Annotated in this window: 52 protein-coding genes (1 of these 52 running past the window's edge); 11 read left to right on the top strand and 41 right to left on the bottom strand. The window is 39.1% G+C overall.

Going from position 1 to position 57,671, the window contains the following annotated elements; translation table 11 throughout:
* Nucleotides 1-2,458: the 5' portion of a M1 family aminopeptidase gene (locus CWC02_RS14265; protein WP_138618930.1), read on the bottom strand. It extends 695 nt beyond the left edge of the window; 2,458 of the gene's 3,153 nt are visible here — the first part of the coding sequence; its start codon is at nucleotides 2,456-2,458; its stop codon lies off the left edge, out of view.
* The gene (locus CWC02_RS14260) at nucleotides 2,452-3,321 is read right to left on the bottom strand and encodes an ABC transporter ATP-binding protein (protein WP_138618928.1); all 870 of its coding nucleotides are present in this window, start codon (nucleotides 3,319-3,321) and stop codon (nucleotides 2,452-2,454) included. Before CWC02_RS14260 ends, CWC02_RS14265 begins: the two co-directional genes overlap by 7 nt.
* Nucleotides 3,322-4,101: 780 nt before the next feature.
* On the opposite strand from CWC02_RS14260, the gene CWC02_RS14255 reads away from it, so the two are divergent.
* Together CWC02_RS14255 and CWC02_RS14250 are read left to right on the top strand one after the other, a co-directional pair.
* Complete coding sequence (locus tag CWC02_RS14255; RefSeq protein ID WP_249364112.1) at nucleotides 4,102-5,136, top strand: sensor histidine kinase; 1,035 nt, start codon at nucleotides 4,102-4,104, stop codon at nucleotides 5,134-5,136.
* On the top strand, nucleotides 5,129-5,797 hold the full coding sequence (locus CWC02_RS14250) for a LytR/AlgR family response regulator transcription factor (protein WP_138618926.1): 669 nt from the start codon (nucleotides 5,129-5,131) through the stop codon (nucleotides 5,795-5,797). The genes CWC02_RS14255 and CWC02_RS14250 overlap by 8 nt, the downstream gene beginning before the upstream one ends.
* Here CWC02_RS14250 and CWC02_RS14245 read toward each other — a convergent pair.
* From CWC02_RS14245 to CWC02_RS14235, 3 genes are read right to left on the bottom strand one after another with little or no spacing between them, the layout of a single operon-like run.
* Nucleotides 5,794-6,393 carry an SGNH/GDSL hydrolase family protein gene (locus tag CWC02_RS14245; RefSeq protein ID WP_138599233.1) on the bottom strand — a complete coding sequence of 200 codons (600 nt, stop codon included), beginning with the start codon at nucleotides 6,391-6,393 and terminating at the stop codon, nucleotides 5,794-5,796. The two genes, CWC02_RS14250 and CWC02_RS14245, sit on opposite strands and share 4 nt — an antisense overlap.
* Nucleotides 6,393-6,917, bottom strand: coding sequence for a DsrE family protein (locus CWC02_RS14240; protein WP_138618924.1), 525 nt, complete (start codon nucleotides 6,915-6,917; stop codon nucleotides 6,393-6,395). The genes CWC02_RS14245 and CWC02_RS14240 overlap by 1 nt, the downstream gene beginning before the upstream one ends.
* A gap of 47 nt (nucleotides 6,918-6,964) precedes the next feature.
* The gene (locus CWC02_RS14235) at nucleotides 6,965-7,429 is read right to left on the bottom strand and encodes a flavodoxin family protein (RefSeq protein ID WP_138618922.1); all 465 of its coding nucleotides are present in this window, start codon (nucleotides 7,427-7,429) and stop codon (nucleotides 6,965-6,967) included.
* Nucleotides 7,430-7,505: 76 nt separating this feature from the next.
* On the opposite strand from CWC02_RS14235, the gene soxR reads away from it, so the two are divergent.
* Together soxR and CWC02_RS14225 are read left to right on the top strand one after the other, a co-directional pair.
* Nucleotides 7,506-7,961 (top strand): redox-sensitive transcriptional activator SoxR, encoded by a 456-nt coding sequence (soxR, locus tag CWC02_RS14230; protein WP_166338572.1) that lies wholly within the window; start codon nucleotides 7,506-7,508, stop codon nucleotides 7,959-7,961.
* A gap of 57 nt (nucleotides 7,962-8,018) precedes the next feature.
* Nucleotides 8,019-8,618 carry a hypothetical protein gene (locus CWC02_RS14225; protein WP_228290567.1) on the top strand — a complete coding sequence of 200 codons (600 nt, stop codon included), beginning with the start codon at nucleotides 8,019-8,021 and terminating at the stop codon, nucleotides 8,616-8,618.
* Between the two features lie 39 nt (nucleotides 8,619-8,657).
* Here CWC02_RS14225 and CWC02_RS14220 read toward each other — a convergent pair whose 3' ends face one another.
* From CWC02_RS14220 to tagH, 31 genes are all read right to left on the bottom strand, one after another.
* A complete protein-coding gene (locus CWC02_RS14220; protein WP_138618920.1) occupies nucleotides 8,658-9,824 on the bottom strand; it encodes a lipase family protein in 1,167 nt (388 codons plus the stop codon).
* Nucleotides 9,825-9,854: 30 nt separating this feature from the next.
* On the bottom strand, nucleotides 9,855-10,370 hold the full coding sequence (locus tag CWC02_RS14215; protein ID WP_138618918.1) for a DUF6795 domain-containing protein: 516 nt from the start codon (nucleotides 10,368-10,370) through the stop codon (nucleotides 9,855-9,857).
* Between the two features lie 140 nt (nucleotides 10,371-10,510).
* Nucleotides 10,511-11,224 (bottom strand): hypothetical protein, encoded by a 714-nt coding sequence (locus CWC02_RS14210; protein ID WP_138618916.1) that lies wholly within the window; start codon nucleotides 11,222-11,224, stop codon nucleotides 10,511-10,513.
* 89 nt (nucleotides 11,225-11,313) lie between these two features.
* A complete protein-coding gene (locus tag CWC02_RS14205; RefSeq protein WP_138618914.1) occupies nucleotides 11,314-11,580 on the bottom strand; it encodes a hypothetical protein in 267 nt (88 codons plus the stop codon).
* Between the two features lie 23 nt (nucleotides 11,581-11,603).
* Entirely contained in the window at nucleotides 11,604-12,179 is a 576-nt protein-coding gene (locus CWC02_RS14200; protein ID WP_138618912.1) for a hypothetical protein, read from the bottom strand.
* Between the two features lies 1 nt (nucleotide 12,180).
* Nucleotides 12,181-12,939, bottom strand: coding sequence for a TraB/GumN family protein (locus CWC02_RS14195; protein ID WP_138618910.1), 759 nt, complete (start codon nucleotides 12,937-12,939; stop codon nucleotides 12,181-12,183).
* A gap of 128 nt (nucleotides 12,940-13,067) precedes the next feature.
* The gene (locus tag CWC02_RS14190; RefSeq protein WP_138618908.1) at nucleotides 13,068-13,604 is read right to left on the bottom strand and encodes a hypothetical protein; all 537 of its coding nucleotides are present in this window, start codon (nucleotides 13,602-13,604) and stop codon (nucleotides 13,068-13,070) included.
* Nucleotides 13,605-13,765: 161 nt separating this feature from the next.
* Entirely contained in the window at nucleotides 13,766-14,026 is a 261-nt protein-coding gene (locus tag CWC02_RS14185; protein ID WP_138618906.1) for a hypothetical protein, read from the bottom strand.
* A complete protein-coding gene (locus CWC02_RS14180) occupies nucleotides 14,023-18,252 on the bottom strand; it encodes an RHS repeat-associated core domain-containing protein (RefSeq protein ID WP_138618904.1) in 4,230 nt (1,409 codons plus the stop codon). Before CWC02_RS14180 ends, CWC02_RS14185 begins: the two co-directional genes overlap by 4 nt.
* Nucleotides 18,252-19,094: a hypothetical protein gene (locus tag CWC02_RS14175; protein WP_138618902.1), complete on the bottom strand. Its 843-nt coding sequence runs from the start codon at nucleotides 19,092-19,094 to the stop codon at nucleotides 18,252-18,254. The genes CWC02_RS14180 and CWC02_RS14175 overlap by 1 nt, the downstream gene beginning before the upstream one ends.
* Before the next feature lie 2 nt (nucleotides 19,095-19,096).
* Nucleotides 19,097-20,086, bottom strand: a complete 990-nt coding sequence (locus CWC02_RS14170) for a hypothetical protein (protein WP_138618900.1) — start codon at nucleotides 20,084-20,086, stop codon at nucleotides 19,097-19,099.
* 1 nt (nucleotide 20,087) lies between these two features.
* Nucleotides 20,088-20,378, bottom strand: a complete 291-nt coding sequence (locus CWC02_RS14165; protein ID WP_135926857.1) for a PAAR domain-containing protein — start codon at nucleotides 20,376-20,378, stop codon at nucleotides 20,088-20,090.
* Nucleotides 20,379-20,398: 20 nt separating this feature from the next.
* Nucleotides 20,399-20,755, bottom strand: a complete 357-nt coding sequence (locus CWC02_RS14160; protein ID WP_138618898.1) for a hypothetical protein — start codon at nucleotides 20,753-20,755, stop codon at nucleotides 20,399-20,401.
* 1 nt (nucleotide 20,756) lies between these two features.
* Nucleotides 20,757-22,610, bottom strand: coding sequence for a type VI secretion system Vgr family protein (locus CWC02_RS14155; RefSeq protein WP_138618896.1), 1,854 nt, complete (start codon nucleotides 22,608-22,610; stop codon nucleotides 20,757-20,759).
* 72 nt (nucleotides 22,611-22,682) lie between these two features.
* Nucleotides 22,683-23,162 carry an Hcp family type VI secretion system effector gene (locus CWC02_RS14150; protein ID WP_105181734.1) on the bottom strand — a complete coding sequence of 160 codons (480 nt, stop codon included), beginning with the start codon at nucleotides 23,160-23,162 and terminating at the stop codon, nucleotides 22,683-22,685.
* A 224-nt stretch (nucleotides 23,163-23,386) separates the two neighbouring features.
* Complete coding sequence (gene tssH, locus CWC02_RS14145; RefSeq protein ID WP_138618894.1) at nucleotides 23,387-25,990, bottom strand: type VI secretion system ATPase TssH; 2,604 nt, start codon at nucleotides 25,988-25,990, stop codon at nucleotides 23,387-23,389.
* A 19-nt stretch (nucleotides 25,991-26,009) separates the two neighbouring features.
* Nucleotides 26,010-26,990, bottom strand: a complete 981-nt coding sequence (gene tssG, locus CWC02_RS14140) for a type VI secretion system baseplate subunit TssG (protein ID WP_138618892.1) — start codon at nucleotides 26,988-26,990, stop codon at nucleotides 26,010-26,012.
* The gene (gene tssF, locus CWC02_RS14135) at nucleotides 26,987-28,813 is read right to left on the bottom strand and encodes a type VI secretion system baseplate subunit TssF (protein WP_138618890.1); all 1,827 of its coding nucleotides are present in this window, start codon (nucleotides 28,811-28,813) and stop codon (nucleotides 26,987-26,989) included. Before tssF ends, tssG begins: the two co-directional genes overlap by 4 nt.
* Complete coding sequence (tssE, locus tag CWC02_RS14130) at nucleotides 28,810-29,295, bottom strand: type VI secretion system baseplate subunit TssE (RefSeq protein ID WP_138618888.1); 486 nt, start codon at nucleotides 29,293-29,295, stop codon at nucleotides 28,810-28,812. The genes tssF and tssE overlap by 4 nt, the downstream gene beginning before the upstream one ends.
* Before the next feature lie 13 nt (nucleotides 29,296-29,308).
* Nucleotides 29,309-30,076, bottom strand: a complete 768-nt coding sequence (locus CWC02_RS14125; protein ID WP_138618886.1) for a type VI secretion system accessory protein TagJ — start codon at nucleotides 30,074-30,076, stop codon at nucleotides 29,309-29,311.
* Between the two features lie 2 nt (nucleotides 30,077-30,078).
* A complete protein-coding gene (tssC, locus tag CWC02_RS14120; protein ID WP_138618884.1) occupies nucleotides 30,079-31,605 on the bottom strand; it encodes a type VI secretion system contractile sheath large subunit in 1,527 nt (508 codons plus the stop codon).
* Between the two features lie 27 nt (nucleotides 31,606-31,632).
* Complete coding sequence (gene tssC / locus CWC02_RS14115) at nucleotides 31,633-33,126, bottom strand: type VI secretion system contractile sheath large subunit (RefSeq protein ID WP_138618882.1); 1,494 nt, start codon at nucleotides 33,124-33,126, stop codon at nucleotides 31,633-31,635.
* A complete protein-coding gene (gene tssB, locus CWC02_RS14110; protein WP_119853120.1) occupies nucleotides 33,123-33,626 on the bottom strand; it encodes a type VI secretion system contractile sheath small subunit in 504 nt (167 codons plus the stop codon). Before tssB ends, tssC (CWC02_RS14115) begins: the two co-directional genes overlap by 4 nt.
* A 12-nt stretch (nucleotides 33,627-33,638) precedes the next feature.
* Entirely contained in the window at nucleotides 33,639-34,745 is a 1,107-nt protein-coding gene (gene tssA / locus CWC02_RS14105; protein WP_138618880.1) for a type VI secretion system protein TssA, read from the bottom strand.
* Nucleotides 34,746-34,900: 155 nt separating this feature from the next.
* A complete protein-coding gene (locus tag CWC02_RS14100; RefSeq protein ID WP_138618878.1) occupies nucleotides 34,901-35,692 on the bottom strand; it encodes a PP2C family protein-serine/threonine phosphatase in 792 nt (263 codons plus the stop codon).
* Entirely contained in the window at nucleotides 35,685-36,413 is a 729-nt protein-coding gene (gene tagF, locus CWC02_RS14095) for a type VI secretion system-associated protein TagF (RefSeq protein ID WP_138618876.1), read from the bottom strand. Before tagF ends, CWC02_RS14100 begins: the two co-directional genes overlap by 8 nt.
* Nucleotides 36,395-39,895 carry a type VI secretion system membrane subunit TssM gene (gene tssM / locus CWC02_RS14090; protein WP_138618874.1) on the bottom strand — a complete coding sequence of 1,167 codons (3,501 nt, stop codon included), beginning with the start codon at nucleotides 39,893-39,895 and terminating at the stop codon, nucleotides 36,395-36,397. The genes tagF and tssM overlap by 19 nt, the downstream gene beginning before the upstream one ends.
* Before the next feature lie 10 nt (nucleotides 39,896-39,905).
* Entirely contained in the window at nucleotides 39,906-41,183 is a 1,278-nt protein-coding gene (gene tssL, locus CWC02_RS14085; RefSeq protein WP_138618872.1) for a type VI secretion system protein TssL, long form, read from the bottom strand.
* A gap of 15 nt (nucleotides 41,184-41,198) precedes the next feature.
* Nucleotides 41,199-42,527, bottom strand: coding sequence for a type VI secretion system baseplate subunit TssK (gene tssK, locus CWC02_RS14080; protein ID WP_138618870.1), 1,329 nt, complete (start codon nucleotides 42,525-42,527; stop codon nucleotides 41,199-41,201).
* 10 nt (nucleotides 42,528-42,537) lie between these two features.
* Nucleotides 42,538-42,996: a type VI secretion system lipoprotein TssJ gene (tssJ, locus tag CWC02_RS14075; RefSeq protein ID WP_138618868.1), complete on the bottom strand. Its 459-nt coding sequence runs from the start codon at nucleotides 42,994-42,996 to the stop codon at nucleotides 42,538-42,540.
* A 26-nt stretch (nucleotides 42,997-43,022) separates the two neighbouring features.
* On the bottom strand, nucleotides 43,023-44,330 hold the full coding sequence (tagH, locus tag CWC02_RS14070) for a type VI secretion system-associated FHA domain protein TagH (RefSeq protein WP_138618866.1): 1,308 nt from the start codon (nucleotides 44,328-44,330) through the stop codon (nucleotides 43,023-43,025).
* Between the two features lie 259 nt (nucleotides 44,331-44,589).
* On the opposite strand from tagH, the gene CWC02_RS14065 reads away from it, so the two are divergent.
* Nucleotides 44,590-46,548 carry a serine/threonine-protein kinase gene (locus tag CWC02_RS14065; protein ID WP_138618864.1) on the top strand — a complete coding sequence of 653 codons (1,959 nt, stop codon included), beginning with the start codon at nucleotides 44,590-44,592 and terminating at the stop codon, nucleotides 46,546-46,548.
* A gap of 116 nt (nucleotides 46,549-46,664) precedes the next feature.
* Nucleotides 46,665-47,009 carry a PEGA domain-containing protein gene (locus tag CWC02_RS14060; RefSeq protein WP_138618862.1) on the top strand — a complete coding sequence of 115 codons (345 nt, stop codon included), beginning with the start codon at nucleotides 46,665-46,667 and terminating at the stop codon, nucleotides 47,007-47,009.
* A 50-nt stretch (nucleotides 47,010-47,059) separates the two neighbouring features.
* Here the strand turns inward: CWC02_RS14060 and CWC02_RS14055 are convergent, their stop codons facing one another.
* Nucleotides 47,060-47,419, bottom strand: coding sequence for a DUF1294 domain-containing protein (locus tag CWC02_RS14055; RefSeq protein WP_138618860.1), 360 nt, complete (start codon nucleotides 47,417-47,419; stop codon nucleotides 47,060-47,062).
* A gap of 52 nt (nucleotides 47,420-47,471) precedes the next feature.
* Between CWC02_RS14055 and CWC02_RS14050 the strand changes: the two genes are divergently transcribed.
* The gene (locus tag CWC02_RS14050) at nucleotides 47,472-47,996 is read left to right on the top strand and encodes a hypothetical protein (RefSeq protein ID WP_138618858.1); all 525 of its coding nucleotides are present in this window, start codon (nucleotides 47,472-47,474) and stop codon (nucleotides 47,994-47,996) included.
* 75 nt (nucleotides 47,997-48,071) lie between these two features.
* On the opposite strand, the gene CWC02_RS14045 is transcribed toward CWC02_RS14050, so the two are convergent.
* The gene (locus CWC02_RS14045; protein ID WP_054553610.1) at nucleotides 48,072-48,614 is read right to left on the bottom strand and encodes a carboxymuconolactone decarboxylase family protein; all 543 of its coding nucleotides are present in this window, start codon (nucleotides 48,612-48,614) and stop codon (nucleotides 48,072-48,074) included.
* 102 nt (nucleotides 48,615-48,716) lie between these two features.
* Here CWC02_RS14045 and CWC02_RS14040 point away from each other — a divergent pair, with 102 nt between their 5' ends.
* Complete coding sequence (locus CWC02_RS14040) at nucleotides 48,717-49,298, top strand: TetR/AcrR family transcriptional regulator (RefSeq protein WP_138618856.1); 582 nt, start codon at nucleotides 48,717-48,719, stop codon at nucleotides 49,296-49,298.
* Nucleotides 49,299-49,331: 33 nt separating this feature from the next.
* On the opposite strand, the gene CWC02_RS14035 is transcribed toward CWC02_RS14040, so the two are convergent.
* Nucleotides 49,332-50,795 (bottom strand): DUF3360 family protein, encoded by a 1,464-nt coding sequence (locus tag CWC02_RS14035; RefSeq protein ID WP_138618854.1) that lies wholly within the window; start codon nucleotides 50,793-50,795, stop codon nucleotides 49,332-49,334.
* 487 nt (nucleotides 50,796-51,282) lie between these two features.
* A complete protein-coding gene (locus CWC02_RS14030; protein WP_054553606.1) occupies nucleotides 51,283-53,406 on the bottom strand; it encodes a methyl-accepting chemotaxis protein in 2,124 nt (707 codons plus the stop codon).
* A gap of 151 nt (nucleotides 53,407-53,557) precedes the next feature.
* On the opposite strand from CWC02_RS14030, the gene CWC02_RS14025 reads away from it, so the two are divergent.
* On the top strand, nucleotides 53,558-55,291 hold the full coding sequence (locus tag CWC02_RS14025) for a GMC family oxidoreductase (protein WP_138618852.1): 1,734 nt from the start codon (nucleotides 53,558-53,560) through the stop codon (nucleotides 55,289-55,291).
* 27 nt (nucleotides 55,292-55,318) lie between these two features.
* Here CWC02_RS14025 and CWC02_RS14020 read toward each other — a convergent pair whose 3' ends face one another.
* On the bottom strand, nucleotides 55,319-55,747 hold the full coding sequence (locus CWC02_RS14020) for an organic hydroperoxide resistance protein (RefSeq protein WP_054553604.1): 429 nt from the start codon (nucleotides 55,745-55,747) through the stop codon (nucleotides 55,319-55,321).
* Nucleotides 55,748-55,870: 123 nt separating this feature from the next.
* On the opposite strand from CWC02_RS14020, the gene CWC02_RS14015 reads away from it, so the two are divergent.
* A complete protein-coding gene (locus tag CWC02_RS14015) occupies nucleotides 55,871-56,302 on the top strand; it encodes a MarR family winged helix-turn-helix transcriptional regulator (protein WP_054553603.1) in 432 nt (143 codons plus the stop codon).
* A 255-nt stretch (nucleotides 56,303-56,557) separates the two neighbouring features.
* Nucleotides 56,558-57,571 carry a zinc-binding alcohol dehydrogenase family protein gene (locus CWC02_RS14010; RefSeq protein ID WP_138618850.1) on the top strand — a complete coding sequence of 338 codons (1,014 nt, stop codon included), beginning with the start codon at nucleotides 56,558-56,560 and terminating at the stop codon, nucleotides 57,569-57,571.
* The last annotated feature ends 100 nt before the right edge of the window (nucleotides 57,572-57,671 follow it).

The raw sequence follows: 57,671 nt of genomic DNA, 5'->3' as shown, positions 1-57,671 counted from the left end.
CCTGTAACTTCACACCCTCATAAATTAACTCAGTTGCTGCAAATGGAAATGACAACCAAGCAGGTAAGTTGTTAATTGGCACTGTCGTCTGAAATTTAAAAACGGCTCTTTGCCCTTCAACAATATGCGCTATTTTCTTCCCCTGTGAAACGACCTGATAACCTACGGCGGTGGTAACTTTGCTTTTCATGGTGATACGTTCATAGTTATATGGTACTTGGTATGTTGCATTAAAAAGCTTTGAAGGCGGTGTTTTAACATAGAGTGGAAGCCCATAATCTAACCTTAACTGCTCGTCATCTAATTCATAGTTTCTTTGATACCCAAGCGTCGGTAATAGCGGAACTGAACGAATATAACTAAATTCAGGCGTTATGATTTGATGCCCTTGTGTAGGCCATAACTTGGCTTGCTTTACTACAAATTGCGTTTTAAGTTGCCTTGTTTCGAATGGCTGAAGTGCGGATTTAAACTCGTAAATAGCTTGGTTCATTGATGGATAAAATGCGACTTGCTCAGCTCCTTCTATTTTAATATCTGCCCATTGATAGAAGCCTGCACGACCTATCAATACCTGTTTTATTGGTTTTTTGTGAGGGTTAGTAAATGAGTAGGTTAAGTTAAATTGGGCTGACTGCTTATAAGGATAGAAATCTATTTCTGCATCGATATGACTCACTTTTGGCTGAGCTTTATGTTTCCAATCAGCAAACATTTTTTCATAATTTGCTTTAAATATTTCTCGTTTATAAGAGTTACTTAATGGCTTTTCTGAAATTAAATTAGTATGTAGCTGCCAAAATAAATTGATAGCCAAAACTGCAGATATTAACAGCCAAGCATCTTTATTTTTAAGTGCCCTACTGCCCATTCCTGTCCCGCGGTGATTAAAAGCCTGACTAACAAGCACAACACTAAGTAATAATACTAGCCACGCGCGGACATAAGGCCAGTAACTACTTAAACTTGCTCGATATCCCCAAAATTCATTAGCCGGCTGCAATGGTGTCCAAGCTACACTCCAAAACGTGTGTGTTAGCCCCAAATAAGTCATTACTGGGGTAAATTTAAGTAACAAAATGGCAAACACCACTAAAGAAGCAACAAGCTCTGAGCGCAATAAATTAAAAATACATACAAATATCGAAGCAATAATAGCTAGCGGCAGTCCCATTAAAGCTAAGGTATAAATAGCGTGATAAGCGTCAAGGTCACTGCCAATAAAAAGTTCAGCTAACGATGCACCAACAAAACCTATTAACGAAAAAACAAACACCAAACTCACTATTGCCAATAATTGGCTATGCAAAATCGAAGCAGTCTTAATAGGCGCTGCCGCAATTATCTCTGCTATTTTATAGTGCCTAGCATGACAACTAAGTTGCCAACTCCATAGAGCCATCAGTAAACAACCGAGCAATATATACATATCAAAGGCATATTGATTAACAGCATCAATGCTAGTTGCTTTAATAACACTCATTGGTTCTGCATACTGAGAAGAAGATGCAACACTATTGAACACTAACCCTAGCCATAAAAGTAACAGAATAAGAGTTATAGGTTGTTTTAATATATTTAAAATTGCAGCTTTATATAGCTCGAATAGAATCGAGCTTTGACGAAATGTAGGCTTTACCGTTTGAAATTGAGTGTAAGGCCTAAGGTCAGACTCAATACATTGTTGTTTGGGTTGCTTTGTCCTTGCATATACTTGGGGGTGCGAGCCAACAGCATGAGTAAAAATAACAATTGCTAGAGTAAAACAAATAAAGCGATTAGTATAAAAAGGCGTATTTTGCGACTCGCTAAAACTTGCTATTACCGTTGTATAAGCAAATGGGTCTAACCAAATAAATAGCTGATAAAACGTTTCGTTTAGTACGCTACTTCCTGCCAAAATTGGATTACCCGTTATACTCGCAGCGAACAAGTAAGCAATCCAAACACTTGCAAAAGCGGCGTAGCTAATCATTGAGCTTCGAAACCTTTGACAAAGCCAAAATGCCAAAGCAATAAGTAAAAAACAGTTTATGAGTAGAACAAAACCACTATAAAAAACTGTATAACCAAGTATTTGCCAACTAAATCCATTATTTTGAAAATGTACGTAACTCATAACCAACGTACTGCTTAATGAAACCATCATTAATAGACTTACAAAACCACCTATTCGAATATAGTTTTTTTGTTTTGAACTTACTGATGCAACAGCAATAATTTCGTCCATATGAAAGAGGTGGTCACGTAAGAAAATTGCTGGCGATAATGCTCCAACCAATAAAGCCAATTGCATCATGTGTAATGACACTAAATGCAATTGATAGTGCTGTAATGGGTCAACATTACTTGTTGCAAGCCCTGAAGAAAGTGAAAATGCAAAACTTGGCGCAATAAGCAAGCATACCCAAACTAATGGTTGACGAAAAAGATACTTTAACTCATTGATTATTAGCATAATTCACCTCTTCGAGATTTTAGTTCAAAGAAGTACTTATCTTGTAATGATTCTGCAGCCAAAACAGCCCCTGTAGTTGGGCGCTCTGCGGCATAAACTCGAAAGACGGGCTCACCATATCGATAACTTTGGCTCAGTACTAAAGCGTCTTTGGGCAGTGCGCGTGGCAAAGCTTTTAATACCCATACTTTACCTTTGAGTTGGTTTACTAAGGTATCGATATGGCCACTTTGGATCAGTTGACCACCTTTAATCATCGCCACAAAGTGACATTGGTTTTCTATGTCTTCCACAATGTGTGTTGAAAGCAAAATCAGTCGATTCTTACTCATTGAAACTAATAAGTTATTGAGACTCTCTCGCTCTGCCGGGTCAAGCCCAGCAGTAGGCTCATCTAAAATGATTAATTTAGGATCACCCAACAATGCTTGAGCAATACCAAAGCGTTGTTTCATTCCCCCAGAAAAGTGACTGACTCTTTTATTTGCATGCTGAGTTAAGTTTAATGCAGTAAGCAGGTCATCAATCTGTTGCTTTGTCTTTTTAGATTCAAGCCCTTTTAATATGGCGATGTGTTCAAGTAATGCTCTACATCCCATATGTGGGTAAACACCAAATTGTTGTGGTAGATAACCAAGTTGCTTACGTAACTTGTCAGGGTCTTTTAATATATCTAAGCCACTAAACTGTATACGGCCAGAATTAATAGTTTGCAGGCATGCAAGAGTTCTCATCAAACTAGACTTGCCAGCGCCATTTGGCCCCAGCAACCCTACCATGCCGCTGGGTAACTCAATGGTTATATCGTTAAGTGCTTGAGTTCCATCAGGGTATGTTTTCGAAATATGCTCAAGTGTTAGCATTTATTGGCTCCTTAATTAGCACAAATCTAGATTAAGGAATGGCAAAGCTCGCTGCTACGAAGTAATGATCAATGAGTCAAGTTTGATGATGAAAGCAAAAATTCTTATTTCGTCATCAAAAAAAGAACTTTCATCAAAATGTGGATGAATAAAGAAATAAAAACGTTAAGCTAAATCCATTATAACGCTTAAACAATGTATTACTCCCTCAGTTTCCACATTATTTAGAAATTAGGGTAATATATAAATGTTCGAAAAAACAACAGTGTACGTTGCAAAAATAAAAACTGAACGGAGTAGATTTTGCTGGCAGCTATTAGCTATCTATCATCACCTAAAAACACAAAAAACATGGTTGCTCTACTACCATTAATCGCTGCGATACTACTTGAAAGTCATGTTCGCTATCTTTCGCTGAGAATTGATTCACCCAGTACTTATCTAACAGTAAATTTACAGCTAATATTTGAGTGTATCCCTTTCTTAATCGCTCACTGGATGGCATCACAGCATTCTTCAAAGCAGGCTTCAATATGGTGGTTATCTGGGTTTATTGGTTACCCAATACTCATTTATCTGTTAAGCAACAGCTTGCCACTTTATGATAAATGGCACTACTTACAAGAGCAATGTTGGTTACTGTGCAGTCTAGCAAGTTTACTTTGGCTTTCATCCCAACGCTTTAAGAAGAACCAAAAATCCAAATTAACCAGTTGGATGAGCTCTTTGTTTACATTAAATAAAGTTGTTTTTGTTATATGTTTTGGCTGGGCCTTTGTCATGGCTGGCATACTCAACAGCCATAACGAACCTTTGCTAAATCAACCCTTTGCATTGATATTTGATACTCAAAAGCTACTTACAAACTATAATCAATTTATTTGGTATTTTTCTCAGCTTTTGGTCTACGCAATTATTGTACACGGCACTTTTTTATTTAATCGTTACATTTTAATACGTCAATTCTTAGCCAAGCATGGAGTGCTCATTTTTGTATCTGCATGCTTAATTAGCATGGTTGTTTTAACACCATTACTTGCCGCTATTGTGCTTACATTGCCTGTTAATGACTTACCTTCAAATGTTGCCAATCTAACTCCGGGAGGCAACCTAGACATTATCAATAAGTACAATTATCAGTTTATGTTTTTATTTTTAAGTATCTCTACACCCATTATCTTGGCGTTTGAACGCCAGCAGCACCACCATAAATTAGAAGAAATTGCCAAACAGCAAATAAAAACAGAACTAAAGCTACTGCAGCAGCAAATTAATCCGCACTTTTTATTTAATACTTTAAATAACTTATATGCACTTGCATTAACAAAATCAGAAAAGACACCTGAATTGGTATTACAGCTGGCTGACTTACTGAGATACACCGTCTATGAAGGGCAAAAACCATTTGTTCTACTCGAAAAAGAGCTAAATTACATTAAAAACTTTCTTGAACTTCACAAGATAAGGCATGCAAATAACTGTAGATTTAACCTAGCATGGCCTGAAACTAGTCACCCTCTTTATATAGCGCCACTGCTTCTTATTATTTTAATCGAAAACGCCATAAAGTACGGTGTTGAACACGCACAAGAAAACGCTGAAGTAACGATAAAACTATCCTTAAATGGCAACGCTTTAACGTTATATTGCGAAAATAGCATTCCTCGCAAAAACAATAATGATAATTCAGGCATGGGGCTAAACAATTTAAGGCGCCGTTTAGAGCTTCTATATCCAGAAAAACATACTTTATTGGTGCATAATCACAATGGACTTTGGCAAACCACCCTCTCTTTGGAACTATCAAATGATTAAAGCAATTATTGTTGATGATGAACCACTTGCTCATCAAGTAATTCTTCATCATTTAGAGTCGTATTCAGATATCAAAGTAGTTTCTCAGCATTTCAGCGCAAAAGATGCTTTGTACCAATTAGCAAAATCAACTATTGATGTCGTTTTTTTAGATATAAACATGCCAGAGTTGTCAGGGTTAGAACTCATTCAATCACTCGCTAACCCGCCTCAAATTATCATTGTGAGTGCTTATGAAGAATATGCACTCGCAGGTTACGAGCTAAATGTTACTGATTATTTACTCAAACCTGTATCTGCACAACGTTTACAGCAAGCAATAAATAAAGTCCGTGAACGTATTTCCCAAACGCCGAAAAGTAAAACAATCACCCTAAAAGTAGATCGCGAAAAACGCAAGCTTAGCTTAGATACAATTGAATACATTGAAGCGTATGGAAATTATGTAAAAGTGCACCAAGAAGACCAAACGATCCTCGCAACAACAACCCTAAAACAGATCTTAGAGCAGCTATTAGGCTCATTCACTCAAATCCATAAATCATACATAGTGAATAACAGCAAAGTCATAGCTGTTACGAACGAACATGTAGAGCTAGATACTGGTGATAAGATAAAAATTGGTAAATCATTTAAAGAACACAGCAAAGTATTACTTTAGAGACAACTTCTCAAGTGATCTACAAGTGTCTTATGCTGTGAGCTTGGCCAATGAACGCCTTCTGAAGAACATGGTGTTATTAATTCAAAGCAGTTAACGAAACAGCAGTTGTTGCTGTCAGCAACATTTTTAAACTCTTCCACTAACCGTTTTGCTTTTAGCTCTGCTCCTGCATAAATAGATTTATACGCGCCAACCTCATACACCGCTGGCGGGCTCAAAATTATTATTTTGGGTAATTCACGGTGCCGATAATAGTTTTTTATATCTAAAATAAGTGCTTCTAGTGCGTTGGCAATATCAACAACCGACAGCGCAAAACGGCGCTTTAAATCATTCGTGCCGAGCTGAATAACAATCACATCTAAATGATAAGCCGCTAGGTAAGGCTCTAGGTATTTAATGCCCAGTTTATCACCACTAAAAGGTGGGTCGTTCACCAGTGTACGATTGGGCTGGCCAGCTTCAATCACTTGGTAGCCGGCACCTAATTTAATACCCAGTAAACTAGGCCAGCGCTCATCGGCTGCAAAGCGTTTACCATCGACGGGCGAAATACCATAGGTGTTTGAATCACCAAAACATAAGATATTCATTAGAATGGATTCAGTGTGTAACCTTGCTGCTGCAACTGAGCATGCGCGGTCATTGCCGATAACGCCATTTGCACACCAGGAATAAGCTGTTGCTGTTTTACCTTCATGTGCGTTGCAGACTGTCCACACACATAAACAACGGTATTATGCGCTAACAATTGAGTGATCAATTGCTGATTTTTATTGTCACTGGCAAAGCGCTGTTTATAAAAACTGTTTTCCAGTACATCAACACTTGCGCCACCATGCACAACTAAAGCAAGTTGAATGTTCTCAGGCTTCACACCATGGGCTATATGCATATTAATAAACCGTGCTAATGAGTTCATTTTGTTATTCTGCGCCCCTTTTTCTGCCGCATCAGCTACATCAAATGCCACTTTGAAAACCGTTTGATCAGAGATTGGTGCATGGTTTGGCACATCATAATAAAAACCAAAACCTTTGATAGCAGGCTCAGCTTGCTCTGCATAACTAAACGAAGATAATAAGGCTAAAGATAAACCTAACAGTGTTGATTTCATAAAAGTTCCTGTTGTTTTTTACTCTAGCCTACCTTGTTTAAACCCGTTTAACTAGCATCAATATGTTGGTGCGCTTTAAAGGTCATGCCTAAGTAATTAAAGGTGTTTTTAAACATCTCGATAAACGCGTTAGGTGCCTGAGCAGCTCCTGCATTTGAGAGCAATGAAAACTGCTTTTCACGCAGTGTTCTCAGTTTTGGCCTGAGAGTTTCATCATCCATGTAATCAGTGATCCGGTCTAAAAATGCTTTAAACTGCGGTGTGGTGTTATACCAATACACTGGCGATGCCAGTACCCAGTGTTGATAATTCAACAGCGCTTCAAATACCGCATAAAAATCATCATTTTTATATTGCTTATCGTAGCAATAAGGCGAGATAACATAGTCATCTAGACATACCAGATCACCGCCATATTGGGCTTTATAATCATTAACTTGTAAGCTTGTGTTACCCGTTTTTCGTGCACTTGAATAAATAATTACCGTATTTGTTGTTGTTTTTTGTTGCATGACTATCACTCCTTTTTTATGATGTGTGCAGCGTAAAACCTCAAGCTAACTTTAGGTCAACACCTTGGAGCAAATTATGTCAGATAAAAAACTTATTGATGCAAACCTAGCGGTTGGCTTTGTGGCAAAACGCAGTGGCGTAAAAGTTTCGACCTTGCATTTTTATGAGTCAAAAGGGCTTATTCGCAGCTGGCGTAATAATGGTAACCAGCGCCGCTATAAACCCGATGTATTGCGCCGAATTGCCGTTATAAAAGCTGCGCAAACCATGGGCATAACTCTTGAAGACATTAAACAAACGTTAAGCACCCTACCCGAGCAACGCACACCCACTAAACAAGATTGGGCTGCCCTTTCTAAAGTCTGGCAAACGCAATTAGATGAACGCATTCAATACATGCAGCGATTGCGCGAGCGCGTTAACGGTTGCATTGGCTGCGGCTGTTTATCAATGGCTAAATGCCCAATCTACAATAAAGACGATTATTTAGGTGAAGATCACAGTGGCGCTGTGCTATTAGAAAGAGATTAAATACACAAATCAAATAGTTGTGAGATACTAAATCAAAATAGTAAAAGGAATTTAATAATGGATAAAGGAAATACCCCAAAGATCACTACCGCATTTAAAACCGTTGATAATAAAGAACTAAAAAGTACTGGTTTTTGGCTAAACCAATTATTCCTCGTTTTTTCAACTATTTTTGGGGTTTATCTTGCAGCCCAAAGTGGTTTAGAGCAAGCTTTAAAATTCGACTCATTCAGTAAAATGGAAGATAATTATTATCTTAGAACTTCTCTATATGATGAAGTTAAAGATAATGCTGAACATCTCAAAAAATTTGCTAACTTACTAGCAAAAAGCCCACCTAAGTCTGAACTTGAATATAACAAGCCAACCATCGAAAAGTATATTTGGCAGACCATGCAGTATTCACCCACAACCTTAGAAACACCCAGTGAGTTTTTAACTGAAATTCGTCGTTTTTACAGCAAAAGTCAATTTATTATTGATGCAGCAATCAGTAGAAAAATGTCGGCTAAACATGCTTCAAAGCAGTTAAATGAAGCAGTTGATATCATAAATAACAAGACGTTACCAAACTTAAAAAGCAGTGCATTAAAGCTACAAAGCGAGCTGAGTAAGAATGGAATACAAATAAGCTCATTAAAAGAAAACGAAAAATAATAAGAAATGGGCATGCTAACCAGCATGCCCTATTTGTTATTAATCTAAGCCATTTAGGCCATCTTTTGCGGCGCGATAAAGAGCACCAAGAGTCGAGTCAAAAGCCCACTTAATAACACTGTATGTTAGTTCTACGGCTTTGCTAACAACTTTGCCAGCAAACACCAACATATGACCAATAAGACCCAGTGTTTGTGCAGCAAATGAGGCTGATGCTTTCGCAATTTTATCTAAAGTTCGAGCAAGCATATCGTAAAATGTCAGGCCTGTTCCAATTGCTGCTTGTGCAGCAACAGCACTGTAATAACCAGCGTCTTTTAACAAAGTAACAAGCGCCGCACCTAATTTATCTGCCCAATGTGAATTGAATGATGCTTGATTACGATCTTCAAAGTTTAAGCGCACAGGTGTATTCAAATAATGATTTGCACGGATCGTCAGATTGCCCCAATCATTACTATTTGCGGTATTGATGTAGCCAGGTGTCCCACTGAGTTTGTGGGCAGCACCTTTTAAGCCTTGTCCGCTGTCTAAACGAATTTCTTGGCCCTGATAAGGAGCATGAGAAAATGGCCATAACGGCACTTTAGTGACAGGATCGGCACCATGAGTACAACGATAAATCTTATCGATTCTGCCTGTTGCGGCTCTTGAAAAGTTATCTAGACCAACACGAGGAGAGCCAAATGTATACAGCTTTACAGGTAACGAATATTCAGCTTTGATCCAATCTGCCGCTAACGTTGCAAGTGCGCCACCTAAGCTATGGCCAACTAAATGTACGCACCCTGTTACTTTGTCACGTATATTTGCTGTAACAAACTCTTGCAGTCCCGGCTTCATGGTGTAAAACGTTTTATTAAACCCCGCATGAACCATACTACCGTTTGAACCACCACTTAAACCGAAGTTTGCATCTGTTAAACCATCTCTTAAAGAGGCTGTTCCACGAATGGTGATAACAGAATCACCTTGAAACTCATTTTTTCCGTGTGCAACTAAACCAAAACCTGTACTTAAACCAAATAAATGAGAGAAAAAACCACCCGACACACCTTGTACAGCACTTGGATTAATTGAGAAATTAAAGCTATTTCGCAAAGAAGCGTGCAATGAGTGATTAAGTAAATTAGTTGTTTTAATACTTTTTGCTTTATAAGCAAGCTCAGCGAGTTGCACAGCTTGAGTAGGCGTCAAGGTATTCATATAAGTTCCCTTTGTATGAGATGTTTTAGGTTAAAGTTTACATGATGTATAAATCGCAAAAGTATGGCTTGTATCTTCTTCGATAGGAATATCGTATGTTTCTGGCTCTTTAGAAATATCGCATTCTAAATCAGCAAGTAATCGTTTGAGGGTTTGACTATTTTCATGCAGTGACACAAGTGTATACCACAATACTATTCCCTCTGGCGTGCCATTTTCTAAATAAATGTGCTGTACCAATGAATCATTATCGAACATGTTAGCTGGTTTACTGGTTTTAATTGTTTTTTCTGAAAACGTAAAATAGCCCTGTTCATCAGTTACTGTTTCGTCGATATATTCGTCACCGTAAGTAAGTGAACGCATCACTTTGGTATTTGCAACAGGCTTCCCATCATCAAATAGCTGCCCTTTAACAGGGGCAGACAAAATAAAATCACTTTTATTAAAAAAACCAAACATATTCGCAAATACCTGTGTCGTAGTGAATAAAACAAATAATGTAGCAATTAATATAGCTAACAGCCTAGCCCTTGATGAGAACACACCAAGCCTCCTTGCAATGCAATTTATGGCAACAAAAACCTTATTATGCTGATTTATACATTATTCATTTACGCAGAATAAAAACAACAAAACAGGTACAAATAATAACTAAAAAACAACCTCCCTTGCAAGGTTAAAAATCAAACTTCAGAAGTAAAAAATATTACACGTATAATTTTTACGATAATGGCCACCCCAACTCCCATTGATAATATATATGCATAGAAAAAAGCAATCGCTCCGCCAGAGGGGTCATTTATTTTATTAATTTCCATATACATAGAGCAAAAAATAAAAAATATGGCGATATTTATAAACAAGCCAATAATAAAACTGCCATCAACGAGTGGTGATATACCGATTAACACTGCCGCAAGTATCAAAAAAGTACCAGATAATGCTGGCTTTAATTGAAAGCGAAACTCGAGTACCTTAAGTAAAAATATAAAAACCATTAAACCTAAATAGTAAAATGAAGGCCAAAATAGCTGATAAAACGGCTCAACTTGCTGATCAGCATCAGCAATTGTTGGCTGAACTTCTGGTGAGCCTGTAAATAATGAAATTAACCAATATATAACGCCAAAAATAAGCAGCCACGACGTCAAAAAACGCAAAGTTAGGATGAGATCCAATGGCCTTTTGCCCTTTGATTCTAAAGTTTTAGCAAGTGTTAAACCTAATAGTGTGACGCCAGTTAACATCCCAACTGCGAACCAAAACTGCTCCATGTAAAAATAAGCAACACTTGGCGTGATACCCAAAAGACCAAAGTTAAATAGCATGACAGTCGGATCTTGCGAGTCTTCATTAAGATCAACTTCTTTTGCAAACAACGCAAAGTAAACAAACAATGGCTGTAACAGCAGCATTAAAATGCACGCATTCATTAATGACATAAACCATCCTTGTACTTTGTTTACCTAAACTAAGATTTTGTAGCTTACTGATTAATTCGTTGAAAATAAGGCTTAAGCTTTAAAAGCCCTGACTCAAGTTCAAACTTTTGAATATTTGGATTGGTAGATTTAAGTCCATTGACAAAATGGCTGTGGATCATCGTTGCCATCCCCTCAAACCCCGCTGGCGCACTAGCTAGCAAGTCTTTTAATAAGGGTTGAATAAGAACCTGATGTTCTTCGATTAAGTCCGGTTTGTTATAAACATCGTTGACTAGTTGAGTGAGTGTTTGTTGATGTTGTTGTTCCATACTGTTTTATAGCTCCCTGTTATTTAATTTGTTATGGCGCTTTGTGCAGCAAGTGCAAGTAACTCTGCGGCGCGTTCTTTGTGATAGGTAATCTTCGTGTTTTCATAAACATACTGGGCATGTTCATTCATTGCAGCCCACTTCTGTTGGGCCTTATATAAATATGCCAACTCCAAGTGTGCAGCAGTTATTAAAGAGTTCGGCCGATCGATATCTAACTTGATAAGCTCTTTATAAACTGACATGGCATAATTTATATCTTGTTCCACAAACGTACCTGTCCTGTATAACCATGCAAGTATCGAGTATGCTCGGGGTTCTTTTTCTCCCATTCTTTTTTTGGCTTCAGCAATCAAACGAGAGCCATTTCCTGTATGCATACTTAATGTTACTAAGGAATCCCAGTGTCCCAGCTCAATCGCTTTCTCACACCAAAGCTCTAGTTTTTCGGGAGCATTAATCAAACTTTTATGGCACTGCTCTGCGGCTACTTTTCCCGTTAAGTTAGGATCATTAATATCTATTGAGTTATCCCACCTTGGGCCAGCAGCATAAAGGAGAGGCGAAAATATACACAGTAAAAAAAGAATTCTGAACATACTATTTCTCAAGCAGCATTTTTTCGGGAAGATGTACGGTATAAGAAGGAAAAGGAGAGGGTATGAAAGACCCCTTTCTTGAAAAGTAAACTTTTCTTAGAGATTCATCAGCATTAGACTGGCCTTCACAAACACCATTATTATAACAGGCTACTCCACCAATATACTCTATAAGACTAATGCTACTAACATTTAACCTTAGCATTATTGAATCGATACCAATATGTTTATTACCTGCATTAAATGCATGATATCGATGCATAAATGCAACAATCCGAGTATTTTGATTTCGTTTTAATTCGGCATTAAAAATATTCGCCCACATTTGATTTCTTTGGATATGAGAATCCATACAGGTACTGTTATCAGCTTGTTCCCAGTTACAGCGTCCATCTATTTCATCCATCATTTCAGCTGACATATCTAATGGAACAATTTTCATCCCTAATGAGTTGGCCGCTCTCACTAATTCACTGTAGCCAGTACTCGCAGCATTATTCCAGTTCCAGTCTTCCTGGAAATGTTTCTTTATGGCATCAAACCCCTTTCCAGTACGCTGATAGAACTCGATTTTATCTTTAATGTATAAAGGCAGCATTTCCATTGCAAAGTGAGTAAAGCCTGCAGTTTTTAGTTGTTTGAGTGCCTTAATTGCCTCATATTTATACGATAGTGGATTGTGACTAGACTCTGCAATTATCACCAAACGGGCATTTCCTGCCATTGTTTTATAGTTAACATCCGTGTTTATTTCACTCATAGTATTTCCCTATCCATTAATTAAAGCTCTTCAGTGAGCTCTTTGTTATCAAACAATAAATTAGTTCCATCACTCCTTTCGGGTGACTTAGTTATGTTTATTACAGCTAGCATCAATCCAGCCGCTGGCTATTCCCCCACCTCTAAACGGTGACACTCAAGTGGAGAAAAATCTGTATTTTCAATCTTAATTGAACAATTCATATTAACTACATTCTGACTCAACAAAGAGAGTTCTAAATCAAATGTCAGAGTTTGTGAATTAACATTCAGATTGTAAACATCTAAAAATGTTAACTTTTTAAAATCATGTGTCACTTTTAACGCTTCATCATACACGTTACAAATATGCTTTCGTTTGATAAGCGCATTACTACCCGCTTCTAAAATCTCTAGTCTTAAACAAGGGAACTCGCTATCAGGATGAAACTTAAGCCAACGAAACAAATTGTCATTGACCCTTTCAACATTCATCTCAATAACATCAAGGCTGACATACGTTTTGTCATCATTACTTAAAGCGTCGGTACAAAGAAAAGTAAAAATCAAACAAACACTAATAAGTAGCCGTTTCATCATAAACCTAAAACGTCCATATTTTTTAAGTACGATGCTAAAATATAAATTTAAAATAGCCATCAATGTTGTTATTGATGCCCTGGTCAAGAATGACCCTTTGACTCTTTAATGGTAATTCTTTATGTCAACCAAACTGGCTTGAAATTTTTAGCTACTGCTACAAAACACAGTGTTCATTTTTTCTCTATAAGAACCTAGTTTTAATTCAATTAATTGCAAAAATAAGGAGTTTTAGTATTTTTACTCCTTCAGTTGTTTTTTGCAGGTGGACCATTTGAAGTTACCACCGGTGAAATTTCACGTCCTGCATATAAAGAGGGCTCTTTTTTAAATTTCTTAATTAACTTCTCAAGTTCTGTTTGATTATCATGTACTAAAGAAATCTCATCAGAATTCAGCCTAATAGAAACCCCGGACTCAAGCGGCCCTCCCGACAGATATGTTACATACCAAACATTGTCATAGACATATAAACTATAAGAATAAGGTTTTTGAAATACTACACTCATATTTTTTCCTTAGCATTTTTAGTGGAGTTAACTGCTTCAACAATACTCAATTCTTTATATGAGCCTTCAGGGACTGCATCTATGACAGCTTCATCATGGCCTGTTGGTAATTTTCCTCCAGGTAGCCACAGTTCATTAGCTCCATCTTCTCGACCTGTTGGAATGCGAACGTTATGTTTGTTGGGATCCAATATTTCTATGATAACCATTTCATTTTTTTGCCAGTCACCTGCAGGAATACCAAGCTCTGCTTCTATTAATGTCATGTCACCATTGCTTCGAACAAGAATATCATCCATCTGAGTTTTAGTCATAACAAATTGCCCATCAGGGCGACCAACCACACTGCGTCCGAATTCATCTAACGCCCACTTAGGAGTAAAATATGCAGCTCCTTCAGTAAATTTTGCTTCGTGAGCGTCAATATATGATTGAGGTAAATAATCTGAAACATCCGGTCGTAGTTTGTTTTCTAATGTGCGAACATATTTCATTAATTGATACGACGTGGCAGCTTCTGAACTATTTGCAAAATGCCCTTTAGTATTTTTCTGAAACGTATTCCATGTATTTTCTTTACAACTAAGTCCAAACGGATCCACCCAATTCACTGGATTCGGCGCATATTGGTAATGGTTTATGCCGCCTACTAAGCCTATCGGGTCTTGGTTTATAAAGCGTTGTTGCTTGGGGCTGTAATAGCGGTAGCGGTTGTAGTGTAGGCCGCTTTCTTCATCAAAATATTGCCCTTGAAAACGTATTGGCTGAGTGAAGCTGTTTTCTTCATTAAAGTCAGTATTAGCTTCTGGTTCTTCATAGCCGTACACATCAGCATGGTTTTGCCATACAACTTCTGCATTGTTGTTTGTAACAAAACGTGGGGTGTTTAGTTGGTCTAGGTGGTAGTAATACAGCTCACCTTGTTTAATCAGTGCGACCGGATGAAATTGATTGGGTAGGTTGATGTACCAGGTATACTCGCCGTGCTGGTATTCTCCTATTAGTTGGTCGTTATCCCAAATATAATCAATCTTGCCATGCTCAGTCAGCTTAGCAATACGACGACCTAGTGGGTCATAGTCGTAATGTGTTAGCGTGCCATTGTTGTTAAAGCTGCTTAATTGGTTGAATGCATTGTATTCACGGTGCGTTTTTATGCCTTTGCCCGTTTCGCGTACTTGGTTACCACAGTCATCGTATTCAAAATCGCTATCGCCAAAATGCGTTAACCTGTCGGCATCGACTTGGCTATGTGTAACAGCATCATTAGCTTCTTGTTTATTGACTGCTTCATCATGCTGCACTTGAGTTTGGCTAATCGGGTTACCAAAGCTGTCCCACTGAAATTGTTTGGCGGTTTCTGGCGCTTGTGTATCCGACTTTGCATCAGCTAGATTTTGCTGAATTAACTGGCCAAGGCTATTGTATTCAAACTGTGTATTTTGGCAGCTAATGCCTTGTTCTTCACGCGCAATAAGTTGATTAACCGCATCATATTGATAATCACAGCTATCAAATAATGTGTGCTCTGGATGCGATAGTTGCTGCTGCGTTAAACGCCCAAAAACATCAAACGCCTGATTAAGGATAACCTGATTACCGAAACGCTGAGTTTTGATATTATTTTGGCTGTCGTAGCCAAGCTCGACGAGTTTTGCTAACTCACCATCCGCTCGCTTTACCTGTATAGCACTTAACTGACCAAAGCTATTGTAGTTGTAATAAAGGATTGTTGAGTCTGGCAAGATAAGAAACTGTCGTCTGCCATAGTCATCGTAGCTATATGCGAGTTTATGGGTTTGAGACTGGTTGTGAATTTGCTCAACATTGAGTAGTCGTCCGCCTTTATCAAACGACTGTTTAATCGTTGATTGCTCATTATGAGCACGCGCTATTTTACCCTCTGGCGTATAACTGTAATGGTTAGCGTTATTAACTATGTGTTTATTGGTGGCTAGACTTGCGTGCTGCGAAATAACGCGGCCTAGCTTATCACGCTTAATATTTACATGGCGTTTGTCGCTTTGCGTGACAGCCTCTAAACGATTACATGCGTCGTACTTAAATTGCTGCTCAGTACCATCAAAGCCCGTGATTTGTATTGGGTTTTCGTTTGCATCGTAATTGATACGATAAATATGGCCGTCACTACGCTCGATTGCAGTTAAATTTCGCTCTTTATCATACGTTAAATGCAGTGCACTGCCATCTGGCTGGATCACGCAATGGGGTTGGCTTAGACCCTCAAAGTGCTGCTCTGTGGTATCACCATTACCGTTTTTCGAACTAACTAATCGACCAGCATCATCATAAGTAAAAAGCTGTTGTTGTTTGTTATCAGGGTTACTTTGCTCAAACGCGGTTGTTTCAACTAGCTGCCCTTGCTCATTATATTTATATTGAGTAAGCAGACCGGCTTGGTTAATGGTTGCATTTATACGACCGAGGTTATCGTAGCTATAACGGATGAGCTCATCATTGTGCTGCTTTGCAAGTAGCTCACCTTGTTCATTCCATGTGTATTTTAATACATGACCGTTTGGCGTGATATGTTGGGTCAAATTACCTTGTTTGTCGTAACTGTAAAGTGCTATTCGCCCATCTGCTTGGGTTTCACTTTGTAATAACCCTGAGGCACTGTATTGGCGTTTAATCTTCTCGCCATTTGGCAAAATAACAACGACTTGTTGACCAAGTTGGTTATAACCAAATTGAGTGCGGTTACCATCAGCTTGGGTGACTGATTCAAGTTGGCCGTATTCAGTATAGGTATAAAGCGTTTGATGACCTAAGGCGTCTGTTTGCGCTACTTTTTGCCCTAGCGAATTGTAATCATAGCGTGTGATATTACCGTTGGCATCAGTGTGTTCAATCAGCTTACCTTGCTCATTGTGCACAAAGTGCTCTTGGTTGCCGCGTGAATCTATACTGGTTGTTTTATTGCCATGATACTCGAACTGATAGCAATAGGTGTTGTCATCACCCCACTGTTTAATACATTTGGCATCATAACCATATGAGTCCCACTCAAAGTGATGACTAAAACCGCTTGCTCTAGTTCGCTTTATTAATAAATTTGCAGCGTTATACTCATAACGCTCTTGTTCAGCAAACTGGTTTGTTGCCGCCACTAAGTTTGACTGTTCATCATACTCATAACTGGCTAACGGCTGATCTAAAAGAACTAATTTCCCTTGTTCATTAGTACGATAAGCGTGCACCGTTTTGAGCAAACCGTGCTTATTATATTTCAGTACACAGCCGCGTACTTTGTTTACTTCAATACGTTGTAAACGCTCCATCGAATCATAATAAAAACGGGTGCTTTGACCTTTTTCATTGATGATTTTTTCGAGCAACCATGCTGATGCACCCGGCATAAACGTCAGGTGTTTATCATCTGGTGTTACTAATACTTGCTTGCCATTTTCTTTATAATGAAGCACCAAGTTACTACTTAGCTGATAACTCGATTGCCCCGGCTTCACTTTTTCAAACTTATGAGTCGCACCATGTTCGTCGTGATACTCGAGCCAGTAGGTGCCCTTTTTCTTTGGGCCCACTTTCGGCGGTGGTAGGTAATGCTCGGTTAATTGCACTAAATAATCGTGACGCCAGCCATTACCCAGTATTGTTTTTTGATTACAGTGAGACGAACGATATAACCGACGCCACGTTAAAGGCCTATTTGCGGCTAATGAGAAGTCAGTTAAAGGAAGAATTTCTTCGCCTGTTAGCATCGAAACCGGGTCTGAACGGCATTCTTGTTCTGTTATAGGCGTTTCACTTGCGGTTGTGTTACTAGCACTGCCCTTATTGCTAGCAGGAGCTTGTGTTGCTTTTTTGGCATTACTTGGCACAGCCGAAGACGCTGAACTGCTACTTTGCGATGAGCGAGTATTATCACTGACTTGAATGGTGCTTTTTACTTGCTGCTGGTAGCACGTAATGGCACCTGAGGTTAAGGCTTTTATCAAAGCCGATGCAGTTTCGCGCGCTGTTGCTTGCCTTGGACAATTAATACCAGCAACATTTAACAATTGAATAAGATCTAATCGTTTAGCAGCATCGCCACTTAATACCGCACCAACCTCAGCTACAAATTTGTAGGCACTATCCGGCGTATTCGTTGCGACAGCAATAAAACCACTGGGGGCTGGCTGTTTAGCTAACACGAGGCAGATGGGATAACGTGTTCCCTGTAACACAACTGCTTTACTATCCATTAGTTGCACATTTCCTTACTTATCCATAAGTATGACGCGACGGCTTGGTACTTGTTGTACTCTTGCGAAATTATTAACGCCTGCCCAAAACGCTCAGCATAAAGGGCGCTATTGGTCAGGCTTGCGAGGTTTACAACCCCTTCTATTGCTCCCATTTTGCCTAATTTATAATTAGGAAGTTGGAACATCGTTTGTTCATTAATTTTTTTACTTAAAACAGGTAAATAACTTACCCAATCATCACTTTCTAGGCCATTTCCTGGGGCAAACACTAAATCTATTTTTTGATCATTTAGCGATAAAATACGTTCAAGCTCTGCATGTATAGGCTGATGCTTTGCTATATCTACAGAAGAACACATGCTCGTAGATTGCAGCGCCCAGCCTACCTGAGTAAATTCAACACATGCCTTACAAGCCGCAATACCCAAATATTCAAAGCCGTTATGCTTTGAGGCTTTAAACACACCATCAATTGCTACCACATCAAAAGCACTAAAATTTTGCTCTTTAGCTAATGCGATCGCACTGTGCATAGCGTTTGCGCCTTCAAAAATCATCTGTTCGACAGCAATGTCATAACGCTGCTGAAGGCTGTTTATAAATAGTGTTTTATGATCAGTTTGAAAAGGCAGTGCCGGTAATAACCAAATTAACGGTTGCTGCACGTCTGACTCTTTCAATACTGACTTTGCTTTTACAATACAGTCATAAATAAAGGCATCAAATGAATGCCAGTTTTGCACTTGCTCATGACCCGAGCTCCCCTCTAGTACTAATACTTCTGGGGCTACTTCATAAGGTGTATCAAACTGCTGTATTGAAATTTTAAATGCACTCAATGCTAACTCGCTTGACTATTTCGACAGTCATATTTAAGCGCATTTAAAATTGTAATCACCTGCCAACTAAAAAAATCAACACCTTGCAGGCTTGCAACACTAACAGGTCTATTCATCGCAAAGCCATAAACCAGGGTTTGATCATTAAATTTGATCTTTTGCTCTGGCCAACTCAATGCAAATTGGCGCTGAAAATCAACAGCGGCTTGCTTACAATCGTCAGCCTGAATTTGAGTATCAAATGCAACTAATTCATCGAGCTGACTACCTAAGCAGCGTTTAATACCAGCAACAAGATTCTTGGCCGACCTCACTTCGGTCAACAGCGCAACAGCCATAGGGACATATTTTGTTGCCCGAGTTTGCAATAGCACCGCAATAGCTTGCTCTCGAGTAAACTGCTGGCTCACATAGTTGCAAACAAAATTCATCCTTTGTGGGTCTAACAATAATAGGTACACAGACATTAACGGTGAATTAATCATCGCAGCCTTTTCAAATGCGTTTACTGTTTCTTGCATTTCAGGCATATCTGGCAGCTGTTTTACAGCACGTTTTATCGCTTTATAAATAATCGCCTGTGTCTCTGATTTACCGTACACATTTGCCCAATTCAAAAGATCGCTATTGGCTGGCCCACTTATTGTTAAGCTTTTCTGCAAAAGCTTATGTTTTAAAAGTGTAAACTCATGTCGGTTTAATAACCCCAAAAACCTCTGCTTTTGAGAGCTCGACATTAATTGCAGCGCAACCAAGCATGCTTCTGCAACGTCATCTAATGACGTTTCTTGCTGTTTTAACGTCTCGAGCTCTTCAATAATGCACTGCACCATTTCAAACTGTACATTGCTAGCGCTCTGAGATGCTTGTACTTTTAAAATTAACTGCTGACGAACTTGAGCAATAAACCCAATGCTATAAAAAGCACTTTGCTGCATCATATTTAAATTTAAAAGAGCTGCTTTATGCTCATTTAGAATGAGTGATAACACCTTATCCACCAATTAAAACTGTTGGGTTACCTAAAACAATTTTACCGCCATGAGAAGTACTGTCTCCCATTCTAGCCGCAGGTTTCCCATTTATTTTAACTGTGCCAGAACCGCTATTAATGCTATCTGGTGGGCCAACACATACAAGCATGTCGCCTTTTCTTGCGGCAGGCATATTACCAATCAACACATTGGCCGAACCCACTACAATTGGCCCTCCAACATGAGGTACTGTACCTGTTACTTTTGGGCAAACATGCATGTGCCCTAACGTTGAAGCGGGTTTTCCCATATTCCTTTCCTTGTTATTAGCTATTCGTTTAAAGGAATAACTTGTAACTTATTTGTGCTCACGAGTTTTGCCAACTCTTGCGCTATTTCTGCATACGAGAGATCGTTTATTATTGAGCTTGTTTGTGTTGCGTATTGGTAAATATGCGACAACACATTGCTACTATTGAGTACAGGGTGAAGGTTTATAAAAAATTGCTCAGCAAAATAACCATCTAGGCCCTTAAAATAATCTATTGGCAAGTTTAAAAACGGATCATCTGGGCGATTTACACAAAGACACACCAAATGAGGAAGCCCATAACGGCAATAAACGGTAAAGCCATTACTTGCTGCGCCATGCACGACACCTGGTTGAAACGTATTAAGTAATTCCATGCTAGTTCAACTTGATCATGCCAGCAGAAAGGGTAATTGCACTCCCATCAACCTTTACGTTACTGCCTTTAATATTAATATTTGTGCCTTCAATAGAAATATTCCCGCTACTGCTCATAGTAATTTTTGCCGATCCGGTCTTAATAACGATTTCTTTTCCTGCTTCGATATTGAGTGATTTACCCACTTTCAATGTGTCATTTTCACCGATATCGACGGTGCGATTCACTTTTACTTTGGCATCATCATTGTTGCCCACTTCAAGGAATCGATCATTATCAATTTTTTCTTTTTGATCATTTTTTACATACAGCTGCTTATCTTTTTCAGCTTGCATGTATACAAGCTCACTGCCTTTTTTATCTTCAAAACGCAGTTCATTAAAATTATCGGCACCGCCCTCTTTTGTTGAGCGTGTTTTAATACCGCTTTGTGTTTTATCTGCAGGTAATGCATAAGGAGGCATTAAGTCTGCGTTGTATACTGCACCGCTAATGATTGGCTGATCAGGATCCCCATTAATAAAGTCGACTAATACCTCTTGCCCGACACGAGGAAAGAAAAATGCCCCCCATTTTTTACCGGCCCAGTTTTGCGCAACCCTGATCCAACATGAACTTTGCGAGTCTTTTTTACCTTCTCGGTCCCAATCGAACTGCACTTTCACACGTCCGTATTGATCAACCATAATTTCATCTGCGCTGTCGCCCGTAACTATGGCTGTTTGCACACCATGAATAACAGGTTTGCGCATGCTGTGAGCTGCACGATATGGCACATCTTTTGGCACACATTCAAAGTGGTTGGTAAATACCTCTTGTGCGCCAGATTGCTGAGTACCTGACTGATTTGGCACCGTTATAGACGTTAGTAACGAGGTGATAGCAAACGTTTTACATTCTAGGCGCGGGTCTTCATGTTTTTTAAAGCTAAATAATTTACCTACCGAGAATGAACGGCAATCACTTCTACCGCTACTTAACTTCATATTACGCTGTAATGATTCAAGTTGAACGGCTGCCAAACCTGCAGCTCTTGGATGGGTTTCGGCTTCTGCGGTATATTCAAAAATTTCAGCGACTGACTGGGTTGGTAAATCAGCTTTTTTGTGATCGCCATCAGGGTATCTGGGTGGTTGTTTAAAATCATAGCCAATACGCTTGTAGCTGCCAGGCGCAATACTTAAACCACCTTGCCATTTATTTATGTGTGACTCACTGAGGTGACCAGAGGTAAACTCTACTTTTGCTTCAGCGCATTCTTCGTAAGCTGTTATATCATCAGCAAGTACTAACGTATGTGCACTGTTACTATGCTCGAAAAAATAAAAAATACCTTCTTGCTGAAGCAAGCGTTGAATAAAGTCAAAATCTGACTCTTGGTATTGAACACAATACTCGTACTTAGGATACGTTTTAGTTGTATTATCTTTAAAAGCGACACTGTGTTGACCAAACAAATCGGCAAAAATGTCTTTTATAGTTTTCTTTTGAAAGATCCGACTGTTTTTTCGGTTTCGCATTGATGCTGCGAAAGGCACAATTGTAGCGTGGTAATCTATATAATTTTTTTGCTCATCAATATCAGCGGTACGGCTACCATTAGATACTAATTGGCTAACTATGCCATGAAAATAACGCTCACCTGCGCTATCGGCATTCTTTACTTTAATAGAAACAGGTTTTCCCACCAGATCTTCATGCGCTATTTGTGTACCAATAGTGAACATATTCACTGACATCACAAACAAATCAGACATAGACTCTTGCACCACCAGCCGAGTTAAGTAAAGTGCATCTTTACCTGCTGGGGTGTTAATCTGAATTACATTATTATCTTGTGTCGCTTTTTGCATTCCATGCTTCCTATTTCCTAAAGATCAAAAAAGCTCTGAGTAAAACTCAGAGCTATTAGGTACTGCAAAAAATTACATTTGCTGACCTTTAACACCGCTGTAACCATAAACAAGTGGTGCAGTGATGTTATTTTTGTCGTCTGTAGGAGTAACAGTCATCATCATTTCTGTGTAGCTGATAGTGATTGTTTCAACTGGACGGTCGTTTTGAACTGATACAGAGTAGCTAGAGATCATTGCATCTGTAAGTTCGATTTTCATGATTTCTTCAACTTTATCACCTTGCTTAGTGATGTGGAAAACAGCCGGAAGGCCTTTACCAATTGTCGCTTCTTTGAAAAGGTCTGGAGACGCTTTATCTTGAAGTTTAGTGATAGTTACATCACCTAAGCGAGTTGAGCTAGATTCACGGTCCATTGCTGTACCAGTGTGTGCTGAAATTTCACGGCTTACGTTCCAATCTAATGATAAAACTGTGATTAAATCTTTAAAAGACTCAGCAGTAGTTTCGCCTTTAATTGAACCGTATTTTAAATATGTATTTGATTGCATTTGATAATGCTCCTTTTAATTTATAAATAACATCCATTACATTGGATCATTTACTTTTGGTTTCCCAAAATTCCTTTGAAATCATTATCTCTAACTGCGCAACGAAAAGGTCTTCAATATCCTTTCCCTAGACGAAGACAATGTCTCAATGTTCCATCAATTAATGAAGACGGACAAATTATAATCCGACTCCAAAAAAGAAACAAGAAACTAATTTAAATATATCAATTTATATTAACAACAAAAGAACCATCATTTATATCTAATGATATATCATTGATTTTGTTACCACTAACAAGACTATCAAGTAAAGATTCAGATAATAAAGGCAAGACATTATTTTGCAATAATGCATGAATATTTCTTGCACCTGAACCAGAGTCATTACAATTGTTAACTATATAATCTACAACAAGATCTGAATATAAAAAATCAGATTTGTAATTTTTGTTAACTCTATTTTTTATTTTACATAATTGCAGTTTTGTAATTTCTGCAAGAGTTTCTTTATTAAGTGGCAAATAGGGTATGACGTTGATACGACCAAGAAATGCAGCTTTAAATACTTCAAGTAAATCATTTTGAATAGCCTTTTGCAGACCCTGAACGCTTGGCGCAGTTTCTTCATCTTCAAAAAGACTCATTGTTGTATCAGTACCCACATTTGAGGTCATGATAATAATTGTGTTTTTAAAGTCGATATCTCTACCTTCACCATCTTTAATGGTGCCTTTGTCAAACACTTGATAAAAAATGTCATGTACACCAGGGTGCGCTTTTTCAATTTCATCTAATAAAATAACACTGTATGGCTTACGTCTGATCGCTTCTGTTAATACGCCACCTTCACCATAACCTACATAACCTGGAGGTGAGCCAAGGAGTAACGAAACTTTATGCTCTTCTTTGTATTCTGACATATTGATGACAGTGATGTTTTCTTCACTACCATACACTTCATTCGCTAACGCAAGTGCCGTCTCAGTTTTACCCACACCACTTGGACCCGCTAGCATAAAAATTCCATTCGGGCGGCTTTCGTCAGCTAAGTGCGCTTTAGATGTCTGTACAACTTTTGCAATTAGCTCCAACGCATGATCTTGACCCACAACACGCTCTTTCATTGTGCTGGCTAAATTAAGAACACTCTTCACATCATCTTCATGCATCTTGCCAACTGGAATGCCCGTCCAGTCAGAAATAACTTGAGCAATTAACTCATCATCAACCTGCCAATGCACCATGTTTGAATCATATTTAGCTAAGTTTTCTTTGCATTGTTGTAGCTTTTCAATTTCTTCACTTGGCTGTTCTATTTCATCATTCAGGCCACTAATGACTTCTTTTACATCTTTAATAAGCAACATTTCATTTTCGAACTGCGACTTTAATGGTGCAAGCTGTTCAGTAATTTGCTGGCACTTATTTGTTAAACTCTCAAGCACCTCACTGTGATTTAATCCTGTGCGTTGCTCACGGGTTAACATATTGATTTGCGACTCTATTTCTGAGCGTTCATTTTCAAGCGTTTCAATTGAATTAGGTGTTGATGCTTGGCTCATTGCAACCCGAGCGCAGGCTGTATCAAGTAAACCAACCGCTTTATCAGGAAGTTGTCTGCCGGTAATGTAGCGGTGTGATAAATGTACTGCGCTTTCTAATGCTTGCTCAGAAATGAACACATTATGATGCTTTTCCATAACGGGTACTAAACCACGTAACATCGCAATCGCTTTTTCTGGTGTAGGCTCTTCGACTTTAACGACTTGGAATCGACGCGCCAGTGCTGCGTCTTTTTCAAAGAATTTTTTATATTCAGCCCATGTTGTGGCTGCAATTGTTCTGAGTTCACCGCGCGCTAGTGCCGGTTTTAATAGATTTGCAGCATCATTTTGACCAGCTTGACCACCACTACCGATCATAGTGTGCGCTTCATCGATAAATAAAATAACAGGATTTGGGGTATTTTTAATTTCCGATATTAAAGACTTAAGTCTATTTTCGAACTCACCTTTCATACCAGCACCTGCTTGTAATAAAGCAAGGTCTAGAGTGTGAATTTTTACATTTTTTAGAACATCTGGAACACTGCCTTGTGCAATCCTAAGCGCTAACCCTTCAACAACGGCCGTTTTACCAACCCCAGCTTCACCAGTTAGAATTGGGTTATTTTGTCTGCGTCGCGTAAGAATATCGACCATTTGTCTAATTTCAAAATCGCGCCCCAAAATTGGATCTATCTTTCCTGCTTTTGCCTGAGCTGTTAGATCAACTGTAAATTGATCTAAACTCGGCGTTTTAGAACTTGTAGATACCGATGTTTCAGTCTGACTATTTGCCACAGGGCTTTGTTCTTGTGACTTAGCGACCATTTCAGGCCAAGCATGCAATAATTGCCCTGCTTCTATCTTATTAAACTCTTTACTACAACGACTCACTAAACTTGCTAAAGTGTCATCTTTTACCAGCGTGTAAATTAAGTAAGCACTACGAATTTGTGTATCTGTAAAATCAATGCTCGTACTAAGCCACGTTTGCTTAAGCAAACTGGTAACATGCATCGATAAGCTCGGTGATGAGTTACAACCCGTTTTGTGCATTTCTAAAGACTTATTCAAATCATTTTTTAACGAGTCGCTGTCAATATCGTAAGCGCTCAAAATAATTCTAAAGTCATCAAGTTGTTGTTCAAGCATTGCTAATAACCAGTGCTCTAATTCAACAGTGAAGTGACTTCTGCTATTACAAATTGCAACAGCTTGTTCAAGACTCTTTTTGCACTCAGGGCTTAATTTTTCAACGAGTGTATTTAGCGTCATTGTAGACATAATATTTCCTTGTATTTATTTATCCTTTGAACGAAAGCTCAGAGACTTTGCCGTCTATAGTTGCTTTTTCTGAAAACAGAAAACTATTACAGCCTAATTGAAGTCGCTCTTTTAATAGTTGCTTTGCACCAAGTTTGTAGAAGTTTGCTTTTACTATTAGTGCATGCTGAATTTGATTACCAACAAAATCATTCACTATTTGATGGGCTAAATTCCAAAGCTCTTGCTGTGGTAGAAGACGGGCTGTTTGGTGCTCATTTTTGGGCTCAATAGTAACTTCTATCTTTGTTGAGATGTCCCAAACTTGCTTACCTGCTATTGCGTCAATACCAAGCCTTGCATGTTGTCCTGCAAAGCCCCCGCTGTTAATGCGGGTTTGCTCTGATTTTTTTAGTGGCTGCCACTGACCCACAAACTGATTTATGCTGACGTCACAACCTAAATAGAAAGTTAAAATATTTCGCAGATCAGCAATATTTCGCGTTTTTCGACTGAAAAGACCACTGAAATAAAGCTGATGAGGGGCATTGCCCCCACTCAAAAGTGCCAAAATTTTCGTGTGATTATCTTGATTGCTGTTAGCAAAATTAAGCGCGGGTTTATACTTTTTCCAAGCTCGGTAGTACAACGAAATCAAACGATGATTAAACATATCGTAAAAATCTCTCATTGTGCTGTCTTTGTAGCGCAATCTTTGCATCACCAATTCACTATAAAAGTGTGGCAATGCGCCTGAGCAACCGGTCATCCCCATAAATGATATTTCCATATCAAACTGAGTGATCCCTGCAACGCTTTTAGCAGGTTTTAATTTAGTTATCGCATTACCCGCAAAGCCAAACTTTTGTGTTGAACTAAACTTAATCAGCTCTAGTTTTGGCTGACAATCATAGCCAACTTTCCGGTAGTGCTGAGCCGTACTCGATAACTGCGACTCGATCACAAACACGGCTTTGTAAAAATCTATTTCTGTCGCGTTCTCGAGCAATTGAGCAATCATAGTAGCACCTCTGAACCGACTCTAGCTGGCCACTGATGATAAACTCTGTCTTGTTCTTTTAACTTTAGACTTAAGCGTGTAAAGCTATTAATTGATGCAAATTGCGAGAAAAAACAATCAAGAACTGAAGCAAAAAAGAACACCCCACTGCCAGCGTAATCATCATTTGCAAACGTAATTTCAATATCGGTACCTGTTGCAAATGCAACCCGCCCATTTTGCACAACTCGTGCAGTTGCGGGTTCAATTTTGACGCTATAGATATTATCAATCATCCCTTTTGATTGGGGTGTTGCTTTAAAATCATATAGTCTCAATGTTTCTTTCAATTTCTCTACGCTGTGCTCACCACTGAATGAATCAAGAGTCAGATGATTAATCAGTTGCCAACGAGTATTGCTACCCAACACAGGTCTTACCGCATGAGTAGGTGCAACTAGGCACCTGATTTTTTTGATGACATCGCCACGCTTTGGTAATGTAAAACCAAGTTCATCATCACCAAATGGTAAACTAGCTGGTAGATTACGGTTACTACACTGCGCCCGTGCTGTTACGACCGTATTTCCCTCACTGAGTGCTTGCGCACTATTTTCAAAGCCACCATTTACTAATGACAAATAAGTTTCGGTGCCCGCTTCTGCATAACCACCGGCCCAAAGGGCTGTTTCTCGTCGAGTATGCCAATAGAGATCTTTATGCTCTTGATATTTAGGGTGTGTTTGCGCATAAAAAGGCGTCACCAGCTGTTTATTCCCCTTGTGGTCAAATGCAACTACTTCTTCAAGACTAATAACTTCTGATATTTCAGAGTCGATATAACGTGGTGCAAGCTTATACTCATATTCGCTTAGCTCTGGGCGGATCGGTTCAAGTTCTTGTTCATATAAATTTATGATTGGCGTGCAGCCCAGCAAGAACATGTCTTTATCTACTTGCTTCTCCAACTCGCTCGACTCAACATCTAAATAAAAATAAAGCGTTGTAGTGCTTGCATTGCGTGGTAGTACAGAACGAATATTTTGTAACTCAAAAAACTTAAATTTTTCAGGAAAAATAAAGTTCTCGACTAATAGCCTATATGCTGATGATGAACGCATTGAATAAGGTACTACAGCCTCATGCTCCTCAAAACCAACTGATTTTAAATGAGTTTTAGAGAGGTAATGCACTCCCTCATCGCCATTATCTACTGCTATTCCGATACAATGTTTAAACAATAGCTCGTATACTTTGAGCGTATAATGCCATTGTCCATGAATATAAATTTTTAAATCATTTAGCTCTGTTTCATGCAATGAAACGCCATCATACTCACCTGTCAGTTGTAACTTAAAAATCGCTTTAGCTGGTTCATTAAACTTTGGTTTAGGCGCAATAAAAGGACTGTTATCAAACTGGGCAGCGGTTATCTCTACAGGCCACAAATTGGTATCAAAACAGCTTTGAAATTTACACTGTTTCATTCCTTCTACATTAGTTTCAAGCTCACTCCCACGCGGAATGATGACCCCAGTCGTTGATAGGTTTTCTGACTCTAACTTTACAATTGATAATGAAGGGATCGGTGCTTGGTAGTCAGGATAAAGCTGACCTAATAGCGCATCCGTTAACTCAGGAAAGCTATCATCAAGTTTTTGCCTAATGTTGGCAGTTAAAAATGCAAATGATTCGACTAACCTTGAAACATGAGGATCTTCTATCACTTCGTCTGTAAGTTTTAACCTGCCTGCCACTTTTGGGTATTTTTCTGCAAAGTCTTTCCCAAGGTGGCGCACATAAGCTAATTCACGATTGTAATACTTTAATAATTCATCATTCATAGTGAAGACTCATAGATTTTCATACCTAAACTAACTGGCTCAACTTCAGAGTTAAAACTGATGTATTCAGGCTCAGGATCGGCATATAACAAGGCATTAATTCTTAGGTTTAAAATGCGGTTAAGGGGTAGCTCTTCATCAACTAGCACTTCAACTTCAATAAACCTAGGCTCAAATCGCAAAATTGCATCTCGAACTTTTTCACATAACGCTGCTCGCCCCTCATGGGAACTTACAACCATGCTTGAAAAGTCTGGCAATCCATATGATAAACACGATGTTGCAAGCTCACTGTATTGACTTGGCCATGTATGCCACTGGATCCGAGCATTTAACAGTGCTTCGATATCTCGCCTCACGTAATTTTTTAAAAGTGATAAGCTGATACCATCCGTTCGCTGTGGCGAATCCTGTACTTCAGGCTCGTCATCTATCAAGCGGTCTAAAATTGATGCTTTGAGCGGCTGTTTGCTTGCAATCATGAAAATTTCACGCTCAATTAATGAAAGAGCCAAGTTCAGACAATAAAACCGCTTCATCATTTATGAACAGCATTTTCATCCCGCGGCCTAAATACATTTCTTCACTTATTTCATGCCATTCAGTCACTTGACCTAATTTTTCAATTTCGCTCTTTGAGTGTGGGTAAACAACTGGGATATGAGCAGTACCGACAGGTCCATCTTTGATAGTTACTTCAACGCGTAGCCAAATTTGCTCAACGATTGATTCTATTGGCTGAACTTCAAACTTTTCGATTTCATCGAAACGAGCTAAATAAAACTCGCCATTGGTACCCAAAAGTTCCAAATATGGGTTTAATGAATCATCAATATCTCTTATTGCAGTAAGTTGCTCATTTACTGTACTTATCCTGAGAGACTCAACTTTAGCTGCCTTTTCAGTCGCTGATTTAAAATCATCTTCGCGTAAATCGATATGCATCTGAAGAAATACTTCATCTAGCTCATCTGCTTCATGAAATAGCTTAGGGGCCGCTTTACCTTCGTAAAAATCCTGTCTTGCTTGCTCAGCTCTAATTAGGTGCCTTAAATTAACAGCGCCCACCGCTAGCTCAGGCGACTTTGTCACCATAAAATCTAATTGTTTATCAGCTTTTTCAAGCTCACCGTTCACACACAATAGTTCCGTGTAAGCACTGCGAATATCAAAGTTAAGTGGATCATCTTTTAGTTTCTGTGCGCAATACTCTAATGCATCAGCTAATTTTCCATTGCGAATACACTCATGGATCTTCTTCATTTCTATTCCTTTATTTGGTGATGAGGACTTAGTTCAGTCACTAATTTGATACTTGATATCATTTGATCAAGCTGAAAATGGGGTTGTAATTGTAAAACAGAAAAATAATGGCCTGGCCTCGATTTATTTTCAGTCACTTTTACTTTTGCATTCGCCAAAGGATACTTACTTCTTATTTGCTCTGAGGCAGAATCCGATGCTGTAGTGTAGTTGTTAACCCATGCTTGCAAACCTTGTTCACAGGCTTGGGCTGTACTATAAGAGCCAACTCGATCACGCGCTAACAGCTTTAAATAATGAGCAAAGCGTGAAACACATAAAATATATTGCAGCATAGACGATAAGCGAGCGTTTACAGTAGAAGCCTCACTATCGTAGTGTTTGGCTTGCTGAGCTGATGCATTACTATAAAAAACGAGATGCTCAGTATTTGTCACTGACGATGCTGGGATAAACCCAAGTTCAGAGAACTGCTTTTCTAATTTACTAGTCACAATCAAGTCTATTGGTGGCTTAGCTTCTTTTCTGTAAACATCGGTTGAAAAGTAATTTTTCGTCAATCCGGTAACGATGCCTTTAGATATTTTGCCAGGCTCAATGCCTCTTATTTGACCAAACCAACCACTTTCTGCATAAGCTCGCACTAATGTCGACACAAATTGGTAAGCGGCGTTTCCCCATAACATTTCTGTTTCAGGCGTGGTTATTTTTTCTGTATATAAAAAATCTAAGTGACGTGTGCCGTCGTTTTTATAGGGTGCTCTAACTAATACATGCGGCAATACAAGACCAACAAAACGCGCATCTTCCATGTTCCTAAAGCTACGCCACTTCGTATATTCGACCTGTTCAAACTGAGTATACAAATCAAATTGATAGCCTAAATCAGTAAAACTATTTGCACCAAATAAGCTTGCAGACACAGCAGTAATAAATGGCGAAAAAGAGGCTGCGGCTACTTTCGAAATTTCTTTTAAGGTGTCTATATCGTTGTAAATTGTACCCGGTGCATTGCCATTGGTTATTTCGTAATCACCAATCAATACACCAAAAGGCTCACCGCCTGGACGATCGAACTCATTTTGATAAATTAATTGGAAGAAGCTACTTTGATCAAAGTCGATTGCTTTATTAACATCTCTCGATAACGTATTCCAGTCACAATCTAACAGCCGTAACTTTACTTTTTTTTCTTTATCATTAAGTTCAGTTTGTAAAGTTAACCACCACAAATTGCGCCAGCTGGCTTCTAATTGTTGTAACTTGGGGTGATGTAATATTTGATCTAATTGCTTAGAAATAAGCGAATCAATTTTGACAATGGTCAGTTGCAAATATGAACTAATTGACTCTTTATCCCACTGTAAGGGGGAATCTGAAGAGCCTTCAAGCCATAATAACAACGCTTTAAATGTTTCTTTCTCATTAAGAAATCGTTCCAATAAAGCGCTATTTTCGAAGATATCAGACGCTGTATTATTTGAAATTACAGCGTCTTCTCCTATGAATGAAAACTCTTCACAGTTCATTTTGCATCATCCTTAATGCAGAAAGGGTTAGCCAATCTCAGGGATTTTGGCAACCAATCTAAGCGATGACGTAAGCTCTTCCATTTGTAACCATGGTCTTAACCATGCAACGGCATTGTAGGCTCCTGGTTGACCAGAAATTTCTTTCACAGAAACTTTTGCATCGGCTAGAGGGTAACGGGCTCTAATATCTTGACCACCGCCCTCTGTTGCATTGACATATGATAGTATCCAACGATTTAACCATGATTCAACATCTTCAGCTTCCATGTAGCTACCAATTTTATCGCGCGCCATAACTTTTAAATAATGAGCAAAACGTGATGTAGCCATTATATATGGCAAACGCGCAGAAATTGCAGCATTTGCAGTCGCATCAGGCGTTGAATAAACTTCTGGTTTCTGGCAAGTTTGACCACCAAAGAACACAGCGTAATCAGTATTTTTATAATGGCACAGTGGTAAGAAACCAAGCTTACTTAACTCTGCTTCACGTCGATCAGTAATACCAATCTCTGTTGGGCATTTAAGATCAGGATCACCATCATCACTAGTGAATATATGCGTCGGCAAACCTTCTACTTTACCGCCGCCTTCAGCGCCGCGAATAGCGGTACAAAAACCATATTGAGAGAATGCTTTTGTCATATTCGTTGCCATTGCGTAGGCAGCATTACTCCAACAATAATCAGCGTTATCGGTACTTACAGAGCGACCGGCAAGTTCATCAACTTCAAACTCTTCATAGTTGAATTCTTCAACCGGTTTAGATGCAGCACCGTAAGGTAAACGAGATAAAAATCTTGGCATTGTGAGTGAAACAAAGCGTGAATCATCGCTATCTCTAAATGAGCGCCATTTAGTGTATTCAAGAGATTCAAAAACTTTTTCAAGATCTCTTGGTTTAGTAAGCTCTTCCCAACTATCAAAACCAAAGAGTGAAGGTGATGATGCTGAAATGAACGGACAGAAACCCGCTGCAGCAACGTTTGACATTAAGCCAAGAGTTTCCACGTCTTCAGGGTGATTAGTAAATTCAAAATCACCTACAATAGTGCCGTAAGGTTCACCACCCGGTGTACCAAATTCTGACTCGTAGATTTTTTTGAATGTTTGGCTTTGATCAAACTCAACCGCTTTACTTAAATCTTTATGAAGTTCTTTCTTCTTCATATTAAGTACGCGAATTTTTAGAGTTGAGCCAGTATCTGAATTCATCACTAAATGATTTAGGCCACGCCATGAACCTTCTAATTTTTGAAAGTCTTCATGGTGCATAATAACACTGAGTTGTTTCGATATTTTTTGATCGATCATTTGAATCGCTTCATTGAAAGTCACTGTCATGTTTTTATTCCATTGAACAGTGCCTTTTAAAGCTTCTTCAGTTAATGTACGTAGCAGCTCTTCAGCTCGACTTGCATCTGTTTGCTTAGTTGCGCCTATAGCTTGAGTCAATAACGATGCTGATTCAGTCGCTGTTGCTGTGTCTAATTCTTGGGCTAGTGTTTCGGTACTCATTTTTCAGACTCCTCTAACTTTAGCTCTTTAGCAATTGAGTCAAGACTCGCCGTGTTGCTTAACACTTCTTCTAAAACATTCTCAAGCTCTTCTGAGCGGTCAATCTTAGTCATTAAGTCACGAAGTTTATTACGTGTCTCCATTAGGTTACGCAATGGTTCAACTTGATTTACGACAGCTGCTGGCTCAAAGTCATCAATACTTTTAAAGTTGAGATCAACGCTAAATTTAGTGCCATCATCAGTTAAAGTATTATCGACATCTAACTTCAAAGAAGGGCTCATTTTCTTTAAAACATCGTTAAAGTTTTCTCTATCAATTTGGATAAAACGTCGGTCTTTTAAAGGTTTTAATACTTCTTGGTTATGACCTGAAAAATCCCCCATTACCCCAACCACAAAAGGCAGCTCTTTTTTTACAATTGCACCTTCAGTTTCAACGTCATAGGTTATGTGTACTCTTGGTTTACGTACACGTTTTAATTTGTCATGGATACTCATTCAAAACTCCTTTTACTCGGTTTCTGTTTCGCTAACTTTGATGCCAGACAGCTTAAAGTATCCGGTCCTAGCATCACTATCGGTTATTAATTCATTTAATAATTCTGGTAGCGATAATTCGCTCCATCGAATAACTTGTTCAATGGTGTAAGACATAGGTGAATGTGGCTCTGTCTTTCTAAAAAATTGCGCAATTTCTTGCAATTTGTTTATCGCATTTTCTCGGCTATTGATTTGGATATCATTTCGAGAGGAATTCTCATCGACAGGTGTTTCGCCTTCAACTTGCTCATTTTCTTGCGGTTCTTGTATCGACTTCGCTTCAAGGGATTTAAGTTTGTCTTCACCTAAATGCAAAACTGCATTCAAACACTCTTCAAGTGCTTGTTTAATATAAGAGGTAGGCTGTGATTGCTCTGTAGCAGTATCAAGCGCACTGCTTAATGCACTAAATTCAGTAAGCGCCTCTTCGATATCATTTTTTAATGTTAGGAAAAGTTCAGCGGGAGTCTCTTGTGCACTTTTTACTATTAATTCAAAGTCAATTGCGCCCTGGGCTATTTTTTTTTCTCTCTTTTCTTCACTGAGTCGTGAGACGTCATAGGCCTGCTGGTATTCCCAGTAAGTAAAAGCTTCGTAGTTTTGGCTATCTGTTAATGCGATACTTTTAATAGGGATGATCAGTGCCCCTTCACTTGCGACACCATTTAAACCAACTAATGCAGAGACCTTATCAGATATCTCATCACCATCATCAAGCATTGGATAAAGTGCATCAAAGTGGTTACTAACTAGCTCTTTTGCAACTTTGAAACCAAAAGCCAGTCCTTTAAAGCCGTGGATTCGACACAATGCCTCAGTAAACCACGCCAAATACTCAATATCTTTACTTTCTGTTTTTAATGCAGTGCTACACAATTCTAATAATGGTTGCCAATCACGTGCCAAAGACGCGATCCCTTCATCATCAACAAGCGCAAGTCTTTCAGCAGCACGTAGCTGATTGCGCATATCTTTTAAGGAATAGTACGTTGAGGTAGGAGATACATCTGATCTAGGCTCAATGCCTGCGAATGCATCTTCACTAATCGGAGCTAAATATTCATCAAAAACAAACATTCCATCGCCTTAAAAATTCCTTTTACACCCAAAATAGAGACGTAAAATAATACATCTCTTATTTATAATTTCAAGCCACAAAAGCATTAATTAAAATTAAATTACAAAAAATAAAATAATTAAACAAAAATTATCCACCTTATTAAAATAATATATTAGCTATTTAATAATAAGGGCACAGTCAAGTCATCATTAATCAATGTTTTATCATTAGAATTATCCAGTTTTTCATTTTTCACTAAAATAAAAGTAACATTATCTCTTGCACCACGCACAAGAGTGGAGTGAATTAATGCCATTCCTGAATCAATGATATTTTTAGGCGCTAAAGCAATACTAATTTCTGAATCACTTAACTCACCTGTTAAACCATCCGAGCAAAGTAAGAAAATATCATCAGTTAATAAGTCACCTTCAACAAAGTCGACAGACAGCTCATTTTGCACCCCCACCGCACGCGTAATTACGTTAGCTAAAGGATGGTTTATTGCCTCTTGCTCTGTTAGTAATCCTTCATCGATTAAATCATTAATCTGACTATGGTCCCGTGATAACTGCAACAAAGAGTTAGACCTGTATCTATATATTCTGCTATCACCTACCCACAGAGCAGAATATTTATTGTCTTTAAAAAACAGTACAGTAACGGTTGTACCGGCCGTTTTATTACTTAAAAAGTCACTGCTATATTCAAGCAGTTTCGTATTTGCACTTTGTATTGCTTTAATCAACATCTCGGTTGAAATTGATGAAACAGGTAACTCTTCAACTTCAGCCTTAATAACATCAACTACTAGCTGACTTGCAAAATCGCCGGCTTCATGCCCACCCATGCCATCCGCTACAATCCAAAGGTTGTATTTATTAAGTTCAACATAAGCATCTTCGTTTAGCTCGCGAATAACTCCACGGTGAGACACGGCATAACTGATAAAATTTTTATTCACACTCACTTACCTGGGTATAATTCCATTCCCAATGCTGCCAACGTCCATCTAGCATTGCAGCCACTTGATTTACTGGTGGTAAACCTGCTGTAACAAAAACAACAGGCTTGATATCTATAGAACCGTGGGTCCACCAAACACTATAATCCCCATATTTATTGAGTAAGAGTGAATGCAATACATCATCGACAGTTCCACCACCTAACTCATCTCCTTGAAACTCAAAAACTACAGCAGATTTATTTTCATCTGGAGAAAGGCTTTTACTGAATATTTTAGCGGGTGAACGGCTCTCCTTAAGCGTACTCATCACCTTCTTCTGCCATAAACTTAAGTCTACACTGTCATCAAGTACAGATAACACAGCGTCTTCATAATCAAGAGACAGTTGATTCGAATTTAACGTCGCAATGGGAGTGCTATCGCTATCAACGAGGACCGTAAAAGGATAATGGCGCCCTACAGCATCAACACTTGGCAAAAGCGTTCCTTTTTTAGCACTACTCGTTATTAAATTTTCTGACAATGCAAAATGCCAAACTGGACTTGTTAAATAACGCTCTTGCCATTGAGCACCCAGTTGCTCTTTGCTGACTGCGATAGCAGCTTGTAACCAATGCTCCCAGTGCTCTGAAAACTGCTGACAAACTCCTTCTTGGACAAAGTCACCCAAAAATGGAACCTTGCCCAAATAGCCAATCCCTATAGCCTTGTCGGACATGAAAAACTCTCTATACTTGCGTTCCAAAATGGATGTCTAATTGAATTTGGCAACAATTCAACCATTGCATTATTACCTTGCAGCGAAAAGTGTAGCTCTAAGTCATTTTGTGTTTCGGCTCGCTGGGCCTTTAAATCATCTAACATTCGATAAAAAGACCATTCGCCACTGTAACTAGTATTGATTGTTCTGCCCCCATACGGTGGTGTAAACACAATTCTGGTTTTACTTTGGGCAACGTCTCCTGGCCAAACAATGCTCTTAACTTTCGGCGGACCATGCCTATAAATCATTGACTGACCATCTATTTCTATCATGAAACTGGAAATCGTTTGGTCTAATTTAATTGGCTTTAAACCAAACTCTATTCGCGGTGTATTGCTATTCCCATCAAAGAATACTTCGCGAATTCTGGCCGCTTGCTCAAACATTCTAAGTGCAGACTCGCTTACTCCTATATTTTTTTCAAAACGCCATGGGCTCTTACTCGTATCGACACTTGGTGCGATATAGGTCGTGAAGAAGTTATCAATAGTGCCTTCAGGCCCAAAGAAATCCGAAAAATCTTTAAGATTAATTTCTTTATCCGAGTGAGGTACTAGCGGGTAACGCCCTACAATTGCTGCGTTGTACTCTCGTAAAACACTGCTTCTCCAGATTTCGTTAAGGTGTTGATTGGCACTTTTTCTAGTGATGTTTGACGTATCTTGGCTTATGTTCAACAACCAATGACTGGCAGGATAAGGCAGCCCTTTACTTTGAAACTCAAGCTGGCTTAGAAATTCTGGTTTATTTTTGCCACTTAATTGGTTCTTCACAGAAGACTTTAGTAAGCCACCACGATCAAGTTGATTTAAGTAAATATTTAGCTCTCTTAAACTTGCTTGTATTGTTTCGAGTTGCTGTGGTTCGATTTCTAAAATATCACTAAATGCTTCTTCTACTTGATGACCAGGAAGCTTGACCTCAAACTTTGGAGTTTCATTTGGTAAGTAACGCTTAAGTCTATTAGCCTTAGTATGCATAGCGACTTCAGCTGCATTTGCAGCCACTTTACCGGCAGCCTTTTGGTTTTCAGAAATAGGCAACTTAGTCAACTGAACATTTTTTTGAACCGTTGTAATAATATTTTTTATTGGCGCTTCAGGTCCCGCTAAAACATTAGTAACGCGAACACCTTCTGTTGGTGAATTGAACTCTTTTAAAGTCAGCTCATCGACAAACGAACGCCAGTAATAAATATAATCTTGAAAATACTTTTGCTCTAATTTCTTTTCGATCTCCGCTTTAGAAATATCGTATGTGTTTGCAGCTTCTTCACCGTAAACCCAACTACTTGCCATCAGATTACCCAGCATCTTGCTTTTCTCGACATTGAAGATGCCATGGTAACCATTATAAGTATAAAGGCCTGGAATACTTTTCATCGTAGCTTCAGGATTTTGAAAACTAAATTCTCTCGCGCTTTCGTAGCTTATAATGTCCGTTAGTTTTATTGGTGGAATGCTACTTTCCATAAAATCAGCTTGTAATCTTTGGTAAGCTCTTTCTGCGATTGGCAATTTTGTTAGTTCAGCTCTAGCAAGGCGAACAGCTTGATGATCTATTTCTTGCCCAGAAATACCATAATCGAGGAGTGCTCGTGTGTGAGCCATTAAATCAGCACGATTGGTTACGTTAACATCACCCGGAAGAGCTCTTTCGTAGTAGGCGCTAAACCATGCAAGTAAATCATCTTGGTTATAATGCTCAGGTTCAAATAACATCAGATAGCTACGCAAAGTCTCATATAAATAACTCAAATAGTCTGCTTGTTGTTCCATCTCAGATGTTAGCGCATTGAGTAGAAATGGTTCTAAGTATGTTTTTAAAGAACGTAAGTAGGCGCTTTTCGAAGCTTCTGTTAGCTCTTCAACTTTACTAAAACCATACGCTTCAAAGTCTTCTGCATTAATTTTATTAACAGGGAAGTTCTTTAGCGCATTAAAGCGCTGATTCAAAATAATTAGATTACTTTTATCGACCGTATTTTGATCTAATACTTGATATTCAGCTAAAGCTTGATTCGTTTCATCTATTAGATCACTATTCCATGAAAAGCTAATAAACCAAGAAACACTTAATGTAATCAGTGTTATACATGTTACGGCTAGGCATGAAACGCGTAACCACTTACTTTGCTTTTCATGATGTTTGTTAGTACTTGCTAGATTCTGTTCAGGAAAAATAACACTTTCTAATAAACGCTTGATAAAAAAGCTTCTAGTTTGGTTAATATAATCTTTTTTTGCTGAGCTTTGATCACTCAACAAATTAGAAGGTGTTCCCTCTTGCGTTGCACTCGTAAGATAGACACCTCGAAATATTGGCAAGCTTTCATACGCATTTGGTGTAAATATTTCTTTCAAAAAAGAGTAACCAACACTCTGAAGAGCACGAAGTTGCTTCGGAAATTCAAACACTTTAGAGCGGTTCACTAAATCATGCTCGTTAATCAAACGTCGATTTAATAACGAAGTAAGGTTTGAAATTAATCCATGAAATTCTTTGTTAAACACTTCAATTTGATTGTCAGAGTCAGTATCTAGTTCAAAAGTTACCCCCCAAACTTGCTCCGTTTCTTCATCACTGAGCTCACTAAAAAACTCTCTAAAGCCTTCAACCAAGTCGACTTTTGAAAAAATAACATACACAGGAAAGGTCATGCCAAGCTGCCCTTGAAGCTCCTGTAATCGTTGCTTTATCGCACGGGCATGTAAGTTACGCTCAGTTTTAGTTTGATTCATCAGTTCGGATATCCCCATACTGATGATCACACCATTTACAGGCCGCTTGGGTCTGTATTTTCTAAGTAGACCTAAAAAACCTTGCCATGCCTTTGAGTCATGTAAAGCATGGCTATTTTGTGTTGTGTAACGACCTGCGGTATCGATAATCACTGCTTTATTAGTAAACCACCAATCACAATTACGCGTACCACCAACACCGTGAATTAGGTCTGTGCCTAGCTTTTCCTTTAAAGGAAAATCAAGACCCGAGTTATTAATGAAGTTTGTTTTACCTGAACCAGGAGGGCCAATCATGATATACCATGGTAGCTGATAGATATTACGACCATTAAAAAGCTTAGCATCCTTCAATAACTCGATCGCCTCAACCATACGAGTTTTTAAGGTTTTAATTTCTTCTTGGACTTCATCTGCAGAATTAGCATCAACCTCAATCAGTTCTTCTGTCATGCTGGTATTTCGTTTGCTTTGATTTCTGAACTCAATCAATTTAACAACGGTATATACCAATAAAATTGCTAAAATTGTGATAGCACGTGCTGCAACACTTTCAAACGGTTTATAATCGGCGATCGCAATCAGTGGACCACCAAACCAGATAAGTAGGAAGAGAGCTAAAAAGCCAACAACAATCATTACCTTACGAGAAGTAGCAGCGTACATAGCGCGCTTGCACTTTTGAATAAAACTCATCACAACTCCATTAAAAAAGTAAGTCGATTTCAATTCGGCGGTTTAATGCCTTATCTGAATTCGTATTGCTCACTAAAGGCTCTGCTGAACCTTTTCCTTCTGGCCATAACCTTCCCATTAAGCCTGTATTCTTAGCCATTGAGTTTGCTACTTGTGTAGCCCTAGCTAATGATAAATGCCAATTCGAAGGATACTGACTGGTACTTATTGGGCTATCGTCGGTGTGACCTGTGATTAAGATTTTGCCTTTTGTTCCTTCAAGGCTTAGCGCTAACTTCTCTAAAATTGGTTGGAAAGACGGCAAAAGTATCGCTTCGCCTGAGTTAAACAAACTCTCATTATTTATTGTTATTCTGATTCTATCTGTTTGTTGCTCAACACTGACTATACCGCGTTGTATTTCAGTGTGTAATAACTGGGTTAACAAGTCCAATTGCTTACTTTTATTGCCTTCAACTTGTGAAGATGACAAAGGATGAACTAACTTCAAATTTTCAGCTGTTGCGTCAACTTGCTCATTAAGGCGCATGTTGAAAAACAAATAAACCACAAGCGCAATTAAAGCAAGCACCGAAATTACAACCCAAAGTGGAATTTGATTTCTTAGCTCCATACCTGCTGCAACACGGCTTTTCCAGCTAGGTGCTAAAAATTGGCTATGTGGTCCATCTATTTGATTAAGAATGTGGTAAATTCTATTACGGTAATCTTCTAGCTTACTTTCCCCGCTGGCTTCAACTCGAAACTTACCTTTAAAACCTAAATTTAAGCAATGGTACTGTAGCTCTAAGAAGTTTCTGTTCATTTCTGGGTGTACTAAAGCATCATCAAGCAAAGTAAAAAAGTACTCACCACCAAATGTTTCTTTATGAAAAGTAGATAGCAAGCTCTCTTCAGCCCATTCCAGCGAACTCCATTTTGCATTTAATACAGCTTCATCGATAACAGCACATAGGCAATAACGTGCATTATTAATGACCGTAAGTTCAATAGACTTTGCACGTAGATTGGTTTCAAATCGCTTAATTGATTCAATAGCCCGATGCTTTAAAGCTGCTAAACTGTCAATTTGTGATGACTGATTAATAAAAATAATCAATGAAAAGCTGTCATTAGCTGCATCGAGTAATTCATTTTTAAAAATTGATACAGAACTAACATTCGCCTTTTCAGGTGAAGAGTGACTAAAAGAGACAACGGTTTTGTCACTCGAACCTTGTGATGCATCAGCATTTGATTTATCTCGGCTTAAACGGCCGGGACGTGGTTTGATTATTGTTTCATCCATTGAAACGCTTCCTTTTTAGCTTCTAATTGCCCAAAGAATTAAGTTTAAATCAGGGTAGTTGCCCGACAAATGAATAGCGATACCACCGCTTGATTTGAGTTTGCTCCAATGTTCACTGTTTTTATTGAGCTCAAAATAATGATACCCAGCATGGTAAGGCACTTGACGTGGAGCCGTAGGTAAGCCATTAATTGAGATCCCTGGCAATTGGTTATTTACTAAATCTCGGATCGACTCAACGCTACCAATCTTAATTTGCGAAGGTAATAGCTTTCTTAACTCTTCATGCGGAATACTCGCTTTAACTGCGAGTACAAATTGAGCAGAGTCAAGTATCGACTTATCTCTTAATGCACCAAATGAGATACCAAATTTGCTTTGTTCTAATTTAACTTCAGTGGCTGTTTGTTCAATCACCTGACTTAATGATTGATAGAGGAAGTTCACAACTTCTGCAAAAACAAACTGTAAATTTGTATGGTCATATTTAGGAAGTTGCGGTACCCGCTTGTTAACAGCACTAAAAGTTGCAAGTTCTCCTGCAAGCTCAATTAGTCGCGTGTAAAGCTCTCGCGGATGAACACGTGAATGCGTTAATAAGCTTTGAAAAACTGCATCATATTTATTAAGAGTTTGTAGCATCAGAAAATCGGCCACTGATGTACTACCTGCATACCCTTGGCACAGCCTCACTGCAATACTTTCAGCACGTTGCTTAATTAAGCCTGATACTTCTCTGACAAGCGCTGTTAAAGGCTTATTACTGCTAACATAGAGGCTTGGCGGAACATACTTAGAGTCAAGTTTAATTGCCCCTTCACTAGTCACTTCTGTAATTCTTGCAAGCGGCAGCAAGACATAACCTGATGTATCATCAGACATTAACATCAGTCTACTATGAAGCTTAGCAACTTGAATCATTTCTTGAGCTTGAGAGCCTAAACTGTCATCACTTACTGATAAATCTGCAACTCGGTAACGTGTCACCAATTCGTCGTCTTTAGAAGATAGATTAATGCCACTTCCTTTCAGAGCCGGTATTGCAAGGCATACTATTTCATCATAGGCACTTTTAGCTACAATCAAAGGCTCAGGAAGGTATTCATCGCCGGGCATCTGAATTGGGCATAAGTCTGCTGCAATAGCAGACAACTTATCAATGGCAAATTGGCCTGTTACAAGTAGCTCACTATTAATCTCAAGCTCTATTACTCCCCATGAATCAGGAACAGTGCCCCCTATAACTCTTCTAATTACACTAGAAACATGCTTATCTGCCTGTTGAAAGTGCTGAGGTCTTAAGAACATTCCTTCTGTCCATGCGACCCGCGTGTAATCACTCATGTTTATTCCTTTAATCTTTCATATATACAGCTAACGACTCAACATTTACGTCAATGTCATCATAGCCTGTTGGATCAACCTCTATTACCGCGCGCCAACGGGCTTTTTCAATATCTCTATAAGCGACTACAACACCAACAAAGCGAGTGTTTCTATTTAAATTCATTTTATATTCAATTGTTGAACCAGGCTGTAGCTCTAGCTCATCTTTTTTTAGAAGATCAGGCCCAAGTACTGCTTCAGGATTTTCATACAAACTAAAAAAATCTTGCGTATCGAAAATGGTGCGAGAGCTCAGTTCAAACACTTTGTAAACAACAGGTGAAGGACGATCAGAGATATCTGGATTCACATCTGAGGCCACTGAAATATTTAAATCAGTAGATGGGGGCACAAACTTATTTACTGTTGTACAGGCTGTTAAAAATACCCATAAAGCACCTACAAAGGTAAGCTTGAACTTCAACATTGCATTATTCCTTCATTGTAATACAGCTAATTTCCACCATTGTACGCCTTCAGAAAATCATCAGAAAATGCTAAAACGCCTTTAGCTTTAACATCATCTGTAATATCAGCATACAATTCGTTATATATACGCCAGCTAGAAGCACCACCATAAGCAGGCAATGAACTAAGCAACCCACCATTATTGCTTTGTGCTTTTATGCCATCGGGTGATAATTGTTCTAAAAGACCATTAAGTGCCCCTGTTGCACCTGCTAATAACCCTTGCTCGTGAAGTTTTGTATCAACAAAGCTTTCTTTAATTGCTTCATTTGCTGGCAAAAAACTTGCACTATTGCGAACAAAAAGATTCTGCATTACATCATCAATGGTTGCTGAAAACTTAAGTGGATTATTCTGTTCAACTTTAAACGTTGTGTGATTCAATTTAAGTTGATTCTTAATATTTGTTCGCTGGCGAATCAAATCCATCGAGCCTTCAAGGAAAAGCTTAAAGCATTCCCCCATACGCTGCCATGTGTCTTCATTTTGCAGCTCCGCTGATAGCTTTTCATTGACACTTAAGCCATTTAAAAATGAAGAGATTAACTTCGATGAGTTAGGAATTTGATTATCTTTTACAGGTGCGCTAACAGAGGCGTTATTTGCAGCAATTGCACTATTGCCATTATTAAACGGCTTACTATCGTTAACTGCTGGAGTGCTAATTACAGGCTCTTCTGCCGGTAATACAGGCACGCTATTTTCTTTTTCTTCTGCCGTAGCTGAAAGTTGTGCGAGTTCATCCCAATCCTCTGGAATGGGTTGACTCAGGCTTTGTTGTGAAAATATGTCGATATTATCACTCGGTGCTTCCGTAAAAGTAGGCGCTACTATTGCCTCTTCCAGCACATTTGAACTGTCATGAGCTACTTGTCGCTCAGCAGAGCCACTAAAATCTTCAGTTGAGCTCTTTAATTCAGGCTGTAATGGGTTAAATGAGTTGATTTGCGACTCAAAACCTTGTGGTTGATTAGCTTGCTGGATTGTAGATTCAATTTGATAGTCACCAATAGTGAAAACATCACCATCACTAAGGCGGTGCTTATTTTCTTTACCTAAAGGAGATACAGAAAAGTTTACAAATAGTCCATTGGTTGAGTAGTCATATACATAAAAGCCATCAGTTTCTTTTACGATTTTGCCATGACGGCCAGATATTACTTTTTCAGGATCAGGTAAATACCAATCACACTGTTCTGAACGACCAAAAGTTAATTCATTTTTTACTACTTTTTTCGCATCTATCTCAGGAGACAGCCTGTGATAACTGGTAACATTTAGAATCACTTCCATTTGATTGTTAGTCCCATAAATACAAACATTCTAATAGGATAAAATACTTCACGGAATAAAGTCAACGCGCAAAAATACCCAAATTTGAAATTTAAAATAATTTTAAAAAACAAAATAAAAGAACATAAAGTAGTACCCACTTAAAAACCAAACCTTAAGTACTATTTCATTAATATAAACTGAATGATTGCTTATTGGTGTATTTTTTGTAAAATATGCACCAGTCAAAAGGAGATTGATTTTATAAAAAGGAATTATAATGACTTCTGAAAACGATAAAACACGTATTGCCTCAATAAAAAATAAAAATGCAATACAAAAAGAAAGCAAGCTTCATCTAATTGGTAAAACACTCGCAAAACGCTATTTAATTGAAGAATTAATTGGCGAAGGTGGGATGGGTTATATTTACCGAGCACGAGACACCTATCTAAATACTAATTCAAATCAAGACGATATCGTCGCTATCAAAGTATTACATCCAGAGCTAGCTGACTCTGAAGATGCGTTATTGTTGTTGAAAGATGAGACTATTAAAACTCGCGCTCTCTCTCATCCTAACATTGTGAGAGTTTTTTCTGCTGCATCAAGTGACATGTACCATTTTGTAGTAATGGAATGGATTGAAGGTGAAACTCTTGAGCAATTAATTAAAAGAAATAAACCCAGTGGTTTATCTCAAAAAAGAGCTAAGCCTATCATAAATCAGCTAATCGATGCCCTTACTTATGCCCACTCTAAGGGAATAGTTCATAGTGATTTAAAGCCTTCAAACATAATTCTTGACTCACAAGGAAACTTAAAAATCTTGGATTTTGGAATTGCAAAGACAAATCTACATGAAGATAAATATGCAGCTCCAGCTAACGATGAACAACCTAATAGCAATGGATATACTCCTACTTATGCGAGTCCTGAGCAATTAAATGGAGGCAAACCTTCCGCCAAAGACGATGTATTTGCATTTGGCTGCCTCGTATTTGAGTTATTAACAAGCAAGCATCCGTACAATAGAGTCGCTGCAAATCAAGTAGCAAAAGATACAAGTGTCAAGAAACCAAGCAATTGCTCTATCAGTGTTTGGCTCAAACTCAAAAAATGCATTTCACTTGATGCTGCAAATCGTCCTAAATCATTGTCCGAAATTAGGTCCGAACTAAACAATAATAGAACCACTCTATTTATCCATGCAGCTTGCTACGCTTTACTTCTTGGCGGTGCTGGTTACCTTTACTTCTCTCAAAGTGATACACAGCAATTGATTGAAGCAAACTATCAGAACTCGCTCGCAAAAGTTGAACAACTTGAAACATGGATGGGTTGGTCTAGTGATGGCTTACCACAACGCCTAAATGAAATACCTCCACAATATAAAGTTTTAAAAGAAGGTCTTTTAGCTGTCCATCAAAATAAAATCGTAGAAAAATTTTCTCAGCAGGTTGAAGATTTACCACGAACTTCCATAAATACAAGAGCGTATGATGAAGCTATTCATATCTATGACGAAGCGAAAAAGGTCTACCCTGATTCTGAAACACTAAGTAATAAACTCGAAAGTTTACTTACTGAAAGGCAGTCGATCCTTTCTGATCTTAGCTATCGTCTGGATGTACTTTTATCGCAATCGAGGTATACCGAGAGCGGTGACAATAATATAGATAGCCTTGTATCTCAAATAAACATTATTGATTCTAGTTTTGTATACACACCCAACCAAGAACACATAGATAATTTCAAACTAGCTGTTTTAAGCTCGATTGAAAACGAGGATTTCGTTACACAGAAAAGGCTACTTGATGTAGGTGAATTAGTTTTTTCAAATACTTCAGAACTTGAGCCACTCGTTACTGCGTTGAGGAAAAAAGAGTCAGCCATGATCGCTTTAGCTGAATATAAGAAAAAAATCAGTGAGGGGATCACAGTCAGTTACCCTGACGATGACGCAAAGATTTTTTATCAAGAAAAGTTAGCAAAGTTTAGCTCTCAACTAGCTAATGTTTCAGACTATAAGCAGCTTATCGAATTTGATGAGTCATTTAGCAAAGAAGCAGAAATTTTCCCTGAGTCATTTGAGCCTATTTTAATGATCAAAGATCAGATAGCGACAACGTATATTTCTATGGCAAGCAGCTTAATGAAAGTAAAAATGTACCGAACGGCAGAGAAGCTAGTTGAACGCAGTGAAGAAATACGGAAGAGTCTAGAAAATACCCTCTAACTCAGTAACTTAAATAATCAAGCGTCAGAGAAGAGCAATTTTGCAAAGTTTTACTTTTGAAAACACCACTCTTCTTCTTTCACGTTTACTAAATAGTGTAATTAAATGGAGTAATTATGAAAAAATTAAGTCTGGCTTGTGCGTTAGTAATACTAGCGGGCTGCTCATCAACTACAGAAGTTTCACCGGAGCCAGAGCCAATTGTAGAGCCTGTAGCTGAAGTGGTAGAAGAAGTACCTGTAATTTCATTAACGGTAGTCACAACACCTGATGATGCGCGCGTTCGTATTATGAATATTAAACCTGTTTATGAAGATGGTATTGAACTTGATGAAGGTAAGTACGACATTGAAGTAACCAAGCCAGGTTACTTAACTTACCGCAAATGGGTTGTTGTTGATAAGAAAACAATTCTAACAATTGAACTTGATAGCATTGAATCAATTCAAGCTGCTCAATAAGAGGTTTTAACAAAAAAGGAAAGCTGTTGCTTTCCTTTTTTGATCTACTTTTAAATTAACTGAAAATAATACAGCGACCATATCGCACTACAATTAACAATAACTGTTAACCAGAGTACGGCAATAAAACTGCGTTTTTTAGATTTGTGTCTCAACCATTGCTGCGCAATGAATGAACCTGGCCAACCGCCGATTAACCCTAAAATATGCAGTGTACGCTCAGGTACTCTTATAACATGCTCGCCATGTTGCATTGCTAAACGTTTATCCCAGCCATACATCAAAAAGCTTATTAAGCTCGCTACACTGTAAGTGCCTGCAATAAAGTAGGTAATATTAAGTTGCCATGATGTCAGCCATAGCAGCGCTAAAAACAACAATGAAAATGTAATTAATGTTTTCTTAATCAACGAAGTATCACCTATACTGTGCAAAACAAATTAATTTTATCGGGGCGCTATTATGGCATACCTAAAATCACTTTTACTATCACTCTGCCTGTGTTCGCTTTCTGTTATGGCAGCAGAGCAACAACTTGATGACAAGCTAAAAGTGTTTGAACCATACTTAGGCACGTGGCAGTCAGACTTTAATGTCGCAGCAGGTAAACCTGCGGTGCAAGATGTGAGTACCTGGCAACGCGCGCTCAATGGCACGGCTATTAAAACCATTCACTCTATCAATGAAGGTGAATATGGTGGTGAGTCGATGATTTTTTGGGACAATAAAAAGCAGTCTTTGGTGTTTTATTACTTCACTACAGCTGGGTTTTACACCCAAGGCACTATGAATGTACTTAGCCCTACTCAGTTTGTTGCTTATGAAAATGTAACGGGTAATAAAGATGGGATCACTAAAGTCAAATCGACAAGCGAGTTTAAAGATAACAGCTTTGTAGTGTCGACCTCTTACCTTAAAAAAGGTCAATGGACAAAACCCGATACCCGAACTTACACCCGAAGCGAAAAAACGGTTAAGTTTAAGTAAGCTATACCCAAACCACCTCAAGATGCAGAAACTCGCACCTTGAGGTGGTTTGGGTATATAGCCGTGCTTTATTTATTACTTAATAAATTTTTTAAACGGCTGATCAACAGGCGTATCAGCTAAATGGTTCGTATAATTACTCATTACTTTTTGTGCTAAACCTAGAACAATTTCTAATAATTGCTGATTTCCATAACCCGCACTGTAAAACTCTTCTAACTCACTTTCGTCAATTACACCTCGGTTGCGCGTCATTGCTAAGGTTGTATTTCTTAAAGTTTCTAACTTGGGATCAGCAAGTGGAGTTTTATTAACTAACGCATCAACAATCTCTTGATCAACCTTCATACTCGCAGCGATTGCACTATGTGCAGGTACACAATAATGACAATTATGTTCAACATTAATTGTTTGCCAAACAACTGTCAGCTCTTGAGCATTAAACGATGTTTTTTGAAATAACTCATGAAGCACTTGGTAACCTTCAAGTAGTGTAGGTGCCTCTGCCATCACGGCATGTAAATTTGGCAACATACCAAAGGCTGATACTGAGTTATCGATAAGTGCTTTTGAGCCCTCTGGCGCGGTTTCTTTTGTGTAGAGTTCAAAGTTTTTCATGTTATCTCCTATCGTGTCTGACTAAGATTTATGATTAGCCTAGTTGTTTTTGAGCAGTTGTTCAAGTTAAAATTGAACAACTGCTCAATTTTGGTATTCGTCATGGTCAATAAAGTTAAATTCAATCGCGATGAAGTAATCACGAAGGCACAAATGCTATTTTGGAAAAAGGGTTTTTCTACAACATCTACCCGTGATCTCCAAACGGTCGTTGATATGCGCCCAGGCAGTATTTATTCAGCGTTTGGTTCAAAAGAAGGTTTATATTCAGAGTCTTTAAAAGTCTATGCTACGCAACTTAAGCTGTTGCTAGCGAGCCATATTGAGAATAGCGAAACAGTGCTTGATGGCTTACATGCATTTGTTGTTACGGTACTTGAAAGTGCTGAAGATGGATGTGAAGTATGTATGTTAATCAAAGCAAGTACAGAATTCGATCACACTCAGCCTAAACTTAAAACGTTAACCGATGACCTTTTGCAGCAGTTTGAACACGACTTATCGACTCTATTTGATATTGCACAACAGCGTGGTGAACTAGCCAACACTCATAGTCCGCTAGAATATGCTCGTTTATTTCAGATACAATTTACTGGCTTAAGAAGTTATTTACACAGGCCAATGTCGAAACCGATGACTGAGCAGCTTATTGGTATGATGTTCACACTTATAAAAAATTATTAAAGGGTAAGGCGTTTATCACCTTACCCTCACATATCAATGTCTAAAGTCTGACATTAAAGCCGGAATACCTGGCAGCATCCCCACTATTGCCATCACGCTTGTTAAGATAACAAACATCACTAATGGAATAATCCAGCGGCTCATTGGAGACAGCTCAGAGCTTCGCTCTTTACAACCAATTAAGCCCAAATTGTCGAGCAACATAGTTAATGACCAACCAAATGCAGGGTTCACTAAGGTCGAGGAAAACACCACAATAGCAGCTGATTGCGTAGTTTTACCTTCACGGGTCATTTCCATGCCAGCTTCAAGAAGTGGGATAAACACACCAACTATTAGCGCGACGCATAACACAGGTTGCCAAATAGCTAAATCCATTGGGTAGCCCCAAATACTGGCAATGATACAAAATAATGCTGTTAACACCGCTCCCGCAGGAATTGGGCGTTTAGCGATAGCTGCTGGCACGATGTAGGTTCCCCATGACGAGGTAAAGTTAGAGCCGCCTAACAATGAACCAAATGTCTGGCGGATTGAAGCACTAAACATGGTATCGTCAATGTTCATTTGTACTTTTTCAGTGCGTTCTGGGTAACTAATTTTTTGGAATACTTGATGTCCTAAAAAGTCAGGTGACCACATGGCAACCGCAAGCACCGCGAATGGCAAGACCACTACAAAGCTCTCTAGGGTTGGTAATCCCAGCATCCAACCGGTATTTTCACCCCACCAATACATTGGGTTCATATTTGGTAAACCCGGTGCTGTTTTAAACTCAAACGGCGCCCCTAGTAAAAATGCAATTAAACCGCCAAGCAAGCAACTTAATGGCACGGCTAACCAACGTTTTTTGTAGTGCTCAAGTAAGGCGTACAACACGATAGTCGATAAAATTACAATGAAAGCAATATGGGTCATATCAATGCCTTCAGCCCATGCAAACAGCTTTTTAACCTGTGAAATCGTACCAATAAAGCCAAGGTAAAGCAGTAAACCGCCACACACGCCTCGGCTGGTTAAACCCGCCAGTAAACTCCCGCCTTTACTAAGCGCCAGTAATAAGCCAAACGCCCCTATCAGTAAACCGAAGGCCATTGGGTGACCACCCGCTGCCACCACTATCGGGATCAAAGGAATAAGCGGCCCATGCGTACCCGCTAAGTTTGCTGTTGGTAAAAAGAAGCCCGAAAATAATAAAATGAAGATCGATACAATTAACAGCTCATAACGCACGTTTTCTAAAATAAAGCCTTCACCTAAGCCCAATGGCGCTGCAAATGTTGCAGCAATTGCACCCACCATGACCACCTTGCCTATGGTCCCTGCCATGGCAGGGATAGAGTCTTCTAATTCAAACCGATAGTCACGAAATGGTAAATTTGGACGCCAACGCTTAGGCTGCATAATTTGTAATTCGTGTTCAAGGTATTCGTCACGACTCGAAAATTCACTGCTGGGTTTATGAAGATCTTGATAGCTTTGTTGCTTCTTATTCATAAGTTCTCCTACTACCTATCTTGAAAAATTGTGTGAGTTTTTATTATGCAGTTAGGGTAAAGCAGCCTGACGTAAAACACGATTAGGCAAAAGGTAGGGTATGAATTTATAAAATAGGTGTTTTTAATAAACTGAGAGCATCCGAAAATAAATTTAATACATTGATATAAATAGCTTTATTTATAAAAAATGCTTTGAAAGAGTAAGCTAAAGGTTATTTTTCAAACACATTAACTATTAGTCTAATAAATTGTATGAATAGCAGACAATCAAGTTGTTAAGTCACAGAAGACAAGCGTCACGCTTGCTTGGCGCACGAAACACGTTTCACGCCTACGGCCAAGGTTTACTTTTGTGTGGTGATTAATCATTCATGACTAAAGTCATTCCTACGATAAATAGATACAAGATGCGAGCTTGTAGCAGCGATTTCACATCGCGTTTTTCTCGCATCTCTTATCTCGCAACTAGAACTTATAGCTCCTCTCTATTTCGTCTTTAACTTATTCAACTCATCATCTTGTTGTGCAACAAGTGCATTAAGAGTTTGGCTACCATCACCGGCTTGGGTAGATAGCTCAGCGAGTTGCGATGCGGCATCTGAAATTAACGTCAGGTTGCGGTTTATTTCTTCTGTGACCGAGCTTTGCTCTTCTGCAGCCGTTGCAATGTGGGTAATTTGTTGCGTGATTTCGTCTACTTTAACTACAACTTCGTGTAATGCATCAAATGCAACTGAGGTTTCATCTACCGCGGTCTGTGCACGCACAACACCTTGTTCAATAACCTTAGACGCATTACCTACTTCTAGCTGTAAGCTGTCAATTAAACCACTGATGTCATCGGTTGATGAACGAGTTTTTGAAGCAAGAGCCCTCACTTCATCAGCCACCACCGCAAAGCCACGACCTTGTTCACCAGCCCTTGCTGCTTCAATTGCCGCATTCAGTGCAAGTAAGTTTGTTTGCTCTGCAATCGTTCGGATCACGTCTAAAATTTGTGTAATGTCGTTACTGCGTGCCGCAACTTTTTCGACCGCTTGATTAGCCTCTTTAATTTCGTCCGACATGGTTTTAACTTGGGTAACCGCAGACGACAAGCTCGATTCACTGCTAACAACTAAACCATTTATTTCATCGGCTTGTTGCGCTGACTGCTCTGAGGCTCTTGCAACTTCAAGGGCTGTTGCGCTCATTTCGTTCATAGCGGTCACTACGCTCTCAATTTCTTGGAATTGAGCTTGAACGTTGTGCTTAGTATCAACGGCAACACTAGTCGCTAGGTGAGCCTGCTCTTTGGTTTGCGTTGATACATTCTTAAGCTCGCCAATTAAATCGCGCAATTTAGCAAGAAACGCATTAAAGCCAGTTGCTAATGCGATTAGCTCAGCGTGAGTATCAACATGTAAGGTCTGAGTTAAGTCACCTTCAGCACTAGCAAGGTTATCAACGCGCTTTTGAATCTGCTGTAATGGTGCCACAATTGTACGGATCACTAAGGTCATGATCACAAAGGCTGCACCAGCAATAATAATACCCGTCACCAAAATCAAACCGCCTAGTGTATTGGCATTTTCACTCATGCTATTTGCTAGCGCTTGAGGCCCTTCAAGGGCAAGCTCGGCGGGTACTTCAATCAGTAAGTTCCACTGTGTTTTTGCAAGCTTTATGGTAATTGGGTAGTTAACTAAATACTCATCACCGACTTTAAATACACCACTTTGCTTTTTCGCTTTTACGTAATTGTCTAAAGTGCTTTTAGCCACCGCCTCTTTTAACGGTCTGCCAAGCTTATCTTTGTAATGGCTGCTACCAACCACTAAATCGAGTGAGCTTAATAAAGTGACTCGGGCTTTGCCGTTATACAATTCTTTTGAGAGTTGCTCGGTCATGCTTTGAAATACAGGCAATGTTAAATCAACCCCGGCAACACCAATAAATTCGTTATCACGAAGAATGGGCACAGTTAAAGAGGTCATCATTTCAGAATAACCAGGGGTGATTTCGTATAAGTAGGGTTCCATAATACATGGCACTTTGGTGTCTTTTACACACAAGTACCACTCAGCTTCACGCTGACCAAATTCATTGAGCGTATCCACATATTTTTCAGCCGCATCGTCAACTGCCTGCTGTTCTATGCTGCCATCTCTATTACGAGTAAAGTAGATTTCTAAAGTACCTACACCAGCAACTGAGTGATCATAACCACTAATAAAATTAGCATCTCGGCCATCAAACGCATTTGCTTCAAATTGCGAATAAATAGATGAAAGAATAGTATTTTTTTGTAGCAAAGAGCGATTTAACTCAACCACCGCATCTCGAGTTAAGGTGCCTGCTGCATCGTGATCCCCTAAGATTGCTGCAAATGAGTAAGGTACTCGATAGGCTTCGTTTATGAAACCTGCAACTTGTTCACCATACGCTACGGCATTTGAGGCTAGCTTTTCTTCAACTTCGGCGACAATCAGCTTTTCTGATTGCGCAGCTAAATCTTGGTTACTGCTCGATAATTGCCACCATAAAACACTTGATAAAACAAAAACGGTTATGAAAATGCTTCCAACTGTAAGCCATAACAACTTTTTCGCTAACGCTAACTGCCGCATTGATTCTTCCTGCTACTATTATAAATCACCTTTAGTTTAGACCATTTGACTGGTTTCATTAGGATAAATATAAAAAAAGTATGATTTCTAATAATTAAAAAGTAAGTTAATAATCAGCTAAATTAATAATAAACACCAACAGGCGAAAACAATGCAGCAACACACATTTGATTTTGACCAAATTATTATAGGCTCGGGATTTGGTGGCTCTGTGAGTGCGCTTCGCCTAAGCGAAAAAGGTAACCGGGTTTTAGTACTTGAAAAAGGTCTTCGCCGCGAAGATAAAGAGTTTCCAAAGACCAACCTAGATATCAAAAACTATATGTGGCAGCCAGAAATTGGCCTTAAAGGCTGCATTCAATTTTCGTTTACCAGCAAAGTCGCAGTGTTACATGGCGTTGGTGTTGGCGGTGGCTCACAAATTTATGCCAATGTGCACCTTATTCCTGATGATGAAGTCTTTCAATCTCCTGCTTGGACACGGATAAAATCAGACTGGAAAGACAGCCTCATGCCCTACTATGGCCTTGCACAGCGCATGTTAGGTAGCGCCAAAAATACCTATACCAATGTTGCCGATCACACACTAAAAGACATTGCTGATCAGATGGGGCAAGGCGACTCATTCAAAACCGTGAACACCGGGGTGCTTTTTGCAAAACCCGGCGAAGCCTATAAAAAAGAGCTACCCGACCCATACTTTAGTGGCGATGGTCCGAGGCGAAATACCTGCCATTACTGTGGTAGCTGCATGATTGGTTGCCGCCATAATGCCAAAAATACTTTAATGAAAAATTATCTGTACTTTGCAGAACGCAACGGTGTAGAGATAAGACCTAGCTCTGAAGTAATCAAAATCATCCCGCTTAATGCAGATGGCAGCGCCGGATACAAAATTAAAATTAAAGATACCAGCCATCGCAATAGCCATATTTATACGCTGACAACACGGGGCGTCGTGCTAAGCGCAGGGGTCATGGGCACTGTGCCTTTGCTTTTAAAAATGCGCGATAAAGACAAAACACTGCCCAATATTTCAGCTTGGCTAGGCCAGCAAATTCGCACTAACTCAGAAACCCTCACCACCGCGAACAATACCACTAAAAAAGTTGATGATGGCGTTGCGATCAGCTCATTTATTTCGGTCGACAAAGACACCAACATTGAAATTTGCCGGTTTAGAGAAGGCGCTGATGGCACATGGCTATATTTACCTTACGTTCCTATGGTGACAGGCAAAGGCCTCAAGCGTATTGCTAAGTTTTTAGTGAATACACTGCGCCATCCAATAAAAACAGCTAAAGTATTGCGGCCAAAAGGCAAAGCCCGCAGCTCAATTGTATTTTTGGTGATGCAAAAATCCGAGGCGTTTATTCACCTTGAATGGCGACGTAAATGGTATCGATTATTTAAAAACAGCATTACTGCGGTGCAAAAAGACAATGACACGCCGCTTAGCGTCAGTTTTCCAAAAGCAGAAGAAGCAACCAAACTCTACGCCGAAAAACTCGGTGGCGTGCCAGGCTCTGCCTTAACTGAAGTGCTCTTTGGTGCCCCAATGACGGCGCATATAATGAGTGGAGTCGCCATGGGCACTGATGCCTCTAACGGCGTTGTTGATAGCTCAGGTGAAGTGTTCGGCTATCAAAACCTACGTGTTATTGACGGCTCAATCATACCCGGAAATTTAGGGGTAAACCCATCATTAACCATTACCGCATTGTCGGAATACGCAATGAGCCAAATACCGGTATTCGATGCAGCCCGAGCAAGTAAGATAAAATCAATACAATTTAGTGAACCACGCGAAGGTCTAGTATCAGCACTTACTGGTTCAGGCGATTTAGCAAAATCGATTGCTGAAAAACAAAAAAGCCGTGCATAAAGCACGGCCTATTTTGGTAAATAGCGATTAGATCACTGATAACTCTACAGCAATGTTACCGCGTGTTGCGTTTGAGTATGGGCATACTTCGTGCGCTTTATTAACCAGTGCAAGAGCGGTGTCTTTATCAAGATCACCTACCGATACCGCAAGCTTAACAGCAATACCAAAACCACCTTCAATAGGACCAATAGATACTTCAGAGTTAATGTGGGTATCTGCTGGTAATTTAATTTTTGCTTGGCCTGCCACTAACTTTAATGCGCCAATAAAACAAGCCGCGTAACCAGCTGCAAATAACTGCTCAGGGTTTGTACCTTGACCATCATCACCACCTAACCCTTTAGGAGTTGATAGTGCCACATCTAAACGACCATCGTCTGATTTTGCTGTGCCTTCACGGCCACCTGTTGCTGTTGCTTTTGCTGTGTATGCGACGCTTTGTAGTTCTTTCATGATTACTCTCCTAATTGAGTGAAAATATATTTTGCATGCAAAATATATTAGATCAGCTTTTTCGGGATTGCAAATACTTTGCATGCAAATTAAAATACTCGTGTTGAATTTTGAGGATCGTGCATGAAATACCCACAACTAAAATTAGATAACCAGCTATGCCACCGCTTGTATATGGCATCGAATGGGATTGCCCGTGCGTATCGAGATTCTCTCAATCAATTAGATTTAACCTACCCACAGTACGTAGTTATGATGGCGCTGTGGGAAAAAGATCAGATCAGTATTGCTGAGTTACTTGAAAAAACCGCCATAGATGGCGGTGCGATGACGCAAATTTTGAAAAAAATGAGCGATAAAGCATTGTTGTCAATCACTAAGGATAGCCATGATAAACGCAAACGACTCGTGCAGCTCGAAGCCAAAGGCAAGGCGATGCAAGATCAAGCCGCTGAGATACCGTCGCAAATTCGTTGTCGCTTCCCGAGCATTAACGAACAACAAGCACTGCAACTAATTGAATTACTCGATTTAGTAAATAGTGACCTTAATTAACAAAAATTATTTGAAAGTGAATTTGGATAATACCAGCTTGCTTAATAAAGTGGGCTTTTTGAGGCAAGAAAACCTCGTTGATAACAAGGCAAAAATTTCGTTATTTAGTTGTTCTAAATGAGAAATTTTTAACGCTGGTAGCGACAGGTTTGCTCCCTCAAAATGATTACGTATTATTGCGAGCTGGTATCTAAACCCTTTTTAATATAATTCTATACGCTATAGTGTTTAAAACTCATCAATACGGACACCATCATGAAAGCATTTGGATACACTACAGCAACCCCAACGTTGTCGGACTCATCACTACAAGCGATTGAATTAGCTGATCCCGTTGCGACAGGTCACGACATTCTTGTCGCCGTAAAAGCAATTTCAGTAAACCCTGTAGATACTAAAATTCGCGCTAACGTTTCACCAGACAATGGCTACAAAGTTATTGGCTGGGACGCCGTGGGGACGGTTAAAGCTGTTGGCGACAAAGTATCGTTATTTAATGTCGGTGACCGTGTGTTTTATGCTGGCGACTTAACGCGCCAAGGCAGTAATGCTGAGCTGCAACTTGTTGATGAACGCATTGTCGGTCTTGCACCAACAAGCCTGAGTAATAATGAAGCAGCAGCCCTGCCCTTAACAAGTATTACGGCATGGGAGCTATTGTTTGACCGCTTACAGATTGAAAAATCTAAGAACAATAAGCCAGCCTCTGTATTAGTAATAGGTGCTGCAGGTGGTGTAGGCTCAATTTTAGTGCAGCTTGCCAAACAGCTTACCAATTTAACCGTTGTTGGTACCGCCGCACGAGAAGAAAGCGCCAACTGGCTTAAAGGTTTAGGTGTTGATCATGTGCTTGATCATAGCAAAAACCTTAACGAGCAACGTCTTGCGGCCGACCTGAATGAATTTGATTACGTAGTGAGCTTAACGCACACCGACCAACATCTTGATAGCATTATGGAAGTGATCAAGCCACAAGGTAAATTAGCACTGATCGACGACCCTGCAAGCTTTGATATTTTAAAGTTAAAGCGTAAGAGTATTTCGTTGCATTGGGAGTTTATGTATACCCGCTCAATGTTCCAAACCGAGGATATGATTGCCCAGCATCAGCTTCTATCAGAGCTCGCGACCTTAGTTGATAACGGCACAATTAAAACAACATTAGGTGAGCATTTAGGTAAGATAAACGTAGCAAACCTTATTAAAGCCCATGGGATTTTAGAATCTCACAAAGCTCGTGGAAAGCTTGTATTGGAGGGGTTTGAGTAACGAGGTACGAAAAACGAGGTACGAGCATGTAGCTGCGATTTCACATCGCGTTTTATTCTCGTATCGCACCGACCTCACCCATGTCGCGGAATAAATCTGC

It is taken from the genome of Pseudoalteromonas sp. S2721 (assembly GCF_005887425.1).
Lineage (GTDB): Bacteria > Pseudomonadota > Gammaproteobacteria > Enterobacterales > Alteromonadaceae > Pseudoalteromonas > Pseudoalteromonas simplex.
Note: the sequence above shows the minus strand (reverse complement) of the source record. Positions and strands in the feature narration are given on the sequence as shown.

Bases quoted from the DNA above. Each gene is read 5' to 3' on its own strand.
- CWC02_RS14260 (WP_138618928.1), bottom strand. From the start codon at position 3,321: ATGCTAACACTTGAGCATATTTCGAAAACATACCCTGATGGAACTCAA.
- CWC02_RS14255 (WP_249364112.1), top strand. From the start codon at position 4,102: ATGGCTGGCATACTCAACAGCCATAACGAACCTTTGCTAAATCAACCC.
- CWC02_RS14250 (WP_138618926.1), top strand. From the start codon at position 5,129: ATGATTAAAGCAATTATTGTTGATGATGAACCACTTGCTCATCAAGTA.
- CWC02_RS14245 (WP_138599233.1), bottom strand. From the start codon at position 6,393: ATGAATATCTTATGTTTTGGTGATTCAAACACCTATGGTATTTCGCCC.
- CWC02_RS14240 (WP_138618924.1), bottom strand. From the start codon at position 6,917: ATGAAATCAACACTGTTAGGTTTATCTTTAGCCTTATTATCTTCGTTT.
- CWC02_RS14235 (WP_138618922.1), bottom strand. From the start codon at position 7,429: ATGCAACAAAAAACAACAACAAATACGGTAATTATTTATTCAAGTGCA.
- soxR (WP_166338572.1), top strand. From the start codon at position 7,506: ATGTCAGATAAAAAACTTATTGATGCAAACCTAGCGGTTGGCTTTGTG.
- CWC02_RS14225 (WP_228290567.1), top strand. From the start codon at position 8,019: ATGGATAAAGGAAATACCCCAAAGATCACTACCGCATTTAAAACCGTT.
- CWC02_RS14220 (WP_138618920.1), bottom strand. From the start codon at position 9,824: ATGAATACCTTGACGCCTACTCAAGCTGTGCAACTCGCTGAGCTTGCT.
- CWC02_RS14205 (WP_138618914.1), bottom strand. From the start codon at position 11,580: ATGGAACAACAACATCAACAAACACTCACTCAACTAGTCAACGATGTT.
- CWC02_RS14200 (WP_138618912.1), bottom strand. From the start codon at position 12,179: ATGTTCAGAATTCTTTTTTTACTGTGTATATTTTCGCCTCTCCTTTAT.
- CWC02_RS14195 (WP_138618910.1), bottom strand. From the start codon at position 12,939: ATGAGTGAAATAAACACGGATGTTAACTATAAAACAATGGCAGGAAAT.
- CWC02_RS14185 (WP_138618906.1), bottom strand. From the start codon at position 14,026: ATGAGTGTAGTATTTCAAAAACCTTATTCTTATAGTTTATATGTCTAT.
- CWC02_RS14180 (WP_138618904.1), bottom strand. From the start codon at position 18,252: ATGGATAGTAAAGCAGTTGTGTTACAGGGAACACGTTATCCCATCTGC.
- CWC02_RS14165 (WP_135926857.1), bottom strand. From the start codon at position 20,378: ATGGGAAAACCCGCTTCAACGTTAGGGCACATGCATGTTTGCCCAAAA.
- CWC02_RS14160 (WP_138618898.1), bottom strand. From the start codon at position 20,755: ATGGAATTACTTAATACGTTTCAACCAGGTGTCGTGCATGGCGCAGCA.
- CWC02_RS14155 (WP_138618896.1), bottom strand. From the start codon at position 22,610: ATGCAAAAAGCGACACAAGATAATAATGTAATTCAGATTAACACCCCA.
- CWC02_RS14150 (WP_105181734.1), bottom strand. From the start codon at position 23,162: ATGCAATCAAATACATATTTAAAATACGGTTCAATTAAAGGCGAAACT.
- tssH (WP_138618894.1), bottom strand. From the start codon at position 25,990: ATGTCTACAATGACGCTAAATACACTCGTTGAAAAATTAAGCCCTGAG.
- tssG (WP_138618892.1), bottom strand. From the start codon at position 26,990: ATGATTGCTCAATTGCTCGAGAACGCGACAGAAATAGATTTTTACAAA.
- tssF (WP_138618890.1), bottom strand. From the start codon at position 28,813: ATGAATGATGAATTATTAAAGTATTACAATCGTGAATTAGCTTATGTG.
- tssE (WP_138618888.1), bottom strand. From the start codon at position 29,295: ATGATTGCAAGCAAACAGCCGCTCAAAGCATCAATTTTAGACCGCTTG.
- CWC02_RS14125 (WP_138618886.1), bottom strand. From the start codon at position 30,076: ATGAAGAAGATCCATGAGTGTATTCGCAATGGAAAATTAGCTGATGCA.
- tssC (WP_138618884.1), bottom strand. From the start codon at position 31,605: ATGAACTGTGAAGAGTTTTCATTCATAGGAGAAGACGCTGTAATTTCA.
- tssC (WP_138618882.1), bottom strand. From the start codon at position 33,126: ATGAGTACCGAAACACTAGCCCAAGAATTAGACACAGCAACAGCGACT.
- tssB (WP_119853120.1), bottom strand. From the start codon at position 33,626: ATGAGTATCCATGACAAATTAAAACGTGTACGTAAACCAAGAGTACAC.
- tssA (WP_138618880.1), bottom strand. From the start codon at position 34,745: ATGTTTGTTTTTGATGAATATTTAGCTCCGATTAGTGAAGATGCATTC.
- tagF (WP_138618876.1), bottom strand. From the start codon at position 36,413: ATGTCCGACAAGGCTATAGGGATTGGCTATTTGGGCAAGGTTCCATTT.
- tssM (WP_138618874.1), bottom strand. From the start codon at position 39,895: ATGAGTTTTATTCAAAAGTGCAAGCGCGCTATGTACGCTGCTACTTCT.
- tssL (WP_138618872.1), bottom strand. From the start codon at position 41,183: ATGGATGAAACAATAATCAAACCACGTCCCGGCCGTTTAAGCCGAGAT.
- tssK (WP_138618870.1), bottom strand. From the start codon at position 42,527: ATGAGTGATTACACGCGGGTCGCATGGACAGAAGGAATGTTCTTAAGA.
- tssJ (WP_138618868.1), bottom strand. From the start codon at position 42,996: ATGTTGAAGTTCAAGCTTACCTTTGTAGGTGCTTTATGGGTATTTTTA.
- tagH (WP_138618866.1), bottom strand. From the start codon at position 44,330: ATGGAAGTGATTCTAAATGTTACCAGTTATCACAGGCTGTCTCCTGAG.
- CWC02_RS14065 (WP_138618864.1), top strand. From the start codon at position 44,590: ATGACTTCTGAAAACGATAAAACACGTATTGCCTCAATAAAAAATAAA.
- CWC02_RS14060 (WP_138618862.1), top strand. From the start codon at position 46,665: ATGAAAAAATTAAGTCTGGCTTGTGCGTTAGTAATACTAGCGGGCTGC.
- CWC02_RS14050 (WP_138618858.1), top strand. From the start codon at position 47,472: ATGGCATACCTAAAATCACTTTTACTATCACTCTGCCTGTGTTCGCTT.
- CWC02_RS14045 (WP_054553610.1), bottom strand. From the start codon at position 48,614: ATGAAAAACTTTGAACTCTACACAAAAGAAACCGCGCCAGAGGGCTCA.
- CWC02_RS14040 (WP_138618856.1), top strand. From the start codon at position 48,717: ATGGTCAATAAAGTTAAATTCAATCGCGATGAAGTAATCACGAAGGCA.
- CWC02_RS14035 (WP_138618854.1), bottom strand. From the start codon at position 50,795: ATGAATAAGAAGCAACAAAGCTATCAAGATCTTCATAAACCCAGCAGT.
- CWC02_RS14030 (WP_054553606.1), bottom strand. From the start codon at position 53,406: ATGCGGCAGTTAGCGTTAGCGAAAAAGTTGTTATGGCTTACAGTTGGA.
- CWC02_RS14025 (WP_138618852.1), top strand. From the start codon at position 53,558: ATGCAGCAACACACATTTGATTTTGACCAAATTATTATAGGCTCGGGA.
- CWC02_RS14020 (WP_054553604.1), bottom strand. From the start codon at position 55,747: ATGAAAGAACTACAAAGCGTCGCATACACAGCAAAAGCAACAGCAACA.
- CWC02_RS14015 (WP_054553603.1), top strand. From the start codon at position 55,871: ATGAAATACCCACAACTAAAATTAGATAACCAGCTATGCCACCGCTTG.
- CWC02_RS14010 (WP_138618850.1), top strand. From the start codon at position 56,558: ATGAAAGCATTTGGATACACTACAGCAACCCCAACGTTGTCGGACTCA.